This is a genomic window from Sphingobacterium sp. LZ11T8, assembly GCF_024261425.1.
In the GTDB taxonomy this organism is placed as follows: domain Bacteria; phylum Bacteroidota; class Bacteroidia; order Sphingobacteriales; family Sphingobacteriaceae; genus Sphingobacterium.
Genome location: NZ_JANBZY010000006.1, coordinates 115,344 through 173,014 on the forward strand (window position 1 = coordinate 115,344; position 57,671 = coordinate 173,014).

33 protein-coding genes and 1 pseudogene (1 of these 34 only partly in view) are annotated in these 57,671 nt (G+C 37.0%); 21 read left to right on the forward strand and 13 right to left on the reverse strand.

Annotated features, from left to right (window positions below; all coding sequences use genetic code 11):
• The 4 genes in view from NLF99_RS14810 to NLF99_RS14825 are tightly spaced (at most 20 nt apart) and all read right to left on the reverse strand, a layout consistent with a single transcriptional unit that may run on beyond the window.
• On the reverse strand, positions 1-908 hold the beginning of the coding sequence (locus tag NLF99_RS14810) for a CocE/NonD family hydrolase (protein ID WP_254529189.1). Its footprint begins 982 nt before the window's first position; 908 of the gene's 1,890 nt are visible here — the first part of the coding sequence; its start codon is at positions 906-908; its stop codon lies off the left edge, out of view.
• The gene (locus NLF99_RS14815; RefSeq protein ID WP_254529191.1) at positions 908-2,890 is read right to left on the reverse strand and encodes a S9 family peptidase; all 1,983 of its coding nucleotides are present in this window, start codon (positions 2,888-2,890) and stop codon (positions 908-910) included. Before NLF99_RS14815 ends, NLF99_RS14810 begins: the two co-directional genes overlap by 1 nt.
• A gap of 20 nt (positions 2,891-2,910) precedes the next feature.
• Entirely contained in the window at positions 2,911-4,317 is a 1,407-nt protein-coding gene (locus NLF99_RS14820) for a RagB/SusD family nutrient uptake outer membrane protein (RefSeq protein WP_254529193.1), read from the reverse strand.
• A 10-nt stretch (positions 4,318-4,327) separates the two neighbouring features.
• Positions 4,328-7,312, reverse strand: coding sequence for a SusC/RagA family TonB-linked outer membrane protein (locus tag NLF99_RS14825; protein ID WP_254529195.1), 2,985 nt, complete (start codon positions 7,310-7,312; stop codon positions 4,328-4,330).
• Between the two features lie 638 nt (positions 7,313-7,950).
• Here NLF99_RS14825 and NLF99_RS14830 point away from each other — a divergent pair.
• The 3 genes from NLF99_RS14830 (at position 7,951) to NLF99_RS14840 (ending at position 13,970) form a co-directional block, all read left to right on the forward strand.
• On the forward strand, positions 7,951-8,346 hold the full coding sequence (locus tag NLF99_RS14830; RefSeq protein ID WP_214648437.1) for a hypothetical protein: 396 nt from the start codon (positions 7,951-7,953) through the stop codon (positions 8,344-8,346).
• A gap of 135 nt (positions 8,347-8,481) precedes the next feature.
• Positions 8,482-12,822 carry a CusA/CzcA family heavy metal efflux RND transporter gene (locus NLF99_RS14835; RefSeq protein ID WP_254529198.1) on the forward strand — a complete coding sequence of 1,447 codons (4,341 nt, stop codon included), beginning with the start codon at positions 8,482-8,484 and terminating at the stop codon, positions 12,820-12,822.
• A 2-nt stretch (positions 12,823-12,824) separates the two neighbouring features.
• Positions 12,825-13,970, forward strand: a complete 1,146-nt coding sequence (locus NLF99_RS14840) for an efflux RND transporter periplasmic adaptor subunit (RefSeq protein ID WP_254529201.1) — start codon at positions 12,825-12,827, stop codon at positions 13,968-13,970.
• Positions 13,971-14,030: 60 nt separating this feature from the next.
• On the opposite strand, the gene NLF99_RS14845 is transcribed toward NLF99_RS14840, so the two are convergent.
• From NLF99_RS14845 to NLF99_RS14870, 6 genes are read right to left on the reverse strand one after another with little or no spacing between them, the layout of a single operon-like run.
• On the reverse strand, positions 14,031-15,827 hold the full coding sequence (locus tag NLF99_RS14845) for an amidohydrolase (protein WP_254529205.1): 1,797 nt from the start codon (positions 15,825-15,827) through the stop codon (positions 14,031-14,033).
• 19 nt (positions 15,828-15,846) lie between these two features.
• Complete coding sequence (locus NLF99_RS14850; protein ID WP_185211731.1) at positions 15,847-16,530, reverse strand: YoaK family protein; 684 nt, start codon at positions 16,528-16,530, stop codon at positions 15,847-15,849.
• 5 nt (positions 16,531-16,535) lie between these two features.
• Positions 16,536-16,958, reverse strand: coding sequence for a DoxX family protein (locus NLF99_RS14855; RefSeq protein WP_185217025.1), 423 nt, complete (start codon positions 16,956-16,958; stop codon positions 16,536-16,538).
• Positions 16,959-16,967: 9 nt separating this feature from the next.
• The gene (locus NLF99_RS14860) at positions 16,968-18,884 is read right to left on the reverse strand and encodes an amidohydrolase (RefSeq protein WP_254529207.1); all 1,917 of its coding nucleotides are present in this window, start codon (positions 18,882-18,884) and stop codon (positions 16,968-16,970) included.
• Positions 18,885-18,911: 27 nt separating this feature from the next.
• A complete protein-coding gene (locus NLF99_RS14865; RefSeq protein ID WP_254529209.1) occupies positions 18,912-20,204 on the reverse strand; it encodes an alginate export family protein in 1,293 nt (430 codons plus the stop codon).
• A gap of 54 nt (positions 20,205-20,258) precedes the next feature.
• Positions 20,259-20,912 (reverse strand): hydrolase, encoded by a 654-nt coding sequence (locus NLF99_RS14870; protein ID WP_254529211.1) that lies wholly within the window; start codon positions 20,910-20,912, stop codon positions 20,259-20,261.
• 480 nt (positions 20,913-21,392) lie between these two features.
• Between NLF99_RS14870 and NLF99_RS14875 the strand changes: the two genes are divergently transcribed.
• The 6 genes from NLF99_RS14875 to NLF99_RS14900 all read left to right on the forward strand — a co-directional run bounded on the left by NLF99_RS14875 (position 21,393) and on the right by NLF99_RS14900 (position 31,415).
• Positions 21,393-22,622, forward strand: coding sequence for a DUF3748 domain-containing protein (locus NLF99_RS14875; protein ID WP_254529214.1), 1,230 nt, complete (start codon positions 21,393-21,395; stop codon positions 22,620-22,622).
• 83 nt (positions 22,623-22,705) lie between these two features.
• Entirely contained in the window at positions 22,706-23,305 is a 600-nt protein-coding gene (locus NLF99_RS14880) for an RNA polymerase sigma factor (protein ID WP_254529217.1), read from the forward strand.
• A 143-nt stretch (positions 23,306-23,448) separates the two neighbouring features.
• Positions 23,449-24,624, forward strand: coding sequence for a FecR family protein (locus tag NLF99_RS14885; protein ID WP_254529219.1), 1,176 nt, complete (start codon positions 23,449-23,451; stop codon positions 24,622-24,624).
• 224 nt (positions 24,625-24,848) lie between these two features.
• Complete coding sequence (locus tag NLF99_RS14890) at positions 24,849-28,346, forward strand: SusC/RagA family TonB-linked outer membrane protein (RefSeq protein WP_254529221.1); 3,498 nt, start codon at positions 24,849-24,851, stop codon at positions 28,344-28,346.
• A gap of 10 nt (positions 28,347-28,356) precedes the next feature.
• On the forward strand, positions 28,357-29,892 hold the full coding sequence (locus NLF99_RS14895; protein WP_254529224.1) for a RagB/SusD family nutrient uptake outer membrane protein: 1,536 nt from the start codon (positions 28,357-28,359) through the stop codon (positions 29,890-29,892).
• A 14-nt stretch (positions 29,893-29,906) separates the two neighbouring features.
• A complete protein-coding gene (locus NLF99_RS14900) occupies positions 29,907-31,415 on the forward strand; it encodes a redoxin domain-containing protein (protein ID WP_254529225.1) in 1,509 nt (502 codons plus the stop codon).
• A gap of 50 nt (positions 31,416-31,465) precedes the next feature.
• On the opposite strand, the gene NLF99_RS14905 is transcribed toward NLF99_RS14900, so the two are convergent.
• The 3 genes and pseudogenes from NLF99_RS14905 to NLF99_RS14915 all read right to left on the reverse strand — a co-directional run bounded on the left by NLF99_RS14905 (position 31,466) and on the right by NLF99_RS14915 (position 34,322).
• Positions 31,466-31,750 (reverse strand): phospholipase domain-containing protein, encoded by a 285-nt coding sequence (locus NLF99_RS14905; RefSeq protein WP_254529226.1) that lies wholly within the window; start codon positions 31,748-31,750, stop codon positions 31,466-31,468.
• A gap of 458 nt (positions 31,751-32,208) precedes the next feature.
• Positions 32,209-32,892, reverse strand: a pseudogene (locus tag NLF99_RS14910) (alkaline phosphatase family protein); the annotation flags it as partial.
• 992 nt (positions 32,893-33,884) lie between these two features.
• The gene (locus tag NLF99_RS14915; RefSeq protein ID WP_254529228.1) at positions 33,885-34,322 is read right to left on the reverse strand and encodes a hypothetical protein; all 438 of its coding nucleotides are present in this window, start codon (positions 34,320-34,322) and stop codon (positions 33,885-33,887) included.
• A 1,699-nt stretch (positions 34,323-36,021) separates the two neighbouring features.
• On the opposite strand from NLF99_RS14915, the gene NLF99_RS14920 reads away from it, so the two are divergent.
• The 12 genes from NLF99_RS14920 to NLF99_RS14975 all read left to right on the forward strand — a co-directional run bounded on the left by NLF99_RS14920 (position 36,022) and on the right by NLF99_RS14975 (position 56,130).
• Positions 36,022-36,714, forward strand: a complete 693-nt coding sequence (locus NLF99_RS14920; protein ID WP_254529229.1) for a hypothetical protein — start codon at positions 36,022-36,024, stop codon at positions 36,712-36,714.
• A 147-nt stretch (positions 36,715-36,861) separates the two neighbouring features.
• Complete coding sequence (locus tag NLF99_RS14925; protein ID WP_254529232.1) at positions 36,862-39,135, forward strand: TonB-dependent receptor; 2,274 nt, start codon at positions 36,862-36,864, stop codon at positions 39,133-39,135.
• Positions 39,136-39,160: 25 nt separating this feature from the next.
• The gene (locus tag NLF99_RS14930) at positions 39,161-40,381 is read left to right on the forward strand and encodes a DUF4374 domain-containing protein (RefSeq protein WP_254529235.1); all 1,221 of its coding nucleotides are present in this window, start codon (positions 39,161-39,163) and stop codon (positions 40,379-40,381) included.
• 711 nt (positions 40,382-41,092) lie between these two features.
• A complete protein-coding gene (locus tag NLF99_RS14935) occupies positions 41,093-42,784 on the forward strand; it encodes a PepSY domain-containing protein (protein ID WP_254529239.1) in 1,692 nt (563 codons plus the stop codon).
• A 3,618-nt stretch (positions 42,785-46,402) separates the two neighbouring features.
• Positions 46,403-46,906, forward strand: coding sequence for an RNA polymerase sigma factor (locus tag NLF99_RS14940; protein WP_093095656.1), 504 nt, complete (start codon positions 46,403-46,405; stop codon positions 46,904-46,906).
• Positions 46,907-47,770: 864 nt separating this feature from the next.
• The gene (locus tag NLF99_RS14945) at positions 47,771-48,592 is read left to right on the forward strand and encodes a helix-turn-helix domain-containing protein (protein WP_254529241.1); all 822 of its coding nucleotides are present in this window, start codon (positions 47,771-47,773) and stop codon (positions 48,590-48,592) included.
• A 662-nt stretch (positions 48,593-49,254) separates the two neighbouring features.
• Positions 49,255-49,605: a response regulator gene (locus NLF99_RS14950; RefSeq protein WP_254529244.1), complete on the forward strand. Its 351-nt coding sequence runs from the start codon at positions 49,255-49,257 to the stop codon at positions 49,603-49,605.
• A 194-nt stretch (positions 49,606-49,799) separates the two neighbouring features.
• Positions 49,800-50,777 carry a histidine kinase dimerization/phospho-acceptor domain-containing protein gene (locus tag NLF99_RS14955; protein WP_254529246.1) on the forward strand — a complete coding sequence of 326 codons (978 nt, stop codon included), beginning with the start codon at positions 49,800-49,802 and terminating at the stop codon, positions 50,775-50,777.
• Positions 50,770-51,150, forward strand: coding sequence for a response regulator (locus NLF99_RS14960; RefSeq protein ID WP_093095662.1), 381 nt, complete (start codon positions 50,770-50,772; stop codon positions 51,148-51,150). The genes NLF99_RS14955 and NLF99_RS14960 overlap by 8 nt, the downstream gene beginning before the upstream one ends.
• Positions 51,151-51,910: 760 nt before the next feature.
• Complete coding sequence (locus NLF99_RS14965) at positions 51,911-52,405, forward strand: hypothetical protein (protein ID WP_139185418.1); 495 nt, start codon at positions 51,911-51,913, stop codon at positions 52,403-52,405.
• 413 nt (positions 52,406-52,818) lie between these two features.
• A complete protein-coding gene (locus NLF99_RS14970; RefSeq protein ID WP_254529248.1) occupies positions 52,819-54,483 on the forward strand; it encodes a hypothetical protein in 1,665 nt (554 codons plus the stop codon).
• A 276-nt stretch (positions 54,484-54,759) separates the two neighbouring features.
• The gene (locus NLF99_RS14975; protein WP_093095666.1) at positions 54,760-56,130 is read left to right on the forward strand and encodes a glycoside hydrolase family 140 protein; all 1,371 of its coding nucleotides are present in this window, start codon (positions 54,760-54,762) and stop codon (positions 56,128-56,130) included.
• Positions 56,131-57,671 lie beyond the last annotated feature (1,541 nt).

The following is a 57,671-nucleotide window of genomic DNA, read 5'->3' on the forward strand; positions in this document are numbered from 1 at the left end:
GCATCAAACCATCCGCCCACTGTCATAACTGCCGGTGTGATATTCTTTAAGTGCGGGCGTACGTTTCTGGATTTCCAAAACTCATCGTAAGTTGGGTGGTTTCGGTATTCCTCCCAATGGATGTTTTCCCCTTTGAAAAAGTTTTTGTTCAGATTTGAAAGCGGACCCTGGCGTAGCCAGAAGTCATATCCATCGGGTGTATCATACTGCATGTTTCCAGCAGGGTATTTTTTCAGAGGTACTGGTCTCTTAACACCAAAGTTGTTGATGAAATTGATGTTGTGCGGCATTAGAAAAGCGCCATTATGCACCATGTCGTCACCTTGCCATAGGTCTGCCATTGGTGCTGATGGCATAGCCGCCTTTAATGCAGGGTGGGCATCGATCATACCGGCTACAACATAAAAACCAGGGTAGGAGCCACCGTAAGTACCCACTTTTCCATTATTGCCCTTGATGTTTTTGACAAGCCAATCGATGCTATCGTAAGTATCCATGCTTTCATCCCATTTTTTAGGATCTGATTGATTGGGAGCCATCCAAGTAAATGTTCCTTCAGACATAAATCTTCCACGGACATCTTGACGAACGAAGATATAACCTTCACGAACCAACTCCATGGAAGGTCCAAAGCGACTGCCAGGGTAATTATCTTCACCATAAGGAGCGCAGCTATATGGTGTACGCATCATCAAGAAAGGGTATTTTTCTTTTTTGTCCTTTGGACTGTATACAACAGTAAATAACTTGACGCCGTCGCGCATACTGACCATATACTCCTTCTTGTCATAGTGTTCGCGGAAGTATATGGAATCTTGGTTGATTGCTTGCGCAATAGATTGCGAGCAAAAGATAGCGAGCATGAGAAATAGACTTACTGTCCATTTCGTTAATATTGATCTAGCCATTATTTTAGGTATTTGTCAAACCAAGCTAATAACTCCTTATTGTTGTGAAGCCTATTTTTTGGCTGCGCCATTCCATGGCCTTCATTCGGGTAACGAACGAAACGAGTAGGGATACCCACTTTTTTCAGTCCGATGAAGAATTCTTCAGCTTGGGTAATAGGAACATCCATATCGTTTTCTCCATGGACAATTAGGGTAGGGGTTTTCACTTTATTGATATGAGCCATTGGGGAGAAGTGCCATAAAAGGCTGTAATTGTCCCAAGGCATGCCATTAAATTCAGTTTCTATCAGATCCGGATAGATCGATGTTCCGTAGAAAGAAATGAGGTTGCTGACAGAAGCACTGGTTACTGCAGCCTTGAATCGATCTGTTTGAGTAACGACCCAATTGGTCATAAATCCACCGTAAGAACCACCTGTAACTCCCATTCTGTTTTTATCCAAGAAAGGGTGTTTTTCAAGGGCATAATCTAATCCTTTCATCAGGTCTAAATAATCTCCACCACCCCAGGCTTGGTAAGTACCGTCGGAAAATTTCTGTCCATAGCCCGTGGAACCTCTTGGATTGATAAAGACTACAGCATATCCTTTTCCAGTCAACACCTCTACGATGTCGGTATAGCTATAACCGAATGCCCCATGTGGACCACCATGAATGCGTTGGATAACTGGGACCTTTGTGCATGGAGGAATGTTAGCTGGATAGGCAATAAATCCTTGGACATTGACGCCATCATGTGATTTGAACCAGAAGCTTTCTTTTTTGGAAAGGTCCTTGTCTTTTAACCAATTGCTAGATTCGTTAGTCAATTGTGTAATAGTTTTACCTTCATTATCAGATATATATACTTCATTTGCTGAATTGAAATCTGACATGGTAAAGGAGATTCTCTTGTTGGAAACATTGACAGCTCCAACACTAGCTTCTTTATCGATTATCGGTGTGAATGTTTTACCGTCTATGTTTCCTTTGTACAAGACACGTTTTCCATGTCTTGGGAATCCAAAGTAAAAGTGCTTGCTATCATCCATCCATTCACCTCCACTCAGTCGTTCATCCAAATCAGTGGTTAGGCAAGTAACCTCCCCATTTGCGACCTGATATAGGTAAAGCTTAAGGTCTTCTGGGGAACTGTCTTTGGTGTTTAAGGGGCGGATCGTAGCTGGATAGAGGATGTATTTTCCATCTGGGCTCCAATTTGGGTTATGTTCAGTACCAATGGTATTTGTAATCTGTTTCACCTTGGAATTGGAAATGTCGACTATGAACAGGTCGTTGTTGTAATTATTATCTGGATCATCGGTATGATTTGATACGTAGGCAATTCTTTTAGAATCTGGTGCCCAAGTTAAAGAATGGCTATCAAACTTATCATCCGTCAATACCTTTACGGTTCCTGTTGCTACATCCACCAAGTGGATTTTTGTTAATACATTATCGGAGAAAGAAGTCCTGGATTTATAAAGGATCCTTTCGATTACTTTAGGAGATGCAGGGTCAATTTTGACTTGAGCCTTTTCAGCGTCTGCCCCCACGTATGCGATGTACTTTCCATCAGGGCTCCATGCGTAATTCTTCTTTGCAGAGTGGCCCAGGAAATGGTTGCTGGAATACACGGGGGCAACAAATTTTGGACTGTTGTCACTGTTTGTAATATAGAATATTCCGGATTGTCCATTGATATTACCACGGAAGGCCAGTTTACTGCCATCAGGAGACCATTGTGGGTCGCTGACCTGAGTCGCTACAGTTTCTTTTTTTCCTGATTTTATGTCGAGAATAATTAATTCCGATTGTACTTTATTGGCTTCCAAATTGGTTTTCGCTTGTACGTAAGCTAATTTTTCACCATTTGGAGATAATGCTTGCGCAGCAATGGAAGGCATAGAGAAACTAGTCTCTTCCGTTATTTTTTGTTGGGCTTGAAGGGAGCTGCCCATGTATACAGCTCCCATCAATAATAGATATTTTAACTTCATATAATTTGTCTTTTTTGATGTTATTTATTTTTATAAAGGTCCCAGTTCACTTCTGCTTGTGGTAGTGGGAATTGGGTAAATACCTTTCCTTTATCATAAGTCGCATCAATTGCTTCACTCATATTGGCATATAATAGACCTGGTCCTGTATAGCGTCTTACGTCTACCCAGCGGTGGCCAGCAGGTTCAGCCCAAAGGGAATACCTACGTTGGTATAGGATTTCCTTAAGCAGGCTGTTTTTGTCGGTAGGACCGGTGTATTTGCCAATGTTAGCTGCCTCGCGGATAATATCGATACTGGCAATGGCATTGGTAGTTTGTCCTAATTGGGCTTGAGCTTCAGCTTTGATCAAGATCAATTCTTCGTTTTTGATAAAAGTTACCGGCAAAGTATTGGTTGGATAGCGGTTGTCTTGGTATTCACCTGTCAATGCCACGGTGGAAGTGGTAACTACGAAAGGAGTAGTTAGTTTAAAGAACTTCTTGGCAACACGGCTGTCTCCAGGAGTAGCATCGGCGATCAGTCCAGGATTTACAACTCTAAGGTTTCCTGGGTTAGGGATATTTAAGGCCATGAACAAAGGATTGTTCAGGTCAGCACCGCTACTGAAAGTATGCTTAGGCCCTTCTTCTAGATTTCCGTTTTCAGCGATGAAAGAACCTGATAGTGCATCCAATGCACCCTGCCAATCTTTGCGATAGATTGCTAGTCGTGCAGAAATGGCGCGGTTGACCTTGGCTAAGCCCGCAGGGTTGTTGTAGCCCGAAAATCCAGTGCTTAATTTAAAAGGAAGAGTAGTGCCTGCCTTCTTTAGATCTTCGAAACCTGCATCCAGTTGTCCTTTAATGTAGGTTAAGGCTTCATCATAGGAAACAAAAGGGCCAGGGTTCAATTCATCTTTAACATCCACGCGGATACCATTTTGGTAAAGCCAGTTGGCAGGGATCATGTATTGGTAGCCCATAATGGTTTTTGCAAAACCTGAAACAGCAGCTTTTTCTGTTTCATTCATTTTGTCGGTATTGGCCAAGGCATCCAAAATCAGGTTTGCCTGATTGATGGCACCGTAAGGAGAGGCATAAGAACCACCACCGGTTGTTCCATAGCCGAAGACATTGGAGTTTAGGGTGTAGTCGTTAAGGCCTAACCATTCGGTCATGTTGCGGGTATCCGATGAGTTCAATAACCAGATTTCACGACCTAAGCTGGCCCAGCCATTCGTTACGTTGGAAACATAATCGCGGTGTCTGGATTCTAAGCCCGTTACCAAATATTGGATCTGTTGAGGAGTTGCATTGTTGTTGACCGAAGCAACCGATGGGTTGTTTGGATCTATCATGGACTCAATGTCAAATGGGTTGCAAGAAGCAAGCAGACAAAGTGACGAGAGCATGAATATCGTATTTTTTAATGTTGTCGTTTTCATGATAATAAGGTTAAAAATCTAGGCTAAGGTTTAAGAAAAATCTGCGTGCACTTGGGTATGGACCAACATCGATATTGTTGGCAAGGCCATTTCCAAATGTTGAAGTTTCAGGATCATAACCCGAATATTTGCTTATCATTACTAGGTTGTTGCCCGAGATACCTGCTCTAAAGCGTTGTACTTTGTTTTTGAACAGTCTTTGGGTAACCTCAGATGGCATGCTATAGTATAAACCAACCTCTCTTAATTTGATGTAAGAAGCATCTTCTACGAATCGACCGGCATTGTTGAATGGTTCTGGTTCTCTTTGTTTACCATTCGGGATACCATCACCGTTTCTATCACCGAACCAATCTTTTGAGTTACCACCTTCATCCAAGTTTAGGTTAGTTAAGTTGACATTGTAGCCACCTTTTTTCCAATCAAACAAGAAAGAGAAGTCAAAGTTTTTGTAGATGGTCAAGTTGTTGCTGAAACTCATGTTGAATTTCGGTTGGGAGTTGCCCCAAACCGTGTATTCACCTGGGTTGATCTGTGGAGTTCCTACGATAGTTCCTAGCTTTTCGCCTTCTTTCATCAGGAATGTTCCGTAACTAACGCCGAATCCACCAGTGGTATAGGTAGGGATTCCCAGTTTACTAATGGTAATATCGTTTTTCCAGAACATCAATCTACTGTTCCATTTAAAGTTTTCCCTTTCGAATGGAGTACCGGACAGGCTTAACTCGATACCTTTGTTGCTCAGTTCAGCAAGGTTGCTGGAAGTTGAAGTAAATCCCGATGAAGGTGAAAGGTTCAATGGCTGGATGTTGTTTGCGGTATTTTTGATGTAATAGGTCGCTTCCAAGGAAAGTCTATTTTTCAAAATTCCGACATCCACACCGAATTCCAATTCTTTAGCGGTTTCAGGAAGGATGTTCACATTTCCTACAATGGTAGAAAGGGATGAACCCAATAAACCGCCAATGTTCACACCAACCAAAGAGGAATAGGTTGCCCCAAAAGCTACTGGACCAGCAGTCTCACCGTAGGCAATCCTTGGTTTCAATTGAGAAATGAAGTGGTCTCTTAGGAAGTCGAAACTTGTTAAGTTCATCGCTAAGGATGCCTTAGGGAATGCAAATAATTTATTTGGATTGCCATTTAAAGAGGACTTATCAAAACGGACACCAAGGGTACCTATGATCTTATCTTCAAAGTTTGCTTCCTGTTGTAAGAAGATACCAGCTTCCTGAGTTCTCATAAAGAACTGGTTGAAGATAGTCTGAACAGCAGCTTGTTTAACATTTTTCTGAAGCGGCGCCAAACCTTGACCTCTTACAAATAGCAAGTCATCTTTGAAATCCAATCTTACCATACCTACCTGAGAGTTCATGTACACACGTTTCAGGTTGAAGTTGTAAACCAAGGCAGCCTGTAAGTTTGTATTGAAACTCTCTTGCTTGCCGTTCATGATATCACCAGGATTGGCAATACTACGTTGGTATTGTAAATCTTCTGGCAGGTGGATGTTTGTTGTATTCTGTAAATAGTCTAGACCACCATTCAACACGAATTTCATATAACTGCTTTCCCCTTTGAATAGATCTATGCCTAAGTTGAAAGAACTGATTGATCTGTTTACCAAGGAATTGTTGGTTGATTTATCCGTTAGGGCAATAGGGTTTTCAGTAAAGTATGGGTTGTCAGGGTAAGTACCATCAGGACGTTGTCTCAGGTCGTAGTAATTTGGCGTTGCAGCGATGGCATAGCCAATACTTGCTCCGGTCCTGTTTTGGTTACCAGTAAATCCGCGATCGGTATTGGAGCGGATATAGCTAGAATTTACAGACAATTGGATGGCATTTGTGATCTTTTGGTCGATGTTTGCACGCACGGTATACCTTTGGAATCCTGTGTTTTTAATCAATCCGTTTTCATCATTGATACCACCGGCAACAAAGAATTTTGTTTTTTCTGTACCGCCGGAAACATTTAAACGAGTGTTGCTTGAAAAGCGCTGATGATCATAGAAGTAATCTTCGTAGTTCACAAAGCTATTGTTTGCTTTAGCTTCGCGGAATCTTTCCAGTTCAAGGTTTCTACGATTTGTTTGGCTTTGGGTGGTACCACCATAGAAATAATTGATTTTTTCTTCGGACCAATCATCATAGCCCAGAAGCTTAAGAGGAGTTGTTAGACCAAAGTCCTCCGAGATTGATACTTTCGTACGGCCTTCTTTACCTTTTTTGGTGGTAATAATGATTACCCCAGCATTGGCACGGGTTCCGTAAATCGCAGCGGCAGAAGGACCTTTAAGGATTTCGATGTTTTCGATTTCATCGGGGTTAATGTCGGCAAGGCGGTTTGAACCATCATCTTGTGTTGAGTTACCAGCGCCATTTACAGTTGCTCTACCGGTTGATTGGGTAGAGTTGTTCACATAGACCCCATCTAAGATGATCAAAGGTTGAGAGGCACCAACAAGGCTTGAAAGCCCTCTTAACTGTATGGACATACCACCACCTGGAGCTCCAGAGTTAGAACGGATGTTTGCACCCGTTACTTTACCGTACAGAGCTGCATCGGTCGTTTGAGGTTTAGTCACACCAGTCAGTTCAGCGGCATTCACCGAACTAACAGCATTTGCTAAGTTTTTTCTTTTGATAGAGGAAGCCAAACCGGTAACAACGACCTCATTCAAGGTATTGTTCATGTTTTCCTGCATCTTGATGACAAGGTTGTTGCTTGCAGCAGAGACCTGGACTTCTTGATCTTCAAATCCTACCATTGTAAAGAGGATGGTAGCGGGAAGTTTTGGGGCATTGATGGAGAAATTTCCATTGTTGTCAGAGACACCACCAATTCGGGTGTCTTTAATCCTTACACTGACATTCGAGAGTGCTGAACCTGAAAGTTCATCAACCACCTTTCCTGAGATGGTTGTCTGGGCATAAGTCAATTGAACAAGACTAAGCCAAAAGAAAAGCACATAGAGCAGCTTATGTTTCTTCATAAGATTGATTAATTAGGGTTAGTTTTTAGGTTAAAAAAAGTAATAATTACTAGAAAATTTTCTAGAAAAAGGCTACGGCTAAATTCGGTTTGTTAAGGTCTCAGGCGGTAAAACTAATTTAATTGGAACAGCTTTACAATTTAGAATTATTGTTGTCACTACTTTGTTACCAATGCCTGATTTGTTATCAATGTTTTTACAGAATACGAAATTAATTGGCAAATAATTAAAGATTCAACAATTTTATTTAAAAGTCCATAAAGAATGTAGACTATGTAAAATATGACAATCCTTGTTCCAAAGTGAATAAATTGGTCTGATCGTCTGATTTTCCTTGTTGAAAATTGATGATAAAATCATCAAATCTTTCTTAGTTCAAAAATAAATTTTTAGGCAAACACTTTTTTATAATTTCGCTATTGATAATTGGTAGTTAATTTTCTGCATAAGAGCTTGTTAGGTATTTTTGTGCTATCTATGAAATAAACAATAAATGGTAAAGAATCTGAACAGGATCAATAAATATTAGGATAAGATTACAGAAAAGGGTCTGAGGATTCCTAATCGCCTTATTTTGAACAGATTTAAATTATTGAACCCTACAATTATTAAAAACAATGTTTCTTAAATTTGATTTAATGAAAAAGCAGTTCGCCATATTGTTTCTATTTCTATACGTTTTTTCGACAACGGAAATAAGTCAATTGTTGAAATTACCTATTCTAATAGAGCATTATTTTGAACATAAAGAAAAAAGCTATGATCTCAGCTTTTCTGATTTCTTAGTATTGCATTACAACGAAGACCATTTCAAAGGTCACGCTCATGACGAAGATTATGATCAGGATAAAAGGCTTCCTTTTATGCTTCATAGTTCAACCTTAAGTTTTGTATTTATTTCACCAACAAGTATAAATCTTGAAGTAATAGACAAGGCTTATATCGAGAAGGAAAAGACCTTTCCTTTTGAAAATGAATTTTTAATAAATCACATTTACCTCTCGTCCATTTGGCAGCCGCCAAAGGCTTGTTAATCTTTCCGCCTAATATCGGTTTGTAATCACATTCTTGGGTAACCATGTCCAGATCTTTAAGGAATTGGGGGTTTCAAGGGGGTTACAGACTAGGCTTGAGTTTCATTTTTTTTAAAGATTAACAGAATCCAGATTATGCTTACAAGAATTATTGAGTATTCCGTAAGGAATAAGCTCATTATCGCACTCTTGGTATTGGGGCTTATCGCGGTGGGGTCATATCAGCTTACTAGGCTGCCCATTGACGCAGTTCCAGACATTACCAATAATCAAGTGCAGGTTATTACAGTAGCCCCATCATATGGCGCAACTGATATTGAACGTTTGATTACCTTTCCAATTGAACAGGCCAACAACAATATTTCCGGCAGAAAGGAAATACGGAGTTTTTCGAGGTTTGGCCTTTCCTTAGTGACCATCGTTTTTGAAGATCATGTTGATATCTATTGGGCCAGGCAGCAAGTTGCTGAGCGTCTCCAAAAAGTGCAGCAGGAGATTCCTGCGGAAATAGGAATACCTGAGCTAGGTCCAATATCGACGGGTCTTGGCGAAATATATCAGTATGTAATCCGGGCCAAGACAGGCTATGAACGGAAGTTCAATGTGACAGAATTGAGAACTATCCAGGATTGGGTGGTTAGGCGACAGCTTTTAGGAGTACAAGGCGTTGCAGAAGTAAGCAGCTTTGGCGGCAAATTGAAGCAATATGAAATTGCTGTAAATCCAGATAAATTGAATGCTTATGGAATCACCATTCATGATGTTTTCCAAGCCTTGAATGATAACAATCAGAATACAGGTGGTTCCTATATTGAGAAAGGTCCGACGGTTTTATATATCCGTAGTGAAGGCCTTGTTAATTCCATTATGGATATTGAAAATATAGCCATCAACAAGGAGTCTGAAGTTCCATTATTTATCAGAGATGTAGCGGAGGTAAAGATTGGTTATGCCACACGTTATGGTGCCATGACTTATAATGATGAAGGCGAGGTGGCAGGCGCTGTGGTGATGATGCTAAAAGGAGCCAATAGCAGCCAAGTCATAAAGGAGGTAAAAAAGAAGGTTGCTGAAATCCAAAAAACACTACCTGAGGGCGTGCTGTTGGAACCTTTCTTGGACCGGACAAAGATGGTCAACAATGCGATAAACACCGTTGAAACCAATCTTTTGGAAGGTTCCTTGATTGTCGTTTTTGTGTTGGTGCTATTTTTAGGAAATATAAGAGCAGGCTTTTTAGTTGCTTCAGTCATTCCTCTTGCCATGCTGTTTGCCATCTGTATGATGAACCTGTTCTCGGTCAGTGGCAACCTGATGAGTTTAGGGGCCTTAGATTTTGGGCTCATCATTGATGGTGCAGTTATCATTGTTGAAGCGGTCATGCATCAACTGAGCAAAAATGCGAAATTCCAAGAATTGACCAATATACCGAACAAAAAGATGGATTCTATTGTGGTGGATTCAGCGGGTAAAATGATGAATTCTGCGGTATTCGGTCAGGTCATTATCTTGATTGTTTATCTTCCGATATTGACCTTAGAAGGCATAGAAGGGAAAATGTTTAAACCAATGGCAGAGACGGTTGCTTTTGCGTTATTGGGGGCATTTCTTCTCTCCTTAACTTATATCCCTATGATGAGTTCGGTTTTGTTAAAGAAAAGACAGCTAAAACCTTCCTTTTCGGACCGAATGATGAAAAAGATGGAAGCTCTATATCAAAGAATCCTATTTAAAGTATTGAGGTTGCCCAAACTTATCTTTTCCATTGTTCTAATCCTATTTGCAATATCGATATGGATTTTAAGTCGGATGGGAGGAGAATTTATTCCTTCTCTGGAAGAAGGAGATTTTGCTGTTGACACCAGGATATTGCCCGGAAGTAATCTGAATACCACCATTGAAAGCGTCACAAAGGCAGCGAAAATCTTAAAAACCAACTTTCCGGAAGTAGAAAAGGTAGTTACAAAAATAGGTAGTGGGGAAGTGCCAACCGATCCGATGCCGATGGAAGCCTCCGATATGATGGTTATCTTAAAAGACAAAAAGGAATGGACATCAGCCAGGACCTTTCCAGAAATGGCAGACAAGATGGCAAAGGCATTGGAGGATGTGCCGGGTATAACCGTTGGTTTCCAATACCCGGTGCAGATGCGCTTCAATGAGCTGATGACGGGTGCTAGACAGGATGTAGTGCTCAAAATATTTGGCGATGACCTCGATTCCTTAATGGAAAGTGCCAAGAAGATCGGAAAGATTATCAATGAAGTTGAAGGAACTCAGAATTTATATATAGAGCCTATATCGGGATTATCCCAAGTGCTGGTAAAGTTTAACAGACCTGTCATAGCACAATATCATCTTTCCATTGCAGAAATCAACAAGGTCATCAATGCTGCCTTTGCAGGGCAGCAATCAGGTCAGTTTTTCGAAGGGGAGAAGAGGTTCGACATCGTAGTGAGATTGAACCAGGATCTACGACAAAACCTTCGACAGGTTCAGGATCTCCTTATACCCACGAAAGAAGGAGTGCAGATTCCTTTGTCCAAATTAGCAACCGTGGACATCGTCCAAGGACCCAATCAAATTCAGCGAGAGAATGCGCAAAGAAGGATTGTGGTGGGTTTTAATATTAAGGATCGGGATGTTCAGAGTATTGTTGAGGAACTTCAAGGTAAAGTGGAACAACAGATTAAGCTTCCGGCTGGTTATTCCATTTCCTATGGTGGTTCTTTCGAGAATTTGAATAATGCAAAAGGTAGATTGATGATTGCTGTACCAATAGCCTTAGCGTTGATTTTTATCCTGTTGTTTTTGGCTTTTAAGTCAATCAAAGAAAGCCTTCTGATCTATACGGCGATACCCTTGTCTATTATTGGAGGGGTGTTTCTTTTGGCATTCCGGGGGATGCCGTTCAGTATCAGTGCTGGGGTTGGGTTTATCGCTTTGTTTGGTGTGGCTGTTTTGAATGGAATTGTGTTGATCTCGGAGTTCAATAGGTTGAAGAAAAAAGGCATTAGGAATATTGTCAGGATTGTGATTGATGCTGGCGAAAGCCGTTTGCGACCCGTCTTGATGACTGCTAGTGTCGCTTCATTGGGATTTATCCCAATGGCAATCAGTTCAGGAGCTGGTGCAGAAGTTCAAAGACCCTTGGCAACCGTGGTCATTGGAGGCTTGATGGTTGCAACTTTGCTGACACTGTTTGTTCTTCCATTGCTTTATGTCACCATTGAAAATGGATTTAAAAGAAAGATTAAAAAGCCTGAAATATTAGTTATCATTTTATTGTTCATGAGTTCCTTTTTAGGTAATCAGCTTAATGCACAGACTCCTATTTCACTAGAGGATGCCATGCAATTGGCCATAAAAGAAAATCGCAATATTAAACTAGAGAAACTAAAATCTGACTATGCAAAAAGTTTGATAAAGACAGCTAGCTACGATATTCCTCAGTTTGGGATCAATTCTGAATACGGCCAGGTCAATAGTGCCAATACGGATATCCGATTGAATGCCTCACAAAGCATTGCCTTCCCAACGGTTTACAGCAAACAAAAAGGCTTATTTACTGAGGAATGGAAGAAAAGTGAATTGTATATTGACATGAAAGAATATGAGTTGAAGAAAGCCGTTTCCTTGACTTACTATGAGATGTTGTTCTGGAAGGACAAGATAAAGCTTTTAGAAAGCTATCAACAGCTGTATTCTAAGATGGCGGAGAAAGCAACCTTGCGTAAGAAGGCTGGAGAAAGCAATATATTGGAACTAAGTACAGTGGAGAACCAAAGGTCATCGATTGGTGTTCAGGTCATGCAAATACAACAGGAGCTTGATATGTTGCTTAAGCGTTTTAACTGGCTTCTCAATTCCAATTCAGCATTCACGGTGATAGATGAAGCTCATGCAAAACTTGCTTTTCAAGAGGGTCAAGATAACCCTCAAATAAGTCTATTGGAACAAGAAGTTGTCATTTCTGCTAAACAGGTTGAATTGGAGAAATCTAGGCTATTGCCAGAATTGACACTAGGGTATAGTTTGAATAGTTTCAAAGGGATTGGTCCAAACGATATCTATTACAATGCCGTTCCAAGGTTTCATTCTGTACAGTTCGGGATAGGCTTGCCCATTTTCTCCTCAGGACAAAGGGCCAAAGTGAAAGCATCAAGGATATCAGAAAACATAGCAGAGAGCAATCTTCAAAACTTCAGATACAGCATGGAAGTTCAAAGGGAGCAGCTAAATATTGCTTATCAAAATTCCTTAAAGATTGTCAATCAGTTTGAATCAAGTGATTTAAGGCATGCCCAAATAATTTTGGAAACTGCCCAAAGTCAATTTAATAATGGAGAGATCAATTACTTGGAATACGTGATGCTTTTAAATCAAACCGTACTGGTAAACAATAATTACCTAGATGCTTTGTGGAAGCTCAATGAAGCTGTCATTCAATACAAATTTCTTCTTCTAAATCTATGATCATGAAAATTATAAAATCAATTTATTTATATATATCCTTAATCCTGATGAGCATCATGTTTGCATGTTCAACGAAGGTAAGCGAACAGCAAAGTGTGGCAAACAAAGCAGAAGAGGATCTAGTCATTTTAACGGACGCACAACTAAAAAATGCAGGCATCGAAGAAATGGAAATCTCCGATCAGCAGATTTCAGTGATGTTAAAAATGAATGGCAAGATTGATGTGCCTCCACAAAACTTAATATCCATCAGCGCACCTTTAGGAGGATATTTAAAGCAAACAGATTTAGTGACAGGTAAGAAGGTGGCCAAAGGGCAGGTTCTTGCCATATTGGAAAATCCACAGTTTATACAGTTGCAACAAGATTATTTGACTGCAAAATCGAAGTATAACTTTGCCAATCTCGATTATATCCGTCAGCGAGACTTGAACCAAGCCCAAGCGAGTAGCGACAAGGTTATGCAAGCTGCAAAATCTGAAATGGAAAACCAACAAGTTCTTATGAACACAATTGCACAGCAATTGAGGATGGTCCATATAGATCCTAATCAAATAAGCTCAACTAATATTGTCAATCATGTTGCTGTGTATAGTCCGATTAATGGATATGTCAGTAGAGTCAATGTAAATATCGGGAAGTATTTAAGTCCCACCGATGTCCTTTTCGAATTGATCAATCCCAGCAATATTCATCTCAGCATTAAAGTTCTGGAGAAAGACTTGGAAAAATTAAAGGTTGGACAGGATTTAGTAGCCTATTCAAATCTAGATCCTCAGACTAGATACCCAGCAAAGATCCAATTGCTGGGGGCCATAATTGACGAAAATGGATTGGCAGATGTTCAATGTCAGTTTACCCAAAAGAACCTCAATTTAGTTCCGGGTACTTACATGAATATAGAAATTGTATCACAGACTGCTTTTTCAAAAGCATTGCCCGAAGAAAGCATCGTAGATTACAAGGGACAGAATTTTGTATTTGTTCATGAAGGCAAGAATACCTACCGCATGGTAGCAGTTTCTTTAGGCGAGTCAGATAAGGGATTCGTACAGGTGTTAAATGCACAGGATTTTTCGCAGAAGAAGGTTGTCAGCAAGAATGCCTATACGCTTTTGATGAAATTAAAGAATACCGAAGAAGAATAGTGAAGAACAGGAATTAAAAAATGAGCTGTCCATCTCGACAGCTCATTTTTTCAAGACTGATTAATTTTCTTGGTAACCACCATAATATTTAACTGGGCTCCATGCGGGAATCACTTCCAGTTTTTCTTTGCTGAATGCTTTGAACTGATCATCTGCATATACTATTTTCCCATCTACGATGGTTAAGTTAGATTTTAGTTTTTTGATATCATCTTCAGGAATGGTAAAATAATCCTGATCCAAAATGGTCAAATCCGCATAATAACCTGGTTTTAGCAAGCCTTTTTCATTGCTTTGTTTGATAAGGTCGTAGCCACCTTTTGTCATAAGCTCAAGGGCCAGTGTGCGGTCCAATCGATTTTCCTTTTGTAGGATTTCGGTATTTCCAACCGTCTTTCCAGAGACCAACCAATGGATTGCCAACCAAGGGTTGAAAGATGAGACCCGGGTGGCATCGGTGCCTAATCCGACAGGGATTCCCATTTCTAGGATTTTATGGATGGGTGGCGCTTGATTCGCAGCCTTCTTGCCATACCTTCTGATAAAATTCTCACCTTGGAAAGACATCCTATTTTGAATGGCAATCCCTCCATTTAATGCTTTGATCCTATTTAGGTTTGCATCACTTACCGTTTCCGCATGGTCAAAAAACCAAACAAGGTCTCCCAATGGAATTTCCTCATTAACAGCTTCGATTACATCCAACATCCTTCCAATGGTTTCATCATAAGTAGCATGCAATCTGAATGGCCATTTATTGTTCACCAACAATCGGATTACGGGCAGCAATTGAGTTTCCATGGATTCTGGTAATTCCGGTCTAGGGAAAAGGAAGTTCTCAAAATCTCCGGCATCAGAGACGATATTCTCGCCGGCACCAGCTACATAATAATCTTTGGGTACCGCTGTTGCTTTTGGATGGATGCCCACATCAACCATGCCTACCCATTTGGTATAGTCATTCAGCTCTTCACCCTTTTTCTGGGCGAAAAGGTAATGTGGAAGTCGAATGCTGATCTTTCCTTCTTCATTCAATTTATCGGTTATGCTATAATCATCCGGATAGTTTTGGAAACCACCACCAGCATCCATAACAGAGGTGATGCCTAGGCGATTCAATTCTGTCATGTAAAGTAAGGTTGAATTTATCTTTTCTTCGTCACTCAGCTCGGGCAGTTTGGAAAGGGTGGAGTACAAGATAAAAGCATTGGGTTCTGCAAATAACATCCCAGTTGGATTTCCGTGTTTATCTTTCTCTATTAATCCTCCAGGAGGATTTTCACTCTCCGAGTTAAGTTTCAGGGCGGCAACCCCCGCTTTGTTTAAATACACTTTTCCGTAAAGATAAAGGACGAAAGTCGGTACATCGCCAGTAGCTTCATTGATTTCCTCAAGTGTAGGGAAGCGTTCTTCCTTAAACTGATTCGGAGACCAGCCACCAACAACTCGCACCCATTGGCCTTTTGGAGTCCGTTCGGCTTGTTCTTTTAACATCTGAAGTGCTCTTTCCAGAGTGCTCACTCCATCCCAGCGCAATTCGCTGTTGTAGAATCTGCCAGCTCGGATCACATGGGAATGGGAGTCAAAAAGACCAGGAATTACTGTTTTTCCTTTGGCATCTATTGTTTTGCTGGATTTTCCTTTCAACTTATTGATTTCAGCATTGCTGCCTAAGGCTAGGATTTTATTGCCTTTGATGGCGATAGCTTCAGCAGTGGGATTAGCTTTGTCCATGCTATGGACTTTCGCGTTATGGATAATAATATCTGCCTTCTCTTGTGCCGATAATTGCGAACTGCAAAAAACACAGAGTATAGTAAGGTAGGCAAGTGTGATGTAGTGATTGAATTTTCTCATGATAGATATGTTTAAGGAACTAACTGCTTGCAATTTTGGCTTTTGAAAAAAACAGGCTGTAATAGAGCAGGACCAATGTTGCCGGAATCAACAGGACGACTAAGCCATATTTTGCAGAAAGCAGGGCCCCAGAGATACAGCCAATCAAGAACCCGACAATTAATATGAGCATCCTCCAGAAACTTTTTCTGGCATCAACATCTTTTTCCTTGCCCATAAAGGCATGACAAAAATCCAATGTTGCCTTAGTCACATTTCCAGTCATCACCGTCGTTGGTCCAAAAGTAGATTTACCATAGAGTTTATTGATGGCATTTTTAATACCTAGAGCAAACACTACAACCAGCACTATTCCGAAATTCACTAACGATTCAATGGGATAATCTTTACCGATGAAATGCGCGAGCAGTCCCGAGATAGCTAATATGGTACCCATCACTAAATAAAGAGTACGTTCATTATTGATTTTGCTGTTAAGGTATCCCGTAAAATAAACAGCAACAATAAATACAGGAAAGGTCAGTAATATCCTGTAATCAGAAAGTTGCGGATTGTGGATCAACTTATTGGCAAAGACGACAAAGTTTCCCGTCACATGGGCAGAAAATACTTCATTTCCAGAAGTAAATGTTGCGGTATCGGCATAGCCGGCAACAAATACCAAAAGAAAATTAGCGATGATTTTTGAAATGTTGTTTTCCATGTTTTTTAATGTAGAAAGTTGTTTATGATCCAGTAGTCCACTGATTTGGTTCCTGCTCCAAATAATACCAGCAACAATAGAGAAAGACTGTACATAAAGGGCACATCTCTTTCTACCACACTATCTTTCCTGTGGATGACAAAGTATCCAATAGCCGTGATCATTAATGCTGGCAGCATAACTAAGCGGGTACCAAGCCCTATGACTCCTAATAATGGAAGATATAGGGTGGCGAATACTGAAATTAAATTATTCAGTTTTTGAGGCAAACCCAAAGGATTTGGGGTGTCGTGATGGCTGTCCGTTTTCTTTAGACCATGCACTCGCATCAGTTCGATCATCAATAACACCCTGAACCCAAGGAATACCCAATTGTTAAATTCTGATCCTAAATCAGAGTATAATAGTTTGGTTATTAGCTCTTGCATGGATATTTATTAAAATGAAAAACAAGAACAGCCTAAAGTACCCCAGAAAGACGTGTAATTATTTACTGGGACATTGCTCATCCTAGCCACATTATGGTTATGGCCATGAACATTGCATGAGCCAATACATGCATGGATGTACTGTGCTTGCGCTTGGGCCATAGCCTTTGCTTTCGCCGATTTGACGTCGCTGCTATTCTTATTGTAGCTTGAAAGTTCAAGATTGTTAGATCCAGGGAAATAGCCATTGTAGTTTTTGGTCGGCGACCAATCCGGTAAAATTGGAAGGGCAGGAGGTGCTTCGTTTCGGAAATCACCTTTAGCATAGACGATCTTACCCCCAACAACGGTCAGGTCAGCCTCGATATCTTTGATTTCCTCTTCTTGAACATTGAAATAATCACGGTCCAAAACAACCAAGTCTCCTAATTGACCTACTTTGATCTCGCCCTTTTTGCCTTGTTCGTTTGAGAACCAAGAGCCACCTTTGGTATATAATTCAAGAGCGGTTTGACGGTCTAAAATGGTTTGATCGGAATAGATTTTCTGTCCTCCTACTGTTTTTCCGGCAGCTAACCAGTATAGGCCAACCCATGGGTTATAACTTGCAACACGAGTGGCATCAGTACCTCCGGCTACAGGAATACCCATCTCCAACATCTTTTTTACTGGTGGGGTATGTTCAGCAGCATCTTTGCCATATCGTTCGGTAAAATATTCACCTTGGTAGGCCATTCTATGCTGAATTGCAATACCACCGCCCAATGCCTTGACACGTTCAATGTTTTGTTCGGTAATGGTCTCAGCATGGTCAAAAATCCAATGCAATCCATCAAAAGGAACTTCCTTGTTTACTTTTTCAAAGACATTTAAGAATCTATTGATACTCTCGTTATAGGTCGCATGTAACCTGAATGGCCATCTGTTGGTAACCAAAAGCTTCACCACTTTTTCCAGCTCTTCTTCCATGGTTTCTGGAAGGTCAGGCCTTGGTTGCAAAAAGTCTTCGAAGTCAGCAGCAGAATAAACCAACATTTCGCCGGCACCATTATGCCTGTATTTATCATCCCCTTGGAAAAGCTTTACACTGTCTATCCAGCCTTGAAAATCTTGATATTCCTCTTTAGGTTTCTGTGTAAATAGGTTGTATGCTATCCTTACGGTCAGTTCATCTTCATCCCTTAAGGTTTCGATGACTTTATAATCATCCGGATAATTTTGTGAACCACCGCCAGCATCGATTACACTGGTAATCCCAAAGCGATTCAACTCACGCATAAAATGTCTTGTGGAATTCAAGGACTCCTCAAAACCTAATTTTGGACCTTTGCCCAATGTCGCGTACAAGATGGTCGCATTTGGAGTCGCTAGGATCAAACCTGTTGGATTGCCATTGGCATCCTTTTGGATTTCTCCTCCCGGAGGGTTAGGCGTGTTTTTATCATAACCGACAGCACGAAGGGCAGCGGCATTCAAAAATGCTCGGTCATATAAATGAAGGATAAAAACAGGGGTATCAGGAGCGATGGCATTGAGCTCCTCCAAAGTAGGCATCCTTTTCTCTGCAAACTGCTGTTCTGTCCAACCGCCTACAACTCTGACCCATTGCGGACTCGGTGTGATATCCACCTGTTCCTTAAGCATTCTCAAGGCATCAGCCAAAGAAGGTACTCCATCCCAACGCAGCTCAAGATTGTAGTTCAGACCACCGCGGATTAAGTGGGTATGTGAATCGTTGATGCCCGGGATAACCGTTCTTTGCTGCAGGTCCACAAGTTTGGTCTTGTTGTCCGAAAACTCCATCACTTCCTTGTCGGTACCAACCGCAATAAATTTATCATCTTTTATAGCCACTGCATTGGCTATCTGGTTTTCTTTGTCTAAAGTATTAATCTTTCCGTTATATAATATTATGTCTGCTTTCATGATTATTTATTTTTAAAAATTATACTTCTAAAATGAATATTGAATTCCCAATGCAGCTGAGAACAGGTCTACAGCATCCGATTCCTGTAAGAATTGATCGGTTTTGAAATAGGCAAAGTCACCCATGAGAACAAGCTTTTCTTTGAGGTGATACTGAGGGCTGACCTGAAACTGGCTACCAATGTTTCTTGATTCCTGATTTAGGCTTTTTATCAAGGGATTTCCGCCTACATCATATACGGCATCTTCACTCGAGTTCCTCCAGAAATAGATGTATTCTAAGGAAACTGTAAGGTCCTTGATAGGATTGATTTTGCTGTAAAGATGGATGTTGGTTAAGTTTTTAGGACCGATGATCGGACTTAATCCAAAATAGGCTCCTTTTGGATAGATAGGATCGAAGGTATTCAGCGTTTGATCTGTTGAATCCTTGTCTCCGCTGATGTATTGCGCTTTTAAGCCTAAAATTGGTTTCCAATCTAATTCCGCAAACTTATACGTGATATGAGCTGAGGCCGTAGAGGAGTTGATCTGTTCCCCTGAATTAGCCTTTCCCCATTGTAGGAGTGCTTCTAGATCATAAGTGAAGTTTGAGGTGCCTTCCCAAATTCGAAGCCCTAAAGAGTGCTTCTTGGTTTCATAACTATGTAGGTTGATAACTTCCTTTTTTCTATGGATACCTAAATAGTAAAGGTCAAAATTCTGGATCACAGGAACATGATGCTTAACAGCATATATTCCCCATAGCACATTGTTCTGATTTAAGAATCTATCATTAAAGAAACCGGTCTTGGCTTGAACGTATGTGGAAAGAAAAGCATCAATCGACAGGTCATTTTGTTCATATTTAACCTTGATGGCATCAAATGATTGCCTGTTGTTAGGTCCTTCCCGAACAGAAATAATCCTTTGTGAACCATATTGAAGTTCCTGTCTTCCTATCGTCGCTGAAATCTTATTCGAGTTATTGATTTTATGGGAATATTTATAATACGCTTGATGTAGATCCAAAACATTTTCATCGACGGGGGACACCGGTTTAGGTATTCCATTTGCCAATCCACTTTGGAACTCAACCTTGAATTGATGGGATGCACCTACATTTAAGGATGCATTCCATAAAAATCGAGTCAATAAGTAATCGGAATCATTTCCCTTTTTCCAATTTTGATTGTTGAAATGAAAATATTGCACGCGGATATCTCCTCCCTGTTTGAAATTGATTTTGTTTGATCGTTCTATGGAATCTTGCTGTTGGGAAAAACCAAAAACTGGAATTAATGATATGATTGAAATAAAAATATATCTGCTAATAGTCATTCGCCAGTTTTTGGTTTTGTTCATCTTCTACCTTAAAATAATAGGGTTAGAGGATTAATTGTTTTTATTAAGCATGTGTTTCGCATAGTGCACACCTAAACCGTATGATCCTGCTCTTTGCTTGATTAAGTTGTTTACAGGTTCGTAAGTTTCTTGACGTGCCCAATCTCTCTGTAGTTCCAATACATATTGAACAGCAGTGATCGGAATTACACCAGCTTGTTGCATGCGGATTAAGGACATGCTATGGGCCTCAGGTTTAATGTCACCACAGGCATCAGTAACGACATATACTTCATAACCTTCTTCAATTGCCGAAAGTGCTGGCATCGCAATACATACACTGGTCCACAGACCAGCCAATACCAATCTTTTCTTTCCTGTGGCTACGATGGCGTCATGGGCATTTTGGTCTTCCCAAGTGTTCATTGTGGTACGGTCGATATAAGGATGGGTTGCTTGCGGATATACATCTTCGATCTCAGGGAATACGGGTCCCGAGAACGTTTCTTCGGCTACTGTAGTTACGATGGTAGGGACATTGAAGATTTTAGATCCTCCGGCTAGCAAGGCTACATGGGCGCGCAACTGCATCATGGGGATGGATGAGGTTGCAAAAGCCATTTGTCCTTCATGGTCGATCAACACTAAAGCATGGTTGTCTGGTGTCAGAAGTGATTTTGCTGGGGTTGGATTTTTGGATGTCATGGTCTTTGTGATTAAATAGTGAAAAAAATATTTAGTTAATTAGTTTCGCAGGTATTAAAATAATGTTCAAAACCTAAAACATATTTCAAAGTTATTTCCTGAATGATAACTATCCATTGATTTATGTTAATAAATTTAAAAAGAACAATTAAATGTTTAACCATCTAATTTCCAGTTTGTTTTCACAATTAATGTTAAATTATTAACAGCAGAGTAGGGATGTGTCCTTTGCTTTAGGCAAGGTTTTAAAAGAAAATTCTAACAGAAATCTTAAAAAGATGAAAAAAAATTTAAAGTTATTAACCGAAAATTATGCGTGTTGGATAAAATATTATCAATAGTAAAGCGGGTAAACTTAGGGTAGGAATTTCATGGCCGATCCAAAACAGCAATTTTTGCCTTCTTTCCAGCTAAATTCCATAATTTGCTTCTTGTTATTGCAGCTGTTTTTTTGCCGGATGTAAAATGAATTCTAATTCCATGTATAAAATTGAAACGCTTACCCAATCCGATCGAGGACATACCCTTCACCATAATTCCGTTTTCAACTTCAATAATGAATGGATCGTTTTCGACGCAAGGAACGACGATACTAAAATTGGAGAATGTACCGAAATTGGAATGGTCAATGTTAACTCCAAGGAAGAAAGAATCATATACCAGACCAAGAACCCAAGCCAATATGGTCCAGGAGTAGGAGCAGCATCTTTTCACCCGCATGAAAACCTTGTGATCTTTATCCATGGCTTACCTGATGCCAATGCTGAAAAACCTTACGCAATGACCCGCCGTTTTGGAATGATGGTCGAACTTGGTCATGAGATCAATGCCTATCCAGCAGACTCAAGGGATATCCAAAAGCCGTTTTCAAAAGGAAGCTTAAGGGGTGGAACGCATTCGCATTGCTGGAGTCCCAACGGTGACATGGTTAGTTTCACCTATAATGACGAGTTTATTGAACCTGATTTAAGGACCGTTGGAGTAATGTTTCAAAAGGGTCCTGTAGAAAAAGTTGAACCTATTCCTGGAAATATACAAGGAACCTATTTTTCCAGCCTTTTAGCTCAGGTGGTACCAAAGGCCATCCCAGGCTCGGATCAAATCGTAAAAGCATTTGATGAATGTTGGTTAAATGATAATGTCTTGGCTTTTCAAGGTAATACGTTAAATAAGGAAGGTAAGCAGATAACCGAAATCTATACCGTTGAAATTAATAGGGATTTATTGCTCAAGGATTCTGTTAATGATGAAAACATTTTGGATTATCCAAAAGTACCTCAGGATATAGAAGCTGTTAGGATCACGAGATCGGAGAAAGGCTTGTCAAATTTAAGGCATTGGCTAAGAGCAAGTCCAGATGGAGGAGCCATTTTTGCATTGGCCAAAGATAATCAGGATAAAAACCAAATCATACAATGTGAAATTCCTTCTGGGAAAATGATCTATCTTAGCGATTTTGATTTTTCAGTTGCATCAGCTATCAATCTTGACCCAAAAGGAGAGCGGATTACTTTTATTGCCAAAAATAATGTTTACCTCTTCCATTTGAAACAGTCCAAATTGGTTAAACTCACCGATTTCACTGAAGAGGACCTTCCTGTTCAAGGAATCCCTAACTTCTCTAGGAATGGTCGCATCATCGCATTTAATCAATTTGTGGAGAACAACGGGAAACTGAATCAACAGATCAAATTGATTTACCTAAAATAGAGCGTACGTTTAAACATGAATATCCGTCAATAACCAAAGGTTTTTGTAATTTAGGATGTTCATCACCCTAAGGAATAAAATACATGGTCGATCAAGGCAATAAAGACGAAAGAGAATTGCTTTTGCAATTGCAAGCTGGAAATCGTACTGCTTTTGAAAAACTATACCATAGGTACGCTGAAAAACTTACGATAAAACTCCTGCAACTCGTGAAATCGGAAGATCTTGCCCAAGATCTATTACAGGATATCTTTCTTAAAATTTGGCAGATCAGAACAGAATTAAAGGAAGAAAAATCTTTTGGAGCCTTGCTCTATACCATGGCGACCAATCAATCGCGAAACGCATTTAGGAGTTCAATTCGAGAACAGAATCGTATTTCTCAACTAAATACGGGAGAATTCTACTCGCACGTGGAGGAGAACTTACAGTTTGAAGAAACGAATAAACTATTTGAAGAAGCGCTATCTGCTTTGACACCTAGACAAAGAGAAGTATATGTACTCCATAAACTGGAAGGTAAAAGCTATAAAGAAATAAGTGAAGAACTTCAGATCAGCCATTCCGCCATCAATCAACATTTGCAGATCGCTAATAAGCAGATCCGATTATTCCTTCAAAGTAGGTTTCCTCAGCTACTTTTGTTCTTGGTTCCCTTTGTCTCAAGCAATTATTTTCGCTAAAAGTCTAAAATTATATATCTGATAATCAGGTTTATATAAATTATTTCAGTTTTTTTATAAAACTAACCTGTTACTTTTTAGGTATTCGGTGTATTCTAAGTATAGTCCACTAACTATTAATAAAGCCAATTTTAAAATCCGATATGGAAAAGAATGAACAATATCGCGTTTTGTTCCATAAGTATATTAACGATACTTTGGATAAGGATGAACTAGACCTGTTGACTTCCATGATTGACTCAGAAGAATATGAAGAGGAAATGGATGCTTGTTTTCGGGAATATTTCCAGTTATCCGACAATAATAAGGATCAGGAAAACCTGAAGATCAAATCTGTTCCAATTGTAGAAGAAACCTGGAAGCAATTGAACCTAAAAATCAATGAAGAACATCGTGTCATAGAATTTCCTAAGCACCGAATTTCACCAGTTTTGAAATATGCTGCTGCCGTACTATTACTGATGAGCATTTCAACGGTTTGGTACTATATATACAATAAAGCTAAAGTAACATCGCAGGAACAGGTTGCCTCAGCAGATATCTTCCCAGGAACCAATCGCGCAACTTTAACCCTTTCCAATGGAAATGCCATTGCATTAAGTGAGGGGCAGGAAGGACTTGTAGTCGGAGCAGATCAAATGACCTATGCAGATGGGACAACCATTATGAAAACTCCGGAAGTGCAGTTGGCAACCATTAGCACCCCGCGGTCAGGTCAATATCAAGTGACCTTGCCTGATGGCTCTAAAGCTTGGTTAAATGCTGCTTCATCCATTAATTACCCTACTCAATTTATTGGAGAAAACAGACAGGTAAAAATTACGGGTGAAGTATATTTTGAAATTACGAAAAACCCAAAGAAACCATTTATCGTTCAATCTAATAATCAATTCGTAAAAGTTTTGGGAACCTCCTTTAATATCAATGCTTATGGTGATAAAGGGCAGGTGATTACTACTTTGGTTGAAGGTAGTGTGCAGGTGAGCTCGGATCAGAACAATGCGGTTGTTAAGATTAAACCAGGTCAACAAGCTATTCTTTCAAGTAATGGAGAATTGCAAACCAGAGTAGTTGATACAGATGAGTATGCTTCCTGGAAGGATGGTCTCTACATGATCAATAACCTAAGTCTGGAAGATTTTGGAAAGAAAATCGAGCGATGGTATGATGTTGAAGTAGATATGGGACCTTTTAAAGAACAAAAACTCTCGGCTACCATCAGAAGGGACGTGAAGTTAAATGAAGTTTTAGAAGCAATAGAATTAAATACCAAGATTAAATTTAAAGTAAAAGACAGGAAAGTAACTGCATATAAATAGGGGCCGATCTATTGTTTGCCTTTACAAAAAGCTGCCGAGGTGCTGAAGACACCTCTGGCAGTAATGCCTGAAAAAATAAAAGTATAGCTAACTATTTTTTAAACAGACAGTACAAACTTAATCATTAGACTGGATTTTACAATTTAAGTCCGTCTTGATTTATGGAATGTATTGTTCATTATGATGTACCGATGAGCAATAAAAAACATGTTTTTTTATTAAAAATGAAACTGACCATTTTTCTATTTTTATTTTCCATGCTAGGGGTCATGGCGAAATCTAATGCACAGAAAGTCAATTTGGACCTCAAAAATGCCACCTTCAAGAAAGCATTTTTAGAACTTACCAAACAGACTGGCTATATCTTTGTGTTTGAGGATGGCGTAATAAATCCGGATTGGAAAATTAACCTAAAAGTTTCGAACAAGGATTTTTCAGAGGTAATGCCTGAGTTACTTGAGAATAAGCCTCTGCAATTTAAGAGAAGTGGAAAATCCATTTCAATTTCATTAAAGCCAGTAAGCCAAGTCAATCCTTCAAGAGCTCCACAGGTCAGTGAAAGCCAAGAGCAAGGGACCATTACTGGTCAGGTTTTAAATGAAAAAGGAGAAAAGCTGATTGGGGCAACCATCATTAATCTTCGTACACAGAAAAACTATTCTACGGATGCGCAGGGTAGTTTTACCATCGATGATGCGCAAGCGACAGATATTTTGGAAATATCGTATTTGGGATATGAAAAAAGGCAGCTTCAATTGGATGGGAAATCATTCTATTCTGTGCTACTGACTCCCAAGCCTGAAAGCATCGGTGAGGTGACGGTTGTCAATACTGGTTTTCAAACTATTTCTAAAGAAAGGTCCACAGGCTCATATGGTACCGTATCCAAGGCTCAATTGGAGAAACCTTCTACCAATATTTCGCAACGGTTGATCGGGACAGTACCTGGAATGCAAGCTAGGTCTGTAGATGATAAAGGAAATCCTAAACTCGAGATCCGTGGCCAATCCAGCTTGATGGCCAATGCATCCCCATTGGTTGTTGTGGATGGTTTTCCTATCCAAGGTGATTTCTCCTCCATCAATCCCAATGATGTTGAATCCGTTACTGTTTTGAAGGATGCCGCAGCAGGCTCAGTTTGGGGAGCTCGTTCTGCAAATGGGGTTATTGTTGTCACGACTAAAAGTGCCAATAAAAATGCTCCATTAAAGGTGGAATTAAATGTATTCACTAAAATCTCACCCAAACTGGATTTAAGCTATGTTCGTCCACTGGCTTCCTCTTCTGAAACGGTAGATTATGAAATGAAAGCCTATGAAAATTGGCGTGCCCTACCTGATCCATTTTCTTTTTATGATGTAGGCTATGATTGGGGAACAGCATCCATATTGATGAATGAAGCTAATTATGGGTTTATAACAACGGCTGAGCGTGATGCACAATTGGCTCAATTGAAAACTTTGGACAATAAGAAGCAGATCACTGATCATTTGCTTGACAATCCAGCGGCTACCCAATACAATTTCTCCATTTCCGGTGGCTCTGAAAGGATGACCAATTATCTATCCCTGATGCATGAAAGTAACCAGTCAAACTTTAAAGAAACCAATGGTAAAAAATATTTGATCAACTTTAGGAATATTACCAGCATTACAAAATGGTGGGATTTAACCTTGGGAGCGAATTATCTGTTCAATAAAGACCATAACAGTGGAGTTACCTTGGAAGATCTGAATAGCTGGTCACCTTATGATATGTTGATCAATCCTGATGGCTCCTATACAAATGTCCATAAATATTATGCACCTATTCTAGATCGAGAAGTTCCTACTGCTTCATTTCCTTATGCTGACTGGACCTATAACCCGATATTAGAAATTGCAAACAGAAACCTCAGTATAGAAAATACACAGGCTAGATTTCAAGGGGCCATGAATTTTAAATTGTTAAAAGGCTTATCTGCAGAATTAAGAGGTCAATATGAATATGGAACAGCCAATACCCGAAATCTGTTCAATGAAAACAGTTTTGAAGTCAGAAAGTCTGTAAACGAATCGACGACTTGGGATCCATCCGTGGAACCCAACCTCTTTATAATGAACCTTCCAAAAGGTGGCATTTTAAAGCAAAAACGAGTACGTACAGATTTATATAATGTAAGAGGGCAATTAAGGTATAACCGCGATTTTGGTCCCGATCATGAGCTTGATGCCTTAGCGGGTATGGAATTCCAAAGCTTAACAGCGGAGTCTGTTGAAAATCCACCTGCCTATGGGTATAATGAAGAAACCATGTCTGTAGGGACTTTTCCAAATGGCCCTGGAGGACCATCTAATCCTATCCTAGATTATTTGGGACAGGAAATTACGTTTCCATACCTTAATGTTTTTGGATACACGACACAGCGCCTATTCTCTGCTTACGGGAATGCTGCATACACTTATAAACAGAAATATATCCTTTCCGGAAGTTACCGTTTTGATGCATCCAATTTAATTACTGATGATCCTAAATATCGTTATGCCCCATTCTTTTCCGTTGGGGGAATGTGGCATCTCTATAAAGAAGGGTTCATGGAAAATGTGGATTGGATAGACCGGTTAACAACCCGATTGACCTATGGAAAGTTAGGCAATTATGATCCATCTACCACATTCAGGCCCTTGATTACACCAAGCCAGTCTCCCGATCTATATATCAATGCACTGATTGCTGGATTTGCAAGTTACGGTAATCCAACCCTTAGATGGGAGCAGACCAGTAATTGGGATTTCGGAATAGACTTTTCATTTTTTGAACACAAACTATTTGGTAAGGTAGACCTCTATAAAAAATCTGGTAAAGACCTTTTGGCCGAATTGTCCATTCCTTCTATCCATGGTACGTTTATCCAGAAACTGAACAATGCGGCAATGGTCAATAAAGGTATTGAAATAGATCTTGGTACTTCGCAGAATTTTGGCGACCAAGTACAGTGGACTGGAAACTTAAATTTCGCTTATAATAAAAATGAGATCACGGATTTATTTGTTGTGAATTACAATGCATTCCAAATGCCTTTGGGCGGTTCTGCTGCTTATGTAAAAGGCTATGATGCCAATACGGCATGGCGATGGCAATATTCTGGTGTCGTCGATAATCAACCGACCCGAATTGGCCCTGATGGTGAACCCTTCCCATTATCTTCTTTTCCTGAAGGCAATCCATTAACCTATTTGAGAAATATGGGTACCATGGTTGCACCATATACCCTTGGCTTTATGAACTCCTTCAAGTATAAGAACTTTGATTTCTCCTTTATTTTCACTGGTAAATTTGGGCATGTATTTCAAACGCTAGGATTCAATTATCCGCCAAACTGGGTTTCTAGAGTGCTTCCGAATTCAAAATTATCGGAAGTGAATACTGCAGATCCAAGCAAGATGGTCCCTTTGCCGTTGAATAAAGATGATTCGGAATATTATATCTGGAGCTATGTGACCAGTTCAATGGATTATCTGATCCAATCAGCATCGCATGTGCGACTTCAAGAAATCTATTTAGGATATCATTTTCCAGAAACCTTGACCAAAAGAATTGGGATCAACAACGTACTGTTGTATGCACAGGGGAACAATCTATTCAGCATCTATTCCAACAAGGCTGGAGAAGACCCAGAATTCCCAATGGGCGGAATGCGTTTGATGCCTAGCTATACCTTCGGGTTGAAGTTTGACTTTTAAAACTTAGAAAATGAAAAAAAGAATATTTACGATATCGATCATATCTTCCCTGTTATTAGCTTCATGTAGTAAAATTGATGATTTCTTAAATGAACCTCCAAGCAAAACCTCGGAATTGGAAATCAAGACCTTTGATCAGTTGAACCAGTTGTTAAATAACTATAGCGAGGTATTTGCCCAAGATTTAAACATGACTGCGGTCTTTAGTTCTGATGATTATTTTCTTAGTACGGCCATTTATGATGCCGATCCTTCGGTTATATCCATCACAGCAGTTAAATACGGTCTTTGGGATAGCAACTTTTTGCCAACAAACACTGGTGATGATTTCTGGACAGCTGAGTATAAAAAGATTTTTTATGCTAATACTGTTTTGACCTATCTGGACCAAGTTTCGGGTGGAACTACTGAACAGAAAAACAACATAAAAGCTGAAGCTCACTTTATTAGGGCTTATAGCTTATGGCAATTGGCAAATACCTATTGTTTACCTTATACCGAGGCCAATGCAAATGAGCTCGGCTTGCCCATAAAATTGACTATCAGTTTTGAGGAAAATAGCGAACGTCAATCTTTGGCAAATACCTATGCGCAGATTGAAAGTGATCTTGCTGAGGCCTTAAAGATCAATACGCCATTGGTCCAAAGTGGGAGAGCAGTACATTGGCGAGCCAATAAGACTGCAGTAAATGCATTTGCAGCAAGGTATTGGTTGAACAGGAATGATTATGCCAAATCTCTACAATATGCTAATGATGCTCTATCGGGTTATAGTATCCTTGTCGATTATAATTCCCAAATGCGTTTTGGAATTCCTAAAACTGTAACACTGGATGCAGGTACAGCAAATCAGAAATCTTTTACGATTCAATATCCCTATACCCATAATAATCAAGTAGAATATACCGATATGATCGGATGGAAGGAGTTCCTATATTTTAGGATGCTTTCCAATCCCAGTTATTGGTATGTACCTAGTCCCGAATTATTGGCTTTATATGACCAAAAAAATGATCTACGCTATAAATACAATATCGTTAAAGGTTACTCTTATGATAGAGGGATGTTAAAGCCATCCTATGATTATCCTGGCTATGTATTTTTTTATAAAGATCGAATTCCCTCAGGACCAACTGTTGCGGAGATGCTCTTAACAAAATCGGAAGCCCAAGCCCATTTAGGAAATGCAGCTGCTGCCATGGAAACATTAAATACTTTACGTTCTAAAAGAATGCTTGCGGGACCTTGGGTCAATTTAACAGCTTCAAATAAGGAAGATGCCATTAAAAAGGTTTCTGATGAAAGAAGACGTGAAATGCCTTTTTCCCAAAGATGGATTGATGTCCGTCGATATAATCATAATGAGATTTCCTCAGATGATATCATTATGAAAAAATCCTTCTATCCGTATAATAACTCAGTTGTCAATAATGATCAGCCTAAACAGGATTATACGTTATCCAAGGACTCAAGACGTTGGGCAGCTCCAATTCCGGTTTCGGATATAGAAGCTAGTAATGGAAAAATTGAACAGAATAAATACTAGAAATCGGATTTATTATGAAAATCAAACTTATTCAAAGCACTTGCCTACTTATTATTTTCATGGCATGTTTGGTAATGCTAAATGCCCAGACAAGAGAAGAGTATTTATATTCTGCCAAGGAAATGGCTGACCTTCGGGCTGCGGTACTTGCTCATCCAGATAGTATGGAGCTGCATGAAGAGTATCTTGCGGGATTTGCTAAGCCTGAACAGGCAGAAATTGAGTACATCAAATTAATAGCTAAATTCCCAAATTCAGCAACCTTTCCGATAGCAATTGCCAATAAATTAGGTGATTTCAATCCCAAAAGAAAGCAATACTTGTTAAAAGCGGCAGAAATCGATCCAAAAAATGTAGAGAACTGGGAAAATCTGGCAAGCGATGCAGCCTTCAAAGGAAACAAAGAAGATGAAATCAGGTATATTCAAGAAGCTGTCCAAGCTAATCCAGAAAGCCTTGATCTAAAAGCCAGATATGTGTTCCTGTTTTCTGATGATGCAGATGAGTTTAAGGTAAAGGCCAATGAATTTATCGATAAATACCCTAATTCTGAACAAGCCATTACCATATTTAATATTGCGGGAATAGTATTAAAAAATGATGCAGATAAGATCCAGTCCGGTGAACGTATGTTGAAATTGTTTCCGGATAATGAAAGTCTGGTTTTTTTGGTAGCAGTGGTGCGACTGGTTGATTCTTATATAAAGACCGAACAGTACGATAAGGCCATTGAACTAGCAACAAATTATAAGGATAAGGGAGAAGCTGATTTAGGATTAGGTGAAAAACTCTCATTAGCGCAAAGCCTCAAAGAATCTGATGCTAGAATGAAAGCTGGCCAATTTGCAGAAGCAAAAGAACAGATCATCAATATTCAATATAGAACTTTGAATGGTAATGATTTAGGGAGCTTACTGATGCTGAAGAAGGCTTTGGCGTTAGACGCGAACAAAGAGACCCAAGCAGCATATGATAGTTTAATTATTCTTCAGGCGCATAAACCTTCATTAGCCAGTCAGGAAGCCATTTATAGATATGGCGCAAAATTGAATAAGAGCAATCAGGTAGTGGATACTGATGTTTATCAACATGTCATGAAGCAGGCAGAGAATGCCAAGCCTTTTTCTCTTGATTCATTCGATTCCGAAAAGAAAGTTACCTTGGAAGATCTAAAGGGGAAAGTAACTTTACTGACTTTTTGGTATCCTGCTTGTGGACCCTGCAGAGGAGAGATGCCGCACTTTGAAAATGCAATTAAGGGCTTCGATCGCGATAAGTTCCAATACTTAGGAATCAATATCTATAGGGAACAAGATAAGCTCATCAAATCCTTTTTAGACAATACAGGTTTTAGTTTTACCCCTTTGGGAGCAAGTAAAGAAATAAAAAAAGATTATCAAATAGTCGCTGCACCTACTAACTTTATCATTGATCAGCAGGGGAGGATCGTCTATTCAGATTTTACAGTTGATGCTGAAAATGAACAGATGTTGACCTTGATGATAGAATCCATGATGAAATAGATGGAGATTAAGAAAGGCTTTTCCATACCAGAAAAGCCTTTTCTAATTTATCATACCCGATTGATCAACGGATCTGTTATGCTCTCTTTGCCGGTTTCCACTCTTCCAGCAAATCTTTGATAAAAATCTTTATTTCCTTGTGTAGTTAAAATGAAATCATACCAACCTGAACTTCCAGTCAAATCGATGCTCAAATTCTCCTCTGCGTTCGCTGGAATACTCTTTTCAAATAGGACGCCTTTTTTATAGCTTATATCTTTCACACTGATCTGTAAAGTTGAAGAACCCTTGTTTTTTATCCTTAGGCTAATATTTTCAGTAGCTGCTTTCGTCATTCGTTTCAATTCTCCTGAAACTTGGACCTGAATTTTCGGATCTTGTGCCGTACCGGCGAATTCCCTAAAGAATCCATTTGGACCGTGTAGATGTAAGCGGTATTTTCCGGAATCAAAAGATGAGATAGGCCACTCATATTGGATTTCATCGCCAGCTTTAACAGCAAAACTGCTATGGCATCATCCAATGCTTTTTGCTTATCTCGGATGCTGGCTTGGACTTTCTTTGCCCGTTCTTGCGAAGATGGACTTTCTTCTTGAAGTTTATTGATTTCACCTGGTAGGGTTTCTATCCTGTTTTTTAGGCCTGCTACATAGCGATCATTGAATTTTACCTGATAAGCTTCAAAAAATTCAAGCAGGTTACATCCGAAATTACTAAGCCAAGAACGCTCTTCTCCTTTAAACCCACCCACACTGCTCAATTCATTCTGATAAAATCCCCAAGAAATGCCATTGTCCTCAAGTAATTCAGGGAATGTTTTCCAGGTCTCCTGTCCATAGGAATAGTCCTCATTCCGGATGTTTGCTTTTGGCAATCCGTCTTGGGTACTCATGATTTTTCCAGTCCAGAAAAAAGAACGGTTAGGGGTTGTACTGGTCATGGCCGAACAGAAGTTTTGGTCACAAATGGTGAAGGCATCTGCCATGGCATAATTGAAGGAGAGGTCCTCACGATTGTAATGGCCTAAAGTCAAAGGCATATCTGCATATCTCTTGTTGCTGGAGCGTTTTGAGAGCAACCACTTGTCATATTTCCCAAGATTATAGGCATCGACCTGACTTGCTCTAGAATGTGGTAGATCACCGATCCATGTACTTTTACTTTCTTTGATATTCAAGCGAAAAGGAGCATAGGTTTTACCTGCGAGATCTGTTTGGAACCAAACAGGATTTTTGTTTGGAAGTAGCATTGCTCTCGGATCATTGAAACCTCTGACCCCAGAAAGAGAGCCGAAGGCATGGTCGAAAGAGCGGTTTTCCTGCATTAATATCACAATGTGCTCAGCATCTAGAAAGGTACTCCCAAGATCGGGATCGATGGCCATTGCTTTTTGAATAGCGGAAGGAATTACATTCACCATTCCTGTCGCCCCTGAAAGCATAATTACTTTCCTTAAAAATTCTCTGCGGTTATCCATGAGATGTTGGGTTTGTTTAGGTTTACCTAATTTACCCCATTGGGAGAGAAAATTTCGAGAGAATTGATTATGAAATTGTTAAGTGAATAGAATTGTTACGAATGAAGATTGCAAGCCTCCGGCATTCTTTCCACTTTTCCGCCAAAGAAATGAGATGTTTGATAAAGGACTTCCTGCGGAAGGATGATTGTTTGTATAAATAGGGAACTCCTAGCGGGGATGGAATATTTGTAGAAATTGGATGTGTGCGGTGGCCAACCCACAGCGTGGGTGAAATATTTTTCAATAAATCTTTTTGAAGACAGAAAACAGTTCTTTCGCTTTGCTCAAGATGACAAAAATCCTAAAAAACAAGAAATAGATTCTTCGTTTCACTCTGAATCCCTCTTTAGCGGATTTTGATTCTGTACAATCAATGAAGAATCTTTACGGTTCTCCCCATAATGGCTTTGTCTACTTCAATCTTCGATTGAAGGACTGTTCGCCAATTCCATAAGGGCTGTTGTAGAATGAAGATCTGCATCGTTCCGAGATGCTTCGTTCCTCAGCATGACACAAAAAAAACGTTAACTTATTAGTTTTGACCTACGACCCTGTCGTCCTGCACCGCGGGTGCAGGAACCGTTCGCCAATGCTTTTTTTCCTGATTAGGTAATAAGTAGGTATAGCCCTGAGATGTTTCGTTCCTCAGCATGACACAAAAAAAACGTTAACTTATTAATTTTGACCTACGACCCTGTCGTCCTGCACTTCAGGTGCAGGAACCGTTCGCCAATGCTTTTTTTCCTGATTAGGTAATAAGTAGGTATAGCCCTGAGATGTTTCGTTCCTCAACATGACAAAAAGGCGAGGTAGAATCTTTAAAATAACTCGCCAATTCTCATAATATTGTTTTTGATGTTAAAGCTGTGCATTTATCCCTAGAACCTTCCTTCGTCGAGCCAAGAAAATGGAGTTAATCTTCGATTGAAAAATTGTAAATCTTCACTCCCTTATTTCCAGGAATATCCAATTCCAGCTCCGATCCAGAAAGGCATATTTCCATCAATGGTATTGAATAAAGGCGTATAGGTCGCCTGAAAGCTCAATCCATTATCCTTGGGAGAATATCTGTAACCTATATCAGCCGAAAAAATAACAGATTTGAAGTCACTGGGTTTCTTTTCACCTTCTCCATTAAATGCAAAAACAGAATTTGCACCAATCAGTAGACCATTATTGCCCTCTCCATAGATATAGTTAATGCCTATAGGTGCCGTATAGATTCTGTCGGTGTCAAATGCGCCAAAAGTTCCACCAAAACCAAGCCTAGCTCCCCATCCATCATTGACATTCCTTGAAAATCTCATGTCGTAGTTAGCCGATCCAAATCTGCTGGAACCTCCCAGCTCAAAGAAGGCTAATTTTCGGTGCTGCGCAGAAGCATTCATTGTGCACAAGGTAAGCAATGATATAAAAAGTATTTTTTTTATTCATGTAGAGATAATTTTTCGCAATATTAGTTAATTTACTACAGTTAAAGGAATAATTAGCGAAGTGTTTATTGATTTATTTGAGTATATTTTTTTGTTCCTGTTAATAATATTGTTCCGTTAAATGGGGCGATTAAGGTAATAGTGTTTTTTAGGGTTGTCATAAAAGCAAAACTCAGACAAAAAAGAACTAACAAGATGAGGGAAAATATTGGGGCGAATGGCAAAATGCCGGAAATTTATGGAATGAACTATCTAATATTTGGACAAAATTTTATCAATTCTTTCGGACCTTCTTTTGGTCTTATTCGAGACATATTTTGAAATTTCCGAATATGGGTCGAACATGGGTAAAAGGAAAGTCGAAGGGAAAGGTCAAATTCGAACAAAAAAATGGTCAGAATTTTTCCGACCATCATGATGTTTTTTTTAACCGTTAATTACTAATTAGGTAATGGTTCCCAATGAAGGTGCTTCCTTCCATTAGCAAAAATATTGTCACGTGTTTATTCCATATGAAAATAACTATTGGCCCCTGAAGGTTGGTAAAAAACTAGATTTAATTACATGATTGATGTGGAGCTAAGATGGAAAAATTCAAGAAAATAAATGATCATGGATGGTAATAATAGTAATAGGAACTTTCAGTGTTTATATTGCGTATTTTTGTAATGTTTTGATTAATTCTTGATATTTCAGGTGAATCTAAAAAGGCTAACTTCTTTTGTTTTTCAATTGAAATAATTGGTTATTAATGCACATATATTTTAAGGTTAAAGAAAAACAACAATAAAGGTCCAATAACTGGATTGATATTGGACCTAAACTGAAATAATCAGAAAGCTTTGAAGATTTAAATATAGAAAAAATACAACATAATATCTTTAGTAAAAAGTCCTATCTATTTTAATTATATTCCCGTTAGTTGATAAGATTAAACAAAAACTGGACAACTTAAGTAGGTAATATATGCAAAACTTAAAATAATCTTTGATTTCAATCCTCTACTTTCATCTTGTCAAAGTTTGAGATTATTGATAAACTGAATGGAATTTGCCGCATAGTTCTTCATTTAAACCTAATGTGTATTGTTTTAATAAAATTATGCCATAAGGCTTTAGGATTAATTAGTCTTATATCTATTCATCTATTCTAACTCCCAAAATTCTATAGTTTTAACGGATTACGGCTCTCGTTAGATTTTAATAAATCGTAAAAAATATTTGAATTTTGCTGAAATAATACTTTATATTTGCAACTGTTTATAATTGGTCTAAATAAAAACAATTGTTTCATTTATTAGGTAATTTGAATGTAAAATAAGATTGATCCAATTCCTATTTAAACAAAAGAGCGCCATACGTAAGACGGTAATCTTCGTATGACGCCTTCTTAAACCAGCGGTAACTAGTTTAGGAATCCATACTCATTCGTATGGGACCTTCAACATGCAATTATGGAAGGACATGCAATATAGGAAAATTCAAACAAATCTATAGCTGTTTGATAATTTGTCGTATGCTGTCCTTTCATATTCTTCAGATCGATTATTGATAATCTCAATGAAGAATAGAGAACAGATAATTAACAATTAAACGTAAAAGAATGCCAAAGCATTTTTTTAAAAAATTACAGAACGACAAATTCTTATAAAAACATGAAAACCATAAAATTATTAATTATTTTTTTTGCCATTTTCGGATTTAAAATGGTTAGTGCCCACTCCCTGTGGATTGAAACAACACCTTTTGGCGAGAAGAATAAAACCCAAAATGTTAGAGTTTATTTCGGTGAATTCATTCATAATTTTATTGACCCAATCGAGAATTGGCATTCAGACGTTCACGAATTTAAATTATATCTAATTTCACCTAGCCAGCAAACAACAGCAATCCAAGCAACTGAACATCCAGATTATTTTAGCGCAACTATTTCTCCAACGGAAGAAGCTGTTTATATCCTTGAGGTTGGACATCCAGCAAAAGAGGTCTTTGGAACATCAGCTTCTGAATCTACTGTAAATTTAATAATTCAAGAAAGGAGAAAGTCAGAAACTCTCACCGAGCTATCGTCGACTTTAGATATTGAACCAAAGTATCACTATATAAAGGATGTTTTCCAAGACACTAAACCCAAAGATGGACCATTTTTAGATGCTAAAGGAGATGTGGTATTTCCGAGTGGATGGATTAAAAAGTTCAAAGAAAATGGCAAAGGAAAGATCTGCTTTAAATCTCTAAAAGCCGGAAAGTACGAGGTTGCCGAAACGGAGAATACAAAGAAAAACAGGTGTAGCAAATCCGTCCATAAGAATTGGAGGTCAAACACTTCATTTATTTTTGTTAACTAACACAAACAGCACGAATCTCTAAAAACTTAACAAATGAATTTATTTGGTTTAACGTCGCTGTTAATCACTGATATTAATCTTAATATACAAGTGCTTAATCGATTTCGCAGAGAGCTTATCTTACTCTTATTTTTGCTCTTAAGCAATATGGTCCACTCACAGAGTAACTTCAGCCTAACCGGGACCGTTAGGGATAATCATAATCGAACCATTGAAGGAGTTACTATTCGATTAGCGAGGCATACGGTCCTAACCGATAGTTACGGCAATTTTAAAATTGAAAAAATCAAAAATAGCTCTTTTGAGATTATAGCTAAGGCGATTGGGTATGATATCTTTAAGAGGAAGATTGAGATTAAAGAGGGAAATAATCATCTTGATATTTTACTTTTTGAAAAAGACCAAAAAATTGAAGAAGTATCAGTGATTGGTTTAACCAAGCCTCAGATTACCAATCGCATGGCCTTTAACGTGACATCCATTGATGCTAAAAAGTATTATAACAGTACAATAAATATTTCTGATGCTTTAGATCAAGTGCCTGGTGTACGTGTCCGAGAACAAGGAGGACTAGGGTCAAATCTGAATTTAGCAATAAATGGATTTTCAGGAAATCATATTCGCTTCTTTATTGATGGCGTGCCAATGGATAACATGGGATCCACCTTTCAAATGAACACCATTCCAATCAATTTAGCGGAGAATATTGAAGTCTTTAAAGGTGTAGTTCCAATTTGGTTAGGATCAGATGCACTTGGAGGTGCTATAAACATAGTAACTAATAAATCTAACAGGAATTATATTGATGCTTCTTATTCATATGGATCATTCAATACCCATAGGACTACAATCAATACAGCAGTAACGAATAAGAGTGGGTTAACCTTTGAATTAAATGCCTTTCAGAATTATTCTGACAACAATTACAAAGTATTCATTGAAAAGCATAATAACAGGAGAGACAACTACGCAAATGATACTGAGGTAGAGCGATTTCATGATCAATTTCATAACGAATCTATCATTGCAAATTTTGGTTTGGTTAACAAATCATTTGCAGATCGGTTGGTATTTGGGATTACCCTTGGTCATAACTATAAAGATATACAAACTGGCGCCAGGATGGAGTCGGTATTTGGAGCCTGGCATCGAAAAGGAAATATTGTAATGCCGAGTTTGAGATATAGCAAGAATAACCTTATCAAGGGATTAGATGTTATGTTGAATGCGAATATAAACCTGGGAACGGAACAAACTATAGACACAGTTGCAAAGCGATTTGATTGGTTTGGGGACACATATGCAGACCTTCCATCCACATCAGGAGAGCGTTCAAGGACACTGTATAAATACAAGAATAGGGATGGTATTATCACGGCAAACGCAAATTATAATTTAGGTGATAAGCATGTTTTCACGATCAATAATGTATTCAACACATTCCATAGAAGTGGTTCCGATGAATTAAATCCTCAAAACAATGAATATGAATATGCCAAGCTATCACAAAAGAATGTATTAGGTTTTGGCTATCAAATAAATGAAGAGGGACGTTGGAGTGCCAATATTTTTGGAAAATTTTTATCTCAAAATAATAAGAATGGTAATTCAAGTTCTGTCAATTCAAGTCGGTTCGGTTACGGAACTGCGTTATCCTATTTCTTAGATACCAACTTACAATTGAAGGCAAGTTATGAGTTGACCAACAGAATGGCGACGCCATATGAATTGTTTGGGGACGTGGAAAACCAAGACGCGAATACAAATCTAAAACCTGAGAGCAGCAATAATATCAACTTTGGTATTATGTATCAATTTGATATAGATAGGGACGATCATTTTGGGATCACTGCCGGGGTGTTATATAGAAATTCCAAGAATTTTATTTACCAGCGATTAAATCAGAATCAGAGTAAGTACATGGCTGATAACCGTGAAGGAGTACGAACATTAGGTGCAGATTTTGAGTTGCAATATTTCCATAAAAAATGGTTGTCAGCATCTACAAGCTGGACCTATCAATATTTGCAGAATATGCAGAAATATGAGAATGGGTATACTGAGGTGAGCCCAGTTTATAAAGATCAAATGCCTAATATACCTTACTTATTTGGGAACCTAGATCTAAACGTTCATTTGCCAGTTTTTTCTGGTTCTGGAGATATGCTTAAAACCGGATACAACCTACAATATATTCATGATTTTTATCTGTATTGGCCTAGTCGAGGAGAGACCAAAAATACGATTCCTCAACAGTTGAGTCATGATTTTAATATTGTTTACAGCTTTAAAAAAGGCCGATATAATATAGGGCTTGAAGCAAGAAATATTACGAACGAGCGATTATATGACAATTTTAGTATGCAAAAACCAGGACGAGCATTCTATCTGAATCTACGATACTTTATCAATAAAAAATAACAATCTAATTAAAAAATAATTCCACATGAAAATTAAAAATTTATTATTCACGGCCTTTACACTAAGTACCATTGTTGCTTGTACAAAGGATAAAACAGAACCTGCGGCGAAGGGTAATTTTATTGTTGCTGTGACACCTGTTGCAGAAACTGGTGTTGCAGATTATCTACTTACAACAAGTAGTTTAGATACCGGCAAGGTATCCACTGCAGGCAGAGGAGTTGAGCAAGACGGAACCTATAGATACTATGTTACGCATAACAACAAGTTTTTTAGTATGCTTTATGGACAAGGGAATCCTGGAGCTGTTACGGTTTACAATATCCTGGATGGTAATCTGACCAAGCTAGCAAACTCGGTCACGGAAACAGTACAAGCATTTGCTCCAGTAAATGATGATATCTTGATGATGAAGATTTCAAGAAGTATTACTAATCCAGTAACGAACTGGTATCAGTTTAATACAAACACGCTCAACATTTCCAGCCAAGGGAATATCAATACAGCGGAGTTAAATAACAATGGTGAACTTGCTTTCTTCAGTTGGATTAAGCAAGTAGGTTCAAAGGTCTACGCTCCTTATTTTTCTGTAAAGGGATGTTGTTCAGCGACCTTTGGAACTGATTATCCTAATCAGGCTTGGGTAGCAGTTTATTCCTATCCAAGCATGAAGCTTGAGAAGATTATTAAAGATGATAGAACAAGCTTTATTGGAAGGTATTTTACGGATGGTTTGGAACTTGTAGAAAATGGAGATATATATGCGTTCTCTGCATCTGTAGCAACATCTATGGGAACAAATGCTACTATGAACAGTACAAAACCTTCGGCAGTAACGAGAATTAATTCAGGAAGTACAGAATTTGACAAATCATTTTATATCAATTTCGAAGAGCTATCCGGCGGATTAAATATTACTAACTGGTTATATGTTGGGAATAACAAGTTCATTACTTTTTCAAATACTAAAGAAGCTAAAGGTGCATACAATATAGGAAATATTATTGGTGTTCTTGATGTATCTGCAAAAACTTGGAAAGCAGTTACCGGATTACCAAAGACTACAGATGTTAAGGGAATTACAGGTAATAATTATTCAGATAGAGCTGGCCGATTTGGCTATGTCGGTGTGAACTTAACTTCTGGAATAGGTTATGTATATAAAGTGGATGTAAATTCAGCAACAGCAACACAAGGTCTAAAAATTGAAGGTGGTACATTAACCGCAATAGAACATTTAAATTAAGCTAATTATCAACCATTTATTGCCTATCTGTAAGGACTAAAATTTATAGATGGGCAATATTATTCTCTATCAATTATGTATAGCATTATTTTAGGAATGATCTTAGTTGCCGCTTTTATTTGGTTTAATACGAGTAAAAAGGTAAAGTTTCCTAGGCGTACAGCGTGGCTCGAAAAAATAGTATCCAATAGGAGGAGAGCTCAAATTATATGCACAATACTAACGATTTTTAGTCTACTATTCATTGTTTGTCTACAAGGTATTGGGGCGGGTATTTTTGCCTGGATAATTTATTGTATGGGACTACTCAGTTTAGTAGTCTTGCTTTTTCCTTATCAATACATTAAGTATAAACATGTGCTTTTTCTAATTATTTTTTGCCTTATTCTTGAACTAACCTTTACCTATATATCATCACAATAAAGCCATGCCAGCAAATAAAAAATATTTAAGTAGTCCGTTCCAACGGTTTCTAAAAATTTCCGCCGGATTTATTGGTGGATACTTAGTGATGATTAGCTTTCATTTGTTTTTGACTTATCTCTTTGAGAAGAAGAATGTCATTGTTACAGCAGGCATTACAGGTAACATATTGTGGGCCACGTTACTTTTAATTGCTTTTTTAGCTAAAAATGGTTGGAAAATATGGTTTCTATATCTTCTGCTAGCAACACTATTTTATCTTCCATTTTTAATCAAGTAAATCTCAAAATGAAAATTAGAAACTATAATATCTATTTTAATACACACACCATTTCAGGAATAATCATCTGTGCTCTCTTGTATGTTATTTTTTTTGCAGGTTCATTTTCATTTTTCAAAAAGGAAATTTCAGCCTGGCAAAACAATATCAGTTTTTATAATCAAAAAGTTGAAGCTCAGCAATACAGTGGTTTTTTAGATTCTGTTTCCAATGGTTACAATTTACAAGGTAGAGATATTATCTTTTATCTTCAACAAAATGGGGCAAAGGGATATGTTAATTTTAGTACATCTAAGGATACAATTATTAATAAGGAAAACTTAGCTGCACAAGCGAAGAAACCGGAAGGAGCTAGTAAAGGCAAAGGAAGGCGCGGCCGTGGGGGAGATGGTGATAGTAAGTATTTAAATCATGATTTTATACATAATAAAACCGGTGACTATTCGGCAAACTATGATATGGGCGAATTCCTGTATCGCCTACATTTTTTGGCTCAATTAAATGAGGTCCCTATTCGAGTGGGAATAGCTCCTTTTGGATATTTAATCGCTGGAATTACATCTTTCCTATTTCTATTTGCTCTAATCACTGGATTATTGCTCCATTGGGATAAAGTTGTCTCAAATTTTTTTGTTTTCCGTCCGTTTAATAAATGGAAAACAGTTTGGACAGATATGCATACAGCTTTGGGCGTGATTGGATTTCCTTATCAATTCATGTTTGCGGTTACTGGGGTGGTTTTGATCATAAATACAGTATTAATTACCCCTTTTGCCAACGTTTTATATGAAGAGAAAACCGATAAATTGTATGAGGATTTAGAAACCATCCATACTTATCCATTAGAATACAGCTATAAAAAATTGGAAAAAGAGTTTAGGCTGTCGGATTATTTGGAAAAAGCCAAGAAAAAATGGCCCCTGAGTGAATATAAACGTATAAGCATCAAGAATTTTGGAGATGAAAATATGTACCTAGTAATTGAGGTTGAACCGCATTATAACCGGAGTTTTGCTGGCTCAGGCATTCTGGCTATTCAGGTTCTCAATAATAAGGTTTTGGAAGAAAAATCTCCATATACAGATGTTAACTACATCAATCGAGTCCGTAGTTTGATTTATCGTTTACATTTTGGGGATTTTGGAGGATATCCTGTAAAAGCTGTCTATTTTATATTGGGTGTCTTGGGGTGCTTAGTGATAGTATCCGGGATATTGATATGGTTAGTAGCCCGGGATAAAAATAATGTGATCCCAAGGAAGAGAAAATTTAATTTTTGGGCCGCTAATGTATTTTTGTCCATTTGTTTGAGTATGCTGCCTGTCACGGCTTTTACTTTTATTGCCATAAAAATAGCCTCTCCTGTTACACAGGAATTCATATATGCATTTTATTTTCGATCGTGGCTAATAATTTCTCTATACTATATCATTCGCAGGAATTTGAACCGGACGAATAGAGAAACCTTGTTTCTAGGGGCTGTCGCAGCCATACTAGTACCCATTGTTAATGGAATAAAAACCGGATGTTGGTTTTGGGATAATTTCATAAGTGGAAAGATGGATTTGTTCATTGTAGATTTTCTATGGTTATTGTTGGGAATAGTAAGTTTATCTGTATTCATGTATTTACTGTCCTCGAAAAGGGTTGGAGATGTTTCGCATCCAGTTCAATACAATTTAAGTCGGAAGGCAAAATAAGGCAAAAAAACTATTTTTACCTTACAGATTATTAGCTAATAACTTGCGCTCGAAATTCCATTCTCCTACAATTAAAACAGCTAAAAAAGTTAATTGAGAATCCAAAATTTAATATATGCTTATTGCCAGCTTTTGCTAGAATTCTGTTATGATATTTTTTTAAGGGTTTTTAATGAAACTACAAAAGAGATAATAGAATATTATCCTTACCAATTTTCGGGTTAAATTTGGATTTGAGGAATTTGACTATTTCTAGGAATAAAAAAGCAGTAAAATTGTTTTTAAACAACCTATGGCAGTCAACGAAAAATTGATCATGTCCGAAAACTCTAAAATTAATATACAAAAAAGCCCCAGTTCTATGACCTAGCCGGGGAAATTGATTGGGCTAATATGTGATTTTGTACTGCTTATTTAAAATTAATTTAATAGATATAACAATCTGAAATCCAAATAGGTTTTAGAAAATTCGAGTTTTTATCTCTTGATGATAAAGTGTAGCTTACGTGATTTTTTTAAAGTGATTTAATTGAAAAATAATAATATTGATAATCAACAATCTAGGTTACATGTTTAAACATCAGTACATTAAGTAATTGTTAACGAAGAAAAAATCGATAATTATTTTATAAAATTGCATCAAAATATACTGAGATGTTTGTAAATGGTTCAAAGAAACAAAAAATAGATTTCCTTAATGATTTTTACAAAACAAGATACGAGGAAAGAAATTTTAAATTTAGACCGGTAGAAATTAACTCAAATGTTAACTCTATTCTTCTTGAGGAAATGATTCATGATATTTCTCGGTATACAGAATTTAGAGCGATGAAATTTTATGATAAAGAAGGAGTCTATTTTGTGATCTGTAAATTATAAGGTCCATAAACGGGATAGGATATTTCTTTTACATATTTTTCCAAGAGTAAATGGTGAGAAGGATTTCCACATATTTCTTTTTTGATTTTATATGAGTGAGATTGTTGGCGACTGTAATAAATCATCACGTTTTAATCTTGAGAAATTCTCAATATATCGCAAATAGTTTGATGAATTCGATTCCTTTACTCCCGAAGGAAAAGAGGTATTAACCTTAACGTCTCATGATATTTCTAAAATTGAGCAATCAGATGAATTTTTATTGATTTATTTGGTTTTTATAGTTTTTCCATTTTTTTTTATAAACCTTAAACTTGTATAAAAAGATAATTTAAATCAACTGAAACCCCAAATTGAAGTGTATTTTAAGAAACAGTACAGAAATAGACATAACAAGGCTTGAACAATTTTAAGAATTGATCAGATCGATTAGGAATCATACTTTTTTTGTCAAAATTAATAAATTGAGTGTACATATAGGATTTCACCAATTTCAATTTATGTTTTAAACTATATGAGGATTTAAGAGGAATATGTGTATAATTGGGTTAATTAAATCAAACCGAAAAATCATTTAAAAATCAGGTAATCATCTTGCATCTCATAAGCTTTTGGGATATTTTTTGGATTTTTCCTGCGATAGGAGCTACCAAGCATTAACTAGCGGTCAATATAAACATTCTTAAAGAAATACTTAAATATGGTATCAATAGTAATAGTTCCTGTTAAAAAAATCTTTTTGAATGTACAAGGATCATTTAATCTGTTCAAGGGAAATTTACCTATGAAATTTTTGGCATGTGAAATAAGTTCAAATCCAATCTTTTCCATTACTCCATTAATATTAAAAAGTATTTTTATTTTCAAATTTCAATATGATAATCTGGGGTTTTTGCCACTATCTAGATGCAAAAAATATACTTTCAAAATGTCCTATTGTAGGTGAAGGGTTGTTAAGTTTCTAACTATTGAAAATGTTTCTAGTTTAATCTTATCAATTGATGGGGGATTAAATGAAAAAGATGTAGATAAATTACAAAAACCCAATAGAAATATATCTATTGGGTTAATAAAAACAATTCTGGTACTTATGAGACTATGGAATAATCTTATATGGAAGTAAGATAAGGCAAATAAATGAAATAAGAAAAGTACTATGATCATATTAAGATGAGTCCTAGCCTAATCATAAACTTAAGCCTACTAATTCCATTATGAAATAATATACGCTTTAAATTATTGGACAGTATCATGAGGCTACTTGGTGAAAACGATTGTGTTCATAAAGAGCAGAGGGTAAGGTGATTAAGAGCTCGACCTTTGAGAGGTATCAACATAAAATAAAAAACCCAGTGGTTTTCCCTCTCCACTGGGAATTCAAACCGAATATCGGCATATTATCTGCCTTATCTTTTTCAAAGATAAAAAACCTTGGGGAAATGGCAAGGATACATATAACAAATATCAACCCAATGGATCACCCTGTTCCATTGGGCATGACTTACAATAAACTACAAATATGAATGTCATTTAAAGGTATCAGAAAAAAAAATGATGGAAGGTTTTCAATGAATTAAGATAATCAGATCTATTGTAAGTTAGCATAACATTATGCTTGCATTTTAAGAATCATATATTATCAAAGAAAATATGAGATATAAATTATTATTCAAATAAAGAAACCAACAGCAGGGGACGCTATTGGTTTCCCAACAATTATAATATAATTAACGTTATTAAATATAGGAAATAAATAACAAAACCCAATGGAGTTCCTATCCATTGGGTCGAAACAGAGCTTAATCAGATAAACGATTAAGTTATTAAAGTTAATAAAAATATACAAAGAAGCCCAACACCTGGACCATTGTTGGGCTGAAGAAACCTTGAAACACACCATTTGGGATGGAGTTTCAAAGAGTTACTAAATTATGTTTATAGTGAATTCAAGCTTTATTAATTTAAGAAAGATAAGAGAATACTCTATACAAGCCTAAATAGTATTTTAACCGTGTAGTCCAATGGCTACTATTTCCTTAATATTGTTAATAATTCATCGAAAAACGGGAAATACTAAATCTATTTATTTAGGGTAACGAAGTTTATAATTGGAATTCGGGAATTCCTGAACAAAAAATTGTTGATATTTGTATTTTCAATACTTGTGTAAGGTGTAATTTGATAGGGTAAGTACTCTAAAATCGGATAAAATTTTGTCCAGGGAGATTTATTTGAAGCTTAGGAAAGTGCCATGATTACTCCATTTCCTGCTTGTTTTTTGACTCTATCCTCTAGCGATCTTTTATTTACCCTGGTGGTGGAATTTGCCCACGGCCTAATTATTAAAAAAATTAAGTGGTCAATTAATAATAATCGTCTTAATTCCTAACTTCGACCAATATCAAAATCAGACTTGTTTCATACCTTTTTTTATCATTGAAGGGATAATCGTTTATCAAGTTAATAAGATTGCTCATTTTACCCTCTTTCTTCCTTGGCAATATTCTCTGTTAACAAATGATAATATGAATAATGTTATTCATATTATCAAAGCTTAAGAAGGGATTGAACTGCAGGTTTTTTTCTTTTGGCACATAGATTGCAAAAGTATTTACAATACAACCATTAAAAACTTTTTTTGACTGGAATTTGTACGTGCAATTTAATTTTAGTGTTGAATAATCAAAACCATCCCTGTCAAGGGATGTTTTGCATCAGGTTTAAATAATCTTTTTTATCATGAACAAAAATTTTATTAAAAATGAGGTGTTGATTCATACAGACACCCTATTACAATATGCGAACAAATTTACCAAAGATCAAGAAGAAGCTGAAGATCTACTCCAGGAAACCTTGATTAAAGTTTTGAAATACCAGGATAGCTTTGAAAAGAATACTAACCTGTTAGGGTGGGTTTATACTATTATGAAGAACATTTTTATTAATGGGTGTCGAAAAAAGGTTTTAGAAAAAAATTACTTGTCAAAAGTTCAATCTATTGGAGAAACATTAAAGCAACAAAGCAATAACAAATGCTTAGATAATTTTATGAGAGAAGATTTGAATTTGGTTTTAAGATCGATTCCAGAAAAACACTACATACCATTTATGATGTTTTTTGAAGGGTATAAATACTATGAAATCGCCGACCACCTAGGATTGCCGGAAGGAACTATAAAGACTCGAATACACACTGCTCGGAAACTTTTGAAGCAGAGGTTAAAAAGTTACAGGCAAACTTAATATCACTTAGTCAAGAAGGGAAATAGGTCGCTGCAGGTATGTCTCTATAATTTTTGATAATTTGGTTTAACTAAATTAATAGTTTCTCATTGGATTGAAATTTAATATTTCTGCCATATCGCATAAATCAGACAAAACCTTACGATTATATATTTATCTTAATTTATGGGACTAGGAATAAAAAAAACTAACACCATGTGCAAGTTCTATAAAAAATGCCACCTATTTTTGGGGTTTTAGGTGGCATTGGAGTCAAATACATCATTATTTCTAAATAAAACAGCATTTTTAATGAAATGGTTTTGGATTTTCATTAAAAGAACTCTGGTAGTGTAATTAGCTATATCTAAACATAACCATAGTTTATACTTCTATAGTCAAATAGCCAAGCCTAAACATATAAATTTCTGATTTCATTTAATATGATTTCAATTTAGGTCGGATTCTTTAAATCTCAGCAAATGTTTGACGTTATTTAATTGCTCAAGTCATAGTTGATTTCCAAAACTAATAACCATTATCAATTTGGGTTTATTGATTATTTAATTTTTTGAGCCATACGTCCAGGTTCATTCTTTTAAAATATCTTAATATTGTCCTACTTAAAAAATGCTTATAATAAATCTAAACAAAATTCTAATTCCATGATAATATCCTGGTGCAATTTTTAATGTTGGATAAATTTTAAACCCCATAATCAATTAAAAATCTTAACTGCATTCTATTTTTCAACTTAGAAATCTATTCAAACTATTGGTAAGGTTATCATGTCTTGGTGATATGTTATACGGAGGATTGACTGGACTTTTATATTAAAGATCAATTTTGGTTAAATTTTTGTTAGCAATTAAGTTTAGCCTGTTTATGAGTAAAAAGAACCTATGTTTTCTGGTAAATGGAAAAGACCTGATTGAAATGGAGGACAGTAATCTAGCTACTTTCCTTACATATGATATTCTTGAGGTTTCAAAAATTTTGGAAACTGCTCCGTCCCAATATGTGCTCGACTCTAGGATCTTTTGTCCACCCATTCTTGAAAGGGAAAGTATCTGTCCTATTTCCGAGTATTTCTTTTTTGATATTGCATTATTCCAAGACAGTCATATAGAAGCGATTTTTAAAGGGAGGGAAAGTGATGTCCATTATTTCCGAATATCCAAAAAGGAGTTCCAACACTTAAGGGCTATGAATGATATGATCAAAACCTATCAGCGAAGTGATGAGGAATCCAGGTATTTGATTATATCTAACCTATTAAAAAACAACGTTCTTCATTTGAAGCATACATTTGAAAAGCAAAAAAGTTGGAGGATGGACGATACTGAAGTCAATATGGTCTCAGTGACGTACGTAAATATTGCCGATAAATTTAAAAAACTCGTTTCTCTCCACTCAACAAGGCATAAAGGAATTCATTTCTATGCAGAGTCTCTTAACATTACCGTTAGGACATTGTCATCCGTTACGAAAAAAGTCCTTAATTGTACTCCTAAAGAAATAATAGATGGATTTATCATGGATCTAGGAAAAAAAATGCTCGAAGATCCATTATTATCTATTAAGGAAATTTCGCAGAAATTGGGTTTCATCTCACCCAACGGATTCTGCATGTACTTTAAAAAAATATATGGAAATCCACCTTCTACATATAGAAAATGGATGCTAGGAGACCAGCCCCATTTATAAAATCTAGCCTGATAGATTTATTTTACGATATCATAATTTTTATGTGAAATATGTTTATTGTTTTTCTAAATACTTATTTTATTTGGCTTTAACATCCCGTTCTGGCCAAAATTTTGTATGAAAAATGCCACCTAACTTTTCATCTTCTATTAATAGGTGAAATAATTTAGGTCTAATTGTCGACAATTCTCAAATGAAATTGCAATGTTATCTTGAAATCAATTAGGTATTTAGAGAAGTAAAGTATTTTCTAGTTAAGGTAATTAAGGGGCTTATATGATTTGATAGAGGTTAAAAGTTTATATTGTGGATCTTACAAAAAATCTCAAATTGAATTCCCGAGCTCATGAAAAGACTCTTAGGGCGTACAGATTTCGGAAAATCAATTAACTATTCTGGAAAATTGAATATAAATACATTGATAAGCAATTTAATTTTGTTTACTTGAAAAGTAATTTTTGACGCAGATTTTGATTTAAGCAATTTGTTATTATCAATAGTTATTAGGTAATGGTTAATTTGCGATTTAACTAATTTACGCGATTGATGGTTTAGAAAAGTAAAATTGATAAATACTTCAAAAACTATAATTAATTATTAGGTGCATATATGATAACAAATAATCGCCATGCGTCATTTTATTTTTTATTATTCATACGGATATGAACAAGAAAATATTTATCTGTGAGGACAATATTCATGTCCTTAATGCTATTATGGATGTTCTTTCGGTGACAGGAGCTGAGTTAATCGCTGAATTGGATAGTACAAGGGCATTGGAGAGAATGCTTACTATCCGTCCTGATGTTCTAATTTGTGACATTGAGATGCCAATTGTCTCGGGTTCTGAATTAATAAGATTAAATCGGAAATCTGAAATTTTAAACAATGTATTTGTTCTCGGTATTTCGGCATCGCACAATGGAAAAGAAGCATCCATGTTAGCGGGAGCCAATGCATTTATTGAAAAACCCTTTGATATCTGCGATTTTATGGCTGCTTTGCCTTTTTAACCACAGAGGTTTAATTTTTGTTGATTATTATTTGTAAATATTTTTTTGTCGCGTTCAAATAGCGGTTTTATCAATATTAATTTACAAATAAGGCTTGGAGGAACTTCCTTAGGAATTGTTTTCCTTTGTTTTAGAAGATATGCTTTCTAATGATTTTTTAAGATATATATCCATTAACATAACTAAGCAATATATTGAATTTTGAGTATTCGAACTTGTTCAAATGGCTGGGAGTGCCCTGCGTGATCATTCTTCCCAATGTACCTGAATTCACCATCATTGACGCCAATGAGGCGTATCTCGACTTGGTCGATCTTAATAGTGAGCATGTGATTTCAAAAGGTTTTTTTTCTGTATTCCCTATTTCAGAATTTATTGACGAATTGGAATGGGAAACACTTTTTGATGAAGTCCTCAAGGAGAAACGGTTTGTTTCCAGGGGAATTAAGACCTGGTTAGATCCCCATGAAAAGAAGACATCAATTGAAAATGTGAAATACTTCGAAATAACCCATTTCCCTGTTTTTGATCAGGATGGAGAAGTATTGGTTATTGTTCGTTCATTAATTGATGTAACTGACTATATTATAGACAGGAGACTCCTGAGCGAGGCGCAGTTTGACGTAAGGTTTGGAAATTGGTGGATCAATATCGAGAAACGAACAATCAAATGGTCGGTTGGTATGAATGAGCTGTTTGAGACAGGAAAAGAGTTTATGCCAAATTTTGAAAACGTGAAACAATTTTATCTCCATGCTGACGATGAAGTTTTATTCATGGCACAGCTCTTTGAAGCAATTAGAAACAAGAGGATACTTAAGACTTTTGTTTCCGTAAGGACCCGGAGTGGAAAATTGAGGCGGCTTAAGGTGGTGGGAAAACCAGATCATTTGGGTGACGCGTGCATCGGTATCCATGGTACTGCAATAGATGTTACCAAGCAGCATGAGGACCAAAATATACTAAAGGAAATGTACTTTCTCCATAACCATGAACTTAGGGCTCCCCTTGCCCGCATCATCGGCCTGGCTGAACACCTCAGGAGAGAAGGTAGCCATGATCAGCGATCCGAATTTTTACTTGATGCTTTATTAGATTCAGCAAATGAACTGGATAGGATAATACGTCAGATAGTTGATCGAGAAGAGCAAAAAGGAGAGAAAGATGTTTAGGATCATTTTGGTTGATGACGACAAAATCTCATCCTTTCTCTTGGAAAAGATGTTGGAATACCTAAAGATGGGAAATGTTTTCGAAAAATTTCTCAATGGGTCAGAGTTCCTAAACTGGTTAGACCTTCAACAAGACCATGACCATAGCTACCTTGTTTTCTTGGACATCATGATGCCGATCATGGATGGATGGGAAGTGATGGAAGGGCTTAAAAGGCATAGATTATGCAAAAGGGTTTCTGTAATTATGGTCAGTTCGTCTCTAAGTCCATCGGATAGGAAAATGGCCATGGAAAATGGAATGGTCCTGGAGTATTTAACAAAACCTGTAAGGCTCAATGAATTGGAAAGATTGAGAACCTTTCTGGGTTAGGAATAGTAAATGTTGTTGATAAAATAAGTCATATGGGGGCAAATTATTTTTAAATTTCAAATGGAGGTTTTATGGGGGATTTTGCCTTATTTTTGATTTCCATGAATCTTTAAGAGTCCAGTGTCGTTTGAGAAATAACATAATATTTATTGAGGGGCCTTCGGTTGACTACCTAGCTGATAGTTGATTGATATTTTACGCATTCTTATAGTTTTGTTGAAATGCTAAAAATCATCACTCCATTTTTCTGGTACTATGTAGTAACTTTAAAGTGCTTGATCTTACTCTATCTAAATTTTATAAATTACCAGAAACCATTGAAATGGGAAAAGGTCAAACTGACTTTTTTTTAAAGCGGTTCATATTTAACCTAACCCTAGAATAAGAATATTGAACGCTTATTGAAATAAAAGATAAGTCAAATTTTTATTTAGAGTTTCAATTTGGGCTACAGTTTGTTAAATCATAAATAGTTATTAAAATGAAATATAGACTAATAACTTTTAATAAACGCTAATGCATGGAATTAGTAGAAATCAAAATTATTATCGATCACAGATAGCGGGAAATTAACGCTAAAAAATCATCCCCATTCTTTCGTTATATATAGTAACGTCCAATCTTCTGTAATGAAAACCAACCATTAATCAAAGCGAAATGAATGATTATATGGGTTCTTGGGATCCAATTTGAACAATTCATTAAGTTTTCTTATTCCAATCCTATAATTTTCAATAATATTGATTTAATATTATTTAATTTGCAGCAAGAAATTAATGAAAAACATATGACCTTAGATGAAAGATTGAAAATTTTTAACGAATATTTTCATTATAAAGAACGTCCTGAACTATACGAGTTTGAAATCTCACCGGAGAAAATTGCTTATAGAAATGAAGCTTTGCGAAGTGGGGATAGAAATTTGTATTTAAAATATCTAACAGAAAAATATGCTGATAAATTAGAGAAAGAAATGGAGAGGTATGATCTTGCAGCACAAAACCTTGTCAAAGTTGATAGGGATTCAGCAAATGAATTATTTAATAGTTTTCAGGTCAACATGCTCAAATCTGACATCAGTTTTCTGGACAATGATGCAATTTATACGATGTATAAGGTTAGTCCAGAAAGTATAGAATTATTATTGGAAGGTTATCGAGAGGATCTTATTGATGTTTTCGTTCCAATTAATGAGGTTTTCCAAAATGGAAGAAAAGAAATTTATCTTGACAAAACCGGAATTTACGCCAATTGATAAGTTGCTGTTTGATTTCTAGTAACAGGGAGCTTTTGCATTAGGAGAATGTTTTAATTCCTAATCCCCTTGCCTTTTTTGAAGACACTTAACATGTTATTCTATCCTTGGAAACATAATTAGTACCTCCCAGGCTCTTTAATTGAGTCTGGGTTTTTTGAATTAGGGTCGCTATCCAATAGATCCGGAATTGTTCAACCTCCGACATTTTCCGCATTTTCTAGGCGCTCCATAGTTTTACCAAGGAGGTTGCTGCTGATGAATATAACGATGAAAATTTTCAACCGTCTAATCATGGATTATTATTTTGATAGAACTGTACGAATTCTGTAAAAACAGGCACCTCTCAACTAGCAACACAAACAAAATCCTCATTTAGCTTGTTATTTATCTGATGAGGAACAAAAAAAAAAGTGCAAATTTGGAAAATCAGCATCGTTATTCTATCGACTCTGGTTTTATTGTTGTTGGTCGGATCATATTTTGTTTCTCATAAGTTAAAACCTTTGCTAGGTAAAAGGTTGGAGGATACTATCGCCGAATATTCGAAAGGTCTTTACAGCATAAAATATAGCGATCTGGATCTAAACATTGCTGGTGGTTATTTGTCTTTGAAGGATGTAAGGCTTGTCCACGACAGTATTATATTCAAGAATCTGGACATCTCCAAGAAAGCTCCAAACACCAGATTTCAAGGAAGAACAAATAGTTTGAGAGTAAGCGGCTTGAATCTTTGGGATATTTTTGTAAAGAAGAGAATCCAAATAAGTTCTATTGAGCTGGATTCATTAAAGTGTAAAGCTATTTTAAGGAGTCGTTCGTACAACATGGATAAATCAGAGAAAAATCTTTATGATAGGATAAAAAATCGTTTTAAGTCCATTGCTCTAGATGAATTCCGGGTGAATTCCATTGATTTGGAGTTTGTGAATCTAAATAATGAAAAGAGCAATTCAATTACTGTCAATGGGGCAAATCTGACCGTGACGAAATTTTTGCTTGATGAACAATCTCTCAAAGACAGCATGCGTATTTTATATGCAAAGGACATTGCAATTCATATTCCAGAATTCACTACCGATTTGAAGAGAGCTCCCTATAAATTTAGAATAGAAGATTTCAGGTTTAGTTCTCAGGACGGAATGATGAATATTGGTAATTTAGCGCTTCAGCCTACTTTAAATTTGGAGAATTTTGCCAAGCAGGATAAACTCAATAAGCCTAGGATCGATATGAAAATCGATTCTATCCATATTACTGGTGTAAATAGCCAAAAGCTTTTGTTGGGAAAGATTTTTGAGGCTGACAGTATGCAAGTTAAAGGGGGCCTATTTGAACTAGCAAAAGATAAACGATACCAAAAGGAAAATGTCTCTAAAATTGGTCAATCTCCTGCTCAGCAATTACTTGAGGTCGGTGTTCCCATTTCCATTAAGGGTGTCAAGGTTAGCCACATTGATCTGAGTTATGCGCAAATTAGTGACAAATATTTCAGAGAGGGGAAAATTGATTTCAAGAATATCAGCGGGACATTTCAGAATGTTAGTAATGTAGGATCTGTCCTACGTAAAAATAGAAATATGAATGCCGATTTGCAAGGAAGTGTTTATGGTCAAGGTCAGCTGAAAGTCCAATTTTCCTTTGACATGCTAAGCGATATCGGTAATTATTCTTATGCAGGCAAATTATCTGCCATGAAGGTTTCAGGGTATAACAGAATCTTAGAACCACTTCTCAACATTCGTTTGACGGAAGGCAATTTAAAAGCAATTACCTTTGACATGGAAGGAAATGACACCAAGAATTGGGGGGAATTCAATTTTGAATATGACCATCTGAAAGTTGAATTACTTAAGGATCCAGGTAAGGGTAGAGGTAAAAAAGGGATCTTATCATTTATTGCCAATAAATTCTTTATCAACGACAGTAACCCTGATGCAAATGGTAAACTCCATGTAGCTCAGGTGGATTATGATCGAAATCCAAATCATCCCTTTTTCAAGGTGGTTTGGAAAAGCCTATTGCAAGGGATAATTGAATGTACTGGGACAGATTCCAAATACTTTCCTGGTATTTAATATAAGTAACATATCTAAAAAAGAAGCCCCCTTGTATGGTCTTAATTCAAGCTCATTTCTTAAAATTGGTCAATGGAGGAATTGAACCAACTACTTTTTTAGGATTTCAGCATTTAGCTTACTTATGACCCTCGTGCGAATCACAAAGGATTTTCATTAACAGTCTTCAGAAAATCTTTAGATAATAAATATTAACAACGTTGTGTTTAAACGAATCTTACCGTTATTTGAATTAGAAAGTTTTTCCGCTAGAATTAAACATATATTTTGAAAACCATGAAAACCTATTTTGTCTTCATTATATCAACTTTATCGATACTACCTTCCATCTTCGCTCAAGAAATTAAATGGAATGGACCTTCCGTTGATTTCTCACATGGTAAATTAGTAGTAGATTCTAGCCGGAGATTTTTGGCCTTTGAAGATGGGGACCATTTTCCCTATTTTGGTGATACTGCATGGGAATTATTTCATCGACTTGATAAGAAAAGTACGGAAACGTATTTAGAAAATCGGCGACAGAAAGGATTTACGGTAATTCAAGCGGTAATTCTTGCGGAATTAGATGGATTGGTTGTTCCAAATAGTGAGGGGAATGTACCTCTTTTAGGAAGAGATCCTAGTCACCCCAACGAGAATTATTTTAAACATATTGATTGGGTTGTGGAACGTGCATGTGAAAAGGGGCTTTTTATTGGTCTGCTACCAACTTGGGGTGATAAGGTTGATAAAAAATGGGGGATAGGTCCAGAAATATTCACTGAAAAAAATGCCTTTGAATATGGGGAATTTTTGGGCCAGAGATACAAAAGTCACCCTAACATTATATGGATAATGGGAGGTGATAGGTCTGGAGGCGGGAAAAACTTTGATATTTGGTGCTCCATGGCGGAAGGTATTAAATCGATGGATAACGAACATTTAATGACCTATCACCCAATAGGTGAACGAAGTTCTGCTGAATGGTTTCATAATGAGGATTGGTTGGATTTTAATATGGTTCAGACTGGCCATGCCAAACGCACATCAGAAATTTATAGGCGTATCTTAGTGCCTGATTATCATCGCGTACCTGTAAAACCTATCATGGATGCAGAACCTCGGTATGAAAATCATCCTGTTAACTGGAACCCTAATGAATTAGGTTGGTTCGATGATGTGGATGTGAGGCAGTCGCTATACTGGTCAATATTTTCTGGTGGGTTTGGTTATACATACGGATGCCATTCGATCTGGCAAATGCGTGATGAGTCCAATGAACCCGTTGGTTTTGCAAGAAGTTTTTGGACTGACGATTTAGATCTAGAAGGGGCTTGGGATATCATCCATGCACGTAATCTCCTAGGTTCGAGAAAAGCTAACCAAATGAAACCGTTTCCAGAATTGATTCTGAATACTGATGGAGCAGATACTGATTGGACAGTTGCTTCAACGGGAAATGATTTCGCTATGGTTTATCTACCCAATGGTACGGATGTGATCTTGAATTTACCCGTACTTGATCGAATTGAGATTGAGACTGTCTGGTATAACCCACGCAATGGTAATTGGCTGACTAAAAAGAAGTTGAAAGGAAATGACATTGCCAAATTCTCTGCTCCTTCAAGAGGACGTGGAAATGATTGGATTCTGGTGCTCGACTTTTAGCCTATAGATCGGCTTATAGTAGATTTAATCTTTAGGTCGTTCCAGAGGTTTATTTCTTAGAGGAAATAGGGATTATTAAGTATTTTGATAATCTTATATAATATCAGTCATTGATAAGCAGTTATTTTCACTTTAGTCTAACATTGGATACGTGTTGAACAATTTATTATGTTTTGCAAGCAGAAATATACCCAAACGAATTTCTTATTCAGGAGGTTATAGCAAATTGATAATTAACACATCCTATTAATTAGGGTAATTTGCGAAACTAATGTAAAATTTATCCAATAATCTATTGACATTTGATTTCTTAACCTCAAAAAAACCTGATAGGAAATATCCCATCAGGTTTCTTGATTTTCCTTTAAATGGTTGTATAGAGGATTTATCATAATTTACTAAAAAACGTTGAAAATTGCAATTAAAGATTTGATTTAGATAAAAATTATATCTTCATTGTCGCGAATTAAAATTATCATTTTAGTCAATTAAAAGGAGCGTCAATAGGTTGTGGTCTTAGTGGTTTTTTAAGATAGAATCTCAAATCATCAATTATAATATGAATGTTGGCGTCCTTCGGCCAAGCAGCCCAAGCAAAATTCTTTTTTCAGCCAAGTTCAGTATGGGGCAATTTAAGTTAGCCTTGGAGTAGAGCATTTTTGAGGAGTCCATAGCTAGGTGTGCTCGGCATGTACTATCGCATGATTCTACCTAACTAAGAATATATGTGTTTTTTCTTTGTGAATAAGCTGGACATTTGTGTAAGTGTAATGCAGGGAGAAAGATGAATTTTATTAATTTTCTTTATTAAAGGCCAATAAACACATATAGTTTGGAACTAGAAATCAAGAATTTTTTCAAGACCATTTGAATATGGATAAAGTTAGGGGAGAAGAAAGCCTACATGACCTAAGTGCAATAAAAAGCTCAGCAATAAAATCACTGAGCCACCTGAGATTAAAAACCTATGAGAGGTTTGCATATTGCAAAAGTTAAGTTAAGGATAATAATTAAAAAAACCAATAACGAAAAAGTTATTGGTTAGCCTTATTTGATCAAATGTAAAAAAATTGAACTTGTCAAATATAACAAAATTACCCAATGAACGTCCCTTTCCATTGGGTAAGATTGATAATAAAATGTATTTATGATTATACAATAAAGCTAGGAGAAATAATTTGAATAAAAAAGCCCAAAAGCAAAAGCAGTTGGGCACAAACCGATCTATTGTAGAATTAATACTTAAAGATAACAAATAAAAATAAAATTCAATAGCGGGAAATGCTATTGGGTAAAAATCTAATTTTACTATCTGTGATATTATGAGATAATCTGTAACCTGTTTTTTTTCTTGAAAAAAATCTTGGTGAAACAAAAAACCAGCGGTGATCCCTCCACTGTGAAGATTAGGTGCTGACTTTTATGAGTTACTTAAAATTACTAATTAACTTATAAATAAAACAATGCCCAATAGCGGGGGACGCCATTGGGCACAAACCAATTATTGTAGAATTAAGGAGCTTAAAGGTACCAATTATATA

Bases quoted from the DNA above. Each gene is read 5' to 3' on its own strand.
- NLF99_RS14815 (WP_254529191.1), bottom strand. From the start codon at position 2,890: ATGAAGTTAAAATATCTATTATTGATGGGAGCTGTATACATGGGCAGC.
- NLF99_RS14820 (WP_254529193.1), bottom strand. From the start codon at position 4,317: ATGAAAACGACAACATTAAAAAATACGATATTCATGCTCTCGTCACTT.
- NLF99_RS14825 (WP_254529195.1), bottom strand. From the start codon at position 7,312: ATGAAGAAACATAAGCTGCTCTATGTGCTTTTCTTTTGGCTTAGTCTT.
- NLF99_RS14830 (WP_214648437.1), top strand. From the start codon at position 7,951: ATGAAAAAGCAGTTCGCCATATTGTTTCTATTTCTATACGTTTTTTCG.
- NLF99_RS14835 (WP_254529198.1), top strand. From the start codon at position 8,482: ATGCTTACAAGAATTATTGAGTATTCCGTAAGGAATAAGCTCATTATC.
- NLF99_RS14840 (WP_254529201.1), top strand. From the start codon at position 12,825: ATGAAAATTATAAAATCAATTTATTTATATATATCCTTAATCCTGATG.
- NLF99_RS14845 (WP_254529205.1), bottom strand. From the start codon at position 15,827: ATGAGAAAATTCAATCACTACATCACACTTGCCTACCTTACTATACTC.
- NLF99_RS14850 (WP_185211731.1), bottom strand. From the start codon at position 16,530: ATGGAAAACAACATTTCAAAAATCATCGCTAATTTTCTTTTGGTATTT.
- NLF99_RS14855 (WP_185217025.1), bottom strand. From the start codon at position 16,958: ATGCAAGAGCTAATAACCAAACTATTATACTCTGATTTAGGATCAGAA.
- NLF99_RS14860 (WP_254529207.1), bottom strand. From the start codon at position 18,884: ATGAAAGCAGACATAATATTATATAACGGAAAGATTAATACTTTAGAC.
- NLF99_RS14865 (WP_254529209.1), bottom strand. From the start codon at position 20,204: ATGACTATTAGCAGATATATTTTTATTTCAATCATATCATTAATTCCA.
- NLF99_RS14870 (WP_254529211.1), bottom strand. From the start codon at position 20,912: ATGACATCCAAAAATCCAACCCCAGCAAAATCACTTCTGACACCAGAC.
- NLF99_RS14875 (WP_254529214.1), top strand. From the start codon at position 21,393: ATGTATAAAATTGAAACGCTTACCCAATCCGATCGAGGACATACCCTT.
- NLF99_RS14880 (WP_254529217.1), top strand. From the start codon at position 22,706: ATGGTCGATCAAGGCAATAAAGACGAAAGAGAATTGCTTTTGCAATTG.
- NLF99_RS14885 (WP_254529219.1), top strand. From the start codon at position 23,449: ATGGAAAAGAATGAACAATATCGCGTTTTGTTCCATAAGTATATTAAC.
- NLF99_RS14890 (WP_254529221.1), top strand. From the start codon at position 24,849: ATGAAACTGACCATTTTTCTATTTTTATTTTCCATGCTAGGGGTCATG.
- NLF99_RS14895 (WP_254529224.1), top strand. From the start codon at position 28,357: ATGAAAAAAAGAATATTTACGATATCGATCATATCTTCCCTGTTATTA.
- NLF99_RS14900 (WP_254529225.1), top strand. From the start codon at position 29,907: ATGAAAATCAAACTTATTCAAAGCACTTGCCTACTTATTATTTTCATG.
- NLF99_RS14905 (WP_254529226.1), bottom strand. From the start codon at position 31,750: ATGACGAAAGCAGCTACTGAAAATATTAGCCTAAGGATAAAAAACAAG.
- NLF99_RS14915 (WP_254529228.1), bottom strand. From the start codon at position 34,322: ATGAATGCTTCTGCGCAGCACCGAAAATTAGCCTTCTTTGAGCTGGGA.
- NLF99_RS14920 (WP_254529229.1), top strand. From the start codon at position 36,022: ATGAAAACCATAAAATTATTAATTATTTTTTTTGCCATTTTCGGATTT.
- NLF99_RS14925 (WP_254529232.1), top strand. From the start codon at position 36,862: ATGGTCCACTCACAGAGTAACTTCAGCCTAACCGGGACCGTTAGGGAT.
- NLF99_RS14930 (WP_254529235.1), top strand. From the start codon at position 39,161: ATGAAAATTAAAAATTTATTATTCACGGCCTTTACACTAAGTACCATT.
- NLF99_RS14935 (WP_254529239.1), top strand. From the start codon at position 41,093: ATGAAAATTAGAAACTATAATATCTATTTTAATACACACACCATTTCA.
- NLF99_RS14940 (WP_093095656.1), top strand. From the start codon at position 46,403: ATGAACAAAAATTTTATTAAAAATGAGGTGTTGATTCATACAGACACC.
- NLF99_RS14945 (WP_254529241.1), top strand. From the start codon at position 47,771: ATGAGTAAAAAGAACCTATGTTTTCTGGTAAATGGAAAAGACCTGATT.
- NLF99_RS14950 (WP_254529244.1), top strand. From the start codon at position 49,255: ATGAACAAGAAAATATTTATCTGTGAGGACAATATTCATGTCCTTAAT.
- NLF99_RS14960 (WP_093095662.1), top strand. From the start codon at position 50,770: ATGTTTAGGATCATTTTGGTTGATGACGACAAAATCTCATCCTTTCTC.
- NLF99_RS14975 (WP_093095666.1), top strand. From the start codon at position 54,760: ATGAAAACCTATTTTGTCTTCATTATATCAACTTTATCGATACTACCT.